The following is a 45,890-nucleotide window of genomic DNA, read 5'->3' on the forward strand; positions in this document are numbered from 1 at the left end:
TCACGTAGAAAAGGACTTTGAAAGTGCTGCGTTGCATAATAACTTGAACTTTGTGGATGGGTTAAACGTTAAGTCAAGTTATTTGTTATGCGGAAATTTGATGCAACGAACTGAAAACAAATACCTTAATGCAAAACAAAGCATTTCGGGCAGGTAACGGATAAGTAACGAAACTCACCGTTAATCCTGCCCGAATGTGCAATTCTATTGCTCGGAGCATATGCAGAACAGAGAATTAAATACCTGTAAACATGATATTTACTCTTTTCTGCATGTTCGTTTACCTACAAATACCGAACCCTTGCGGGTTCGGTATTTCGTTTTATGCATTATCTTTGCGGTGGAAAACCCGGCAACCCGGACGGTTTGCTGCGTATTTGCCAAACAAACGAAAACGATTCGTATGGAAGAACACAATATCCTCATCCCCCTGCTGCTGACACTCGGCGCGGGCCTCGCCACGGGCATCGGCAGCGCGATCGCCTTCTTCGCCAAACGCACCAACAAACGGCTGCTTTCGTTCTCGCTGGGCCTCTCGGGCGGCGTGATGATCTACGTCTCGTTCGTCGAGCTGTTCCAGCAGGCAAACACGACCCTCTCGGCCGAATGGGGCGCACACACGGGCGTGATCGTCACCGTGGCGAGTTTCTTCGCGGGCATTCTGCTGATCGGCGTCATCGACCGGCTGGTCCCCTCGATCGAGAATCCCCACGAAGCACACAGAGTCGAGGAGATGGACCATCAGCCGCACAATCCCCGTCTGATGCGCATGGGCGTGATGACGGCGCTGGCCATCGGCATCCACAACTTCCCCGAAGGCATCGCCACCTTCACTTCGGCGGTGGACAACATGGCCCTCGGCGTAGCCATCGCCGTGGCCATCGCCATCCACAACATTCCCGAAGGCATCGCCGTCTCGATCCCGATCTACTACGCCACGGGCGACCGCCGAAAGGCTTTCCGCCTGTCGCTCCTCTCGGGCCTCGCCGAACCGGTCGGCGCCGTACTGGCCTATCTGGTGCTGACGCCCTTCATGACCCCGACGCTGATGGGCTGCATCCTTGCAGGCGTGGCAGGCATCATGGTCTTCATCTCGATCGACGAACTGCTGCCCGCGGCCCGCGAATACGGCGAGGCGCACATCTCCATCTACGGCGTGGTGGCCGGCATGGCCCTGATGGCCGTGAGTCTGATCCTGCTGGCATGATCAAACAATTCAGAATTCACAATTCAAAATTCATAGTTTGGACATCTTACTCCTCATCATCGGCCTCGGACTGATCCTCGCAGGCGCGAACTTCCTGACGGACGGCTCCGCGGCGTTGGCGCAGCGGTTCCGCGTGCCGGAATTCATCATCGGGCTCACGGTGGTCGCCGTCGGTACCTCGACGCCCGAACTGGTCGTGTCGGTGCTCTCGGCCATCGCAGGCAAAAGCGACGTGGCAATCGGCAACGTCGTGGGGTCGAACATCTTCAACGTCTTCGTCATCCTGGGCGTCTGCGCCCTTATCCGCCCCCTGCCGCTCACGGCGGGCAACATCCGCCGCGACATTCCGTTCGGAGTGATCGTATCGCTGTTGCTGCTGGCGCTGGCAGCGGACTCCTATGTCTTCAAAGGTGCGGCGGACCGCATCGGACGCATCGACGGCATCGTCATGCTCCTGCTCTACGGCGCGCTGATGTGGTACACGATCCACACCACGAAACGGCCCGAGGCGACGGCCCCGGACGCCGGAGCGAAACCCGGAATGGCCGGATGGCTCATGGCCGCGATGATCGTCGGAGGCCTCGCCGGACTGATTTTCGGCGGCGAAATGTTCCTCCGCAGCGCCACGGAGATCGCCCGGCGGCTCGGAATCAGCGAATCGGTGATCGCCATCACGCTCGTGGCTGGCGGCACATCGCTGCCCGAGCTGGCCTCGTCGCTCGTGTCGCTGTTCAAGGGCAAGGCCGACATGGCGCTGGGCAACGTCATCGGATCGAACATCGCCAACATCCTGCTGATCCTGGGCTTGAGCGCGACGATCCATCCGCTCTCGATGGACGGCATCACGGTCTGGGACCTGCTGATGGTCGTATTGAGTTCGGTGCTGCTGTTCCTCGCGGCCTTCACGTTCAAACGCCGGGCGATCGACCGTTGGGAGGGCGCGATCTTCCTGGCGATCTACGTCGCCTACATCGGGTATCTGATACGATAATCCGACCGCAAACCCACGGCTCACAGCCGTGTTTACAAATCCGGCCTACTCCTAAATCCCGCCGAGGCGGGATTTAAAACGAGGAGTCGTCCGAACCGGCCTGCATCAGGTAACGGTCGACGAGCCGCGGCACGGCATAGTCGCCCAGCGAGTCGGCCGGGACGGCCATAGCAGCGGCGGCCGGAGTGAATGCAGGCGTTTCGATGCGGTGAACGACCGCATGAAGCCGCTGGTGAGACAGCTGGTGCCGGGGCAGGGAAACGCTGCGCACCAGATGCCACGGACCGTCACCCAGCAGGCGGCGGAACTGCGGCAGAGCCGCGAGGTCCGGGAATTCAACGGGAGCGTCGGTCTCGATCAGCGGAAACTCGTAAAGTCCCTGCCAGATGTCGCGCCCCTCGCGGCGGTGCAGCAGGACCCGGTCGCCCGAGGCGACGTGCAGGTAATTGAACCAGCGGTCGCGGACCCGGGTTTTGCCTCGTTTCACGGGACGGTCGGCGACGGTTCCGGCAGCGAGGGCCAGACAGCTCTCCGACAGCGGACATGCTTCGCAGCGGGGCGACGCGGGCGTACACTGAATCGCCCCGAAGTCCATGATCGCCTGGTTGTAGCGGCCCGGATGCGCGGCGTCGAGCTGCGACTGCGCCAAGCAGGCGAAAGCCCGTTTTCCGGCCGTGGTGTCGATCGGTTCGGCGAGGTCGAAGAGCCGCGAGAGCACCCGGTAGACATTGCCGTCGACGACGGCGCACGGAGCGTCGTAAGCCGCCGAGCAGATGGCCGCCGCGGTATAGTCGCCCACGCCGCGCAGCGAACGCACGTCGTCCAACGAGCGGGGAAACACCCCTCCGAAACGCTCTACGACCTCACGGGCGGCGGCCCGGAGGTTGCGGGCGCGGCTGTAATAGCCCAGCCCCTGCCAGAGTTTCAGCACCTCGTCCTCGGGCGCGGCGGCGAGCGACGCAACGTCGGGAAAACGCTCCGTGAAACGGAGGTAGTACTCCATCCCCTGCGCCACGCGGGTCTGCTGGAGGATCACTTCCGAGAGCCAGATCCGGTAGGGATCGCGCGTACGACGCCACGGCAGGTCACGACCCTCGCGGGCGTACCAGTCGAGCAGTATTTCGGCAATGCGGTTCATAACGGAAGACAAAAATACGACTTCGGAATCAAATTTGAAGCATTCAGACCCAATTAAAACGAGATGCATATGGAAAGGAAGCACACTTTGATAGACAACGCCGCCGAAAAGCGTTACGAACTCGACCTCGGAGACGGCATGGCCCTGGCCGAATACGTTTTGGGACACGGACTTATCGTACTGACGCACACCGAAGTGCCCCCGAAGTACGAAGGTCGGGGCATCGGCAAGGAGCTGGTGCAGGGCGTGCTGGAGGACATCCGCAGAAAGAAGCTCAAGGTCGTCCCCCAATGCCCGTTCGTCGCGACCTATATCCGCCGCCACCCCGAATGGATGGACTTGGTGCTGACCGCCGAAAACAAGTAGGCCCGGGCAGGTTCGGCCCCCCCACAACCGCCTGCCCGCAGGGAGCGCCCCGCCGCGAAACCGGACTCTTTTCGAAGGGTCCGATTCTGCCTCCTCCCGACAGGCATCTTCCCGCTCAATAAACACTTCCCGCTCAATAAATATAGGTATTCGCTTTTTCCGAAAAATTTCCGGCTCGAAATTTGGTTTATTTTATAAACTACTTTATATTTGTAATGGATTTACAAACCGAGCAACCGCTCACAACCGGAAAAAGCCATGGAAATCACTCCCGCCCGCACCGACAAACGCCGCCTTTTCGCGCGCTGGTTCATCCGCCGCCTGACCACCTGCGTCGTGGTCTGCGCCTTTCTCGCCTTCGTCAACTGGCAAACCTCGCCCCACTACTGGTGGGTGCTGTGGGTCATCGCCGGATGGGGGCTGAACATCGCCCTGTCGCTCGCCTGGTATCTGTTCGACTGCGACGACGAATGCAATTACCGCAACCGCTGAAAAAAACGAAACGATGGACAACAAAAACTTCAACGCCGACCAAAGCATCGAACTCATCCAGCGCATGATCCGCGACACGCGCCGCAACCTTTCGTCGGGCAGCAGCAACCTCTTCATCCTATGGGGATACCTGCTCGCCGCAACCGCCGTCGGGATTTTCCTCCTGCTGACCTTCACCGAAAGTCGCGCCTGGCAATGGCTGTGGCTGCCCGCGCTGGCCGCCGGATGGGCCGCTACGTGGTGGTACAACCGCCGCCGTGTATCGCAGGTCAAAAGCTACACCGACCGCCTGCTGGAACAGGTATGGGGATGCATAGCAGGTCTGGCCGCCTTTTCTACCTTCGTGATCTGCATGGAGCGGGAATGGCCTGTCGATCCGCTGTTCCCGGTCCTGCTGCTGATCAGCGCAGGACTTTTCATCTCGGGAACGGTGATTCACAACAAATATATGTATTACGTTTCGTGCTTCCTATTGCCGGTTGCCTTCGGCATCATCCGCGAATCGTGGATCAATGTCAACCCGGACGGCAACCTGATTCAGTTCGCCGTGGCGGTCCTCGTCGGGCTCGCAGGTTCGGGATACGCACTCAAACGACAAGTCAAACGCGACGCCGCAGAAGCTTCGGAAAACCGATAACACCATGGAAGACCGTAAACTCGAAGCCGCCGAAAGCCTGGCGCTAATCGGCCGCATGATCGAAAACACCCGCAGCCGCATGGTCCGCAACTCGGGCCGTCCGCTGCTGGCATGGGGCTACGCCACCGTACTGACGACGCTCGCCGTCTGGGGCGCAGTCCTCTATTTCCAAAACCCGCGCTGGAACTACCTCTGGCTGATGCTGCCCCTGCTGGGCTGGCTGCTGATGTGGATTTCGCGCGAGAAGAAGCCCGAAGGCGAGGTGCGCACGTTCGTCGACCGCGTGATCGGGAACGTCTGGACGGTAATGGGTCTTTCGGCGTGGTTCGTCAGCATGCTGGCGCTCTTCACGCCCATGCGCCTGCCGATACTCTTCATCATTCTGCTCATCATGGGCATGGGAACCACCGTGACGGGGCTGATCATCCGCTTCACGCCCACCGCCGTCGGGGGCGTCGCGGCCATCATCCTCGCTCCGTTCACGCTGATCGCCGGCAACATGTGGCAGCCGCTGCTTTTCATCGCCGGATTCGTGGTGATGATGATCGTTCCGGGGCATATCCTCAACTACAAGTCGAACCACCCTGCCCGATAACGCGATGTTCAAAGAGCTGAATCCCCTGTTGCACTCCGAATTGAGGCTGGCCGTCGTTTCGATCCTCATCGGGGTCGAAAGCGCCGACTTCGTCTTCATCCGGCAGCAGACCGGAGCCACCGCCGGAAATCTCTCGGTGCAGCTGGACAAACTCGCAAAAGCCGGTTACATCGAAGTCGAGAAGACCTTCCGCGGCAAGATTCCCTGCACGGTGTGCCGCATCACCGACGCCGGGCGCGACGCCTTCGCCGAATACGTCGAGGCGCTGCAATCGTATATCAAGAGATAAATATGGCTATACACAGGGGTTATTCGTCGCGTTTCGCGGCGGGAAGTGTTCCGCATTATCGCTTGCAGCGGAAGAAGAACGGCATGAAGGCGAAGCGTTAAAAAACGGGGCCGGTTTGCTTGCAAACCCGCGTCAGGCGCCCGTTTTAGCACAGCCAAATGTCGTTCCCGCGAAAGCGACATGCGGATGGTTTTGCGCCGCTTTTGCCATCAAAAGCGGCAAACAATCGCGGCAAAGACGCGGTACATTGGCAACTTTTACCACCAAAAGGTGCCAATATCCCGCACGGAAGTGCAAATCAGATCGTACAGAAAAACGTCACCAGAAACGGGACGCTGAAATCGAGCGCACAGCCGTGGAAGATCGAAACCACGGCATAGGGCCGCCCGGCGGCCTGCGTGATGACGGGCAGCGTGGTGTCGAAGGTCGTCGCGCCGCCGATCGACACGGCGGCCAGAGGTCCGCACCAGCGCGCCACGAGCGGTGCGGCCAGCAGGGTGAAGATTTCACGCATGACGTTGCACAGCAGGGCGATCGTCGCCAGCTCCGGTCCCCGGAGGTCGGCGATGAAGATGCTCGAAAGCGAATAGTAGCCGAATCCCGCGCCCACGGCCAGCGAGTCGGTCAGCGACCAGCCGCCGAGCAGCGGCGCGGCGAGGGCCGCACCGGCCAGCGTGCCTACGGCCGTGGCGACGGGCAGCAGCGCCAGCCGCGGATCGAGCCGCCGGACCCGCTCCGCAAGGGTGCGGTCGTTGCCCAGCGTCACGCCGACGCAGAACATCAGCGCGTAAAGCACATAGGCGCTCATGCGCGAACCAGTCATGTCGAACGGCGCAAAAAGCCCCGCGACGCACCCCGCGACGAAAAAGGCGACGATCACCAGACTCCCTTTCAGGGCCGTCCACGCGGAAACGGGAGCTTCGTCCGCATCTCCGCCTTCGTCCGCAGACACAGCGCGGCCGCGAATACGCCGCCACAGCAACCACGCAGCGAAGACGCTCCCCGCAACGGACAGCGCGAAGATCGCAAAGGCGGCCGCCCCGAGCGTCGCCAGAGAGCCGACGACCGCCGGATCGGAACCGACCTCGACGCCCAGCAGGAACAACAGCGCCCAGATAATGAAGGTGATGAGACGTTGTACGAAGGCGAGGCGCCAGCCGACAAGCAGGCGCCCCGTCACAATGCCTCCGATGATGACGGCGAATATTGCAAGCATTCCGGTTACTCCTTTTTCGACGTGAGTTTCTCGATCTGCCGCTCGGCCTCGGCTTCGAGGTTGGCAGCCTGCTTCTCGGCCTCCTGCACCAGCTTATCCCCGCCCTTCTCGGCGGCAATCCTGGCCAAAGCCCCCTTCGAAGCCGCGGCTTCGACGAGTTTCGCGCGCTGTTCCTGCGCGGCGGCGATGAGTTTCTCGCCGGCGCGCTTCGCCTCGGCGCGGAGGTTTTCAGCCTGTTTGGCGATCTCTTCCGAGAGCGACTCGCTGCCCGTGAGTTTCTGTATCTGCTCGTCGACGACGTTCTTCACGGCCTCCTCGGCGGCCTCCCTGATCCCGAGGGTGATCTTCGGCGAGGAGAACGTGCCGCCGATGTTCACGCCGACCGACTGGAGCGTCTTCCCGCCCGGAACGGCCACCCGGGCCTTGTAGTCGATGGTCTGGTCAAGCCCCGTCGAACCCGCGAGGTTGATGTTCACGCCGCCCATCTTCAGATCGAAGGGCTGCGTGGTGATGCGCCCGTCCTTAATGGAGAAACGAATGGCGACATCCCGGGCCTCGATTTTCCGCAGGTCGTCGTTGCCCAGCGCCTTGGCCAGGGCATCGAACGCCTCGATATTCTGCACGTGGATATTGGCCGACTTGATCTCGCCCGCAGCGTTGAGCGACCGCAGGTCGGGAGACATTGCGGCGTCGAGCGACGTGCCGAGGTCGAGTGACAGCGAATAGTCGCCGCCCGTCTTGGCGAAGATCGGCACGAGTTGCTGCACCATCTCCAGCTCCTCGAAGGTCTTCCGGAACGAAGCGCCCGAAACGGCGGCATCGAGTTTCAGGACCGGACGCGCCGGATCGGCGGCCGTCGAGTAGCTGCCCGAAGCGGTGGCCCTGCCGCCGAAGACGCCCATCGCGAGCCGTTCGAGCGACAGCGCGCCGCCGGCAACGCGCATCTCGCCCGAGATGTCGCCGATCGTCATCTTTTCGAAAAGCACCTTTCGCAGATCGGTGTTGAGCGAGAGGTTCAGGTTGCGCGGGACCTCGATGGCCCGCACCGGTTCCGCCGGAGCCTCTTCGTCCGCGGCCCCGCCTTCCGCCGAGGGCATGGCGTCCATGATCTCGTTCAGGTCGAGCAGCTCCGATTTCACGTAGAGGCGCCCCGAAAGCACGTCGTCCCGCAGCAGGTAACCGATGTAACCGGTCAGCTGGCCGTTGGCCGAAAGGTCGCTCCTGCCGACCGTCAGGCCGAACTCCCCGAGCGTCATCGCGGCGGGCGTGACGGTGGCCGCAGCGCGGCGGATACGGACCGCCGGGAGGTTGGGAAGCGTCAGCCCCACCCCTTCGACGACGAAGGTTCCCTGCGCGCCCAACCGTTCGTAGCGGTTCTTCTCGATGTCGGACATGCGGCCCGAAAGTTTTAGGTCCGCAGTGATCAGACCGCCCAGGTCGACGCCCTTTTCCAGCGGATAGACCTCCTTCACGGCTCCCAGGTCGACCCGTCCGTCGGCCGAAGCCCGGAAAACGGGGTCGCTGACGAGATTCGTGGCGTAGAAGGTCGCCGCAACGGAATTTCCGGCCATCCGAAGCCCGAATTTCGAGAGATCCACGACCGTCTTGTCCATCACCGATCCGGGGTTCGAGACCCTGGCGGCGATATTGATGTCCGTCACGGCCTTGGGCAGCGAGGAGTACTGGAAACTGCCGTTGCGGACCTCGGTTTTCAGTTCGAAGGCCGGAAGCGCCGGGCCGCGCATTTCGCCCCGGGCCCAGAGTTCCATCGACAGTTCACCGCCCGCCGTAAGGTTCTTGAACTCACGGGTGTAGAAGGCCGGGATCAGCGACAGCACGTCCTTGAACTGCACCTTGTCGCAGCCGGCCTTGAGGTCCATGGCCACGGCGTCGCCGTCCAGTTCGACCCAGCCGTCGAGACCGACCGAAATGGCGTTCAGGCGCAGCGTATTGCGCGAGAAAGTGAAGCGGTTGTTCGCAAGGTCGGCGTCGATCACGGCGACAAGCTCCGCCTCGGCGTCGCTCAACAGCGGAATGCCGCCCGACACGAAACGCATGGCGGCGGCCGTCAGCCGCAGGTCGAGGTCGGTGCGGTCGGCCGACATGTTGCCCCGGAGACGCAGCGAGAGGGGCGCGGTCGAGAACCGCATGTTCGTCGAATCGTCCTCGTAGCGGATCGCCGCGTCGGAAATGCGGAAGTCGCGGACCGAAAGCCGGAACGACGACGGCGCGGGCTCCTCTGCGGGAACCTCCTCCGCGGGAGCCTCCGAGGGTTTCATCACGTCCCAGCTGACGGCTCCGTCGGCGAGTTTGTGCGCATGCACCGCCGGCGAGGCGAGGATGACCTTCGTCACCTCGAATCCGCTGTCGCCGAAAAGCGACATCAGATTGACGACCACAGAAATACGCCGTGCGGCGACGATCGTGTCGCCTTCGAAACGGTCGACGCCCACCAGCGTCAGCCCCTTCAGTTCCACCGAAGCGTTGGGGAAATGGCGCAGCAGGCTGATGTCGAGTTTCTCGAAATCCAGCCGGGCGGCGAGCATTGCATTGGCCTCGCGCTTCACGATGTCGGCGATCTTGCCCCGGAGCGCGGCCGGCGCGATCAGGGCGATAGCCAGGATAACGACCACGGCTATAACCGCGATCTTCACGATTTTTTTCATTCCGTATCTGTTTTACAGGCAAAAACCGTGGTTTCCGCCTCCTTGAATCCCATTTTTGCGTACAGTCTGCGCGCAGCCCCGCGCGAAGGGTTGGAGGTGAGCATCACCTTCCCGGCGCCGACCGCGGCGGCATGCGCCTGCGCCGCGCGCACGAGCGCCTCGCCCGCCCCGAATCCCCGGGCCGCGGCGTCGACCACCACATCCTCGATCCACGCCTTGCGCCCCGACGGCACGTCGTACCACACCAAGGTCAGCGCCCCGACGACAGCGCCGCCGGACTCCGCGGTGAAAAGCGCCGCCGAAGGGTTCGCCGCCACTGCCCGCAGCCGCTCCCCGGAAGGGGCCTCCAGCCGCGGCGAAAGCTGCGGCATCAGCCGCCCGAACGCTTCGAGCAGCGAATCGGTGACCTCGGTCACCTGTCGCACCTCAAGTTTCATTTCAGCACAAAGATAACCTTTTTAACGGAAACGTTGCGGCAGTCTGCGGAAAAAAGCGTACTTTTACCCCGCAACGGCCCGCGCCCTGAAACGGCGCACAAAATAGCCGCGATTTGCAAAATAATATTATCTTTGTAATTCCAAAAGATACGACATCCGCCATGCGCAAACTGGTAATCATTCCGACCTATAACGAAAAAGAGAACATTTCAGCGATGATCGACAAGGTCTTCTCGCTGCCCGAACCCTTCGAGATGCTCGTCATCGACGACGGTTCGCCCGACGGCACGGCCGCGATCGTCAAGGAGCGCCGGAAGGAGTTCCCGGAGAGGCTCCACCTCATGGAACGGGCCGGGAAACTGGGCCTGGGCACGGCCTACCTCGCGGGATTCCGCTGGGGACTGGAGAACGGATTCGACTACATCTGCGAGATGGACTGCGACTTTTCGCACAACCCCGACGATCTGGTGCGCCTCTACCGCGCCGCCGCCGAGGGCAACGACGTGGTGGTCGGTTCGCGCTACGTGCAGGGCGTCAACGTGGTCAACTGGCCCATGTCGCGCCTTCTGATGTCCTACTTCGCCTCGATGTACGTGCGCATCGTCACGCGCATGCCGCTGCGCGACGCCACCGCCGGATTCGTCTGCTACTCGCGCCGGGCGCTGGAGACGATCGACCTCGACGCCGTCCGCATGAAGGGCTACGGGTTCCAGATCGAGATGAAATACTCGGCCTGGCGGCTGGGAATGCGGCTCAAGGAGGTGTCGATCATCTTCGTCGAACGCCGCGAGGGAACGTCGAAGATGTCGGGAGGAATCTTCGGAGAGGCGTTCTTCGGGGTGCTGAAACTCCCCTTCCGCCGTATCCGCAAACGCAAATGATGCGGGGCCGGAAAGACAGCCCGGTCAGAAGGTGAAGAAATAATTCATAAAGAAATTCCAGAACGTCACCACGCCGATGGCAAAGAGTTTCGCCAGGTAGAAATTCAGGCGGAAACGGCCGTGCAGGACGTAGATGGTGGCGTTGTTGATCACCAGCCCGACAGCCGCGATGCCCAGGAACCGAAGGTACTGGCCCGTGATGTCGGGATTTTCGTTCTGGAACGTCCAGATGCGGTTGAGAATGTAGTTCGAAGTCGAGGCGCAGAGGAATCCCAGCGAATTGGCCACATATTTGTTCAGCTTCAGCCACTCCTTGCAGAGATAGGTGACGCCGAAATCGACGAAGACGCCCGAGCCGCCGACGACGCAGAATTTGAAAAACTGTTCTATCATAAATTTCCGACCTCCGTCGGGACGGATTTTCCGTTAAACCAATTCGTATAACCCTCCCGGCGCAGCGCAAACCCCACGTCGAAAGTCTCGCCGGCCAGCTGCGGCAGAACGGTGAAGGTCACCCCGCGCGTCAGTTCGCTGTCGGCCGGAATCGTGAAGGTCTCGCCGGTGGGGAACTCGTCGACCCGGAAACGCCCGTGTTTCCACAGCATCACCAGCTGCGTGTCGCCCGCACCCACGCGGATCGCATAGGGATAGGGATTCCTGATGCGCAGTTCGAGGCGCAGCGTCTCGCCCGCGGCCACCCGCCCGGGCAGGCCCGTAAAGGCGATGTCCACCAACCGTACGGGGTGGAAAGCCGGATCGACGAACCAGGTGAAACTCCGGCCGTTGGCCATCGTGAGGGTCCGCACCTGCCGGGTGCTGTCCGAGACGGTCCCGTCCGGGCATTCGACGAGCACTTCGCGGCCGATGAACTGCGAATCGTCGTCGCGGAACTGCCACTGATGCGTACGGTAACGGATATTGGGCTGGCAGTAGGCCTCGCCGCCCGTATAGAACGCATATTTGGCCGCAACGGCGTAACCGTAGCGGAAAACCACCGGACGGCCGTCGGCCTCGGCGGCGATGGCGGCGTAGCTCTCCGGATTGTTGAACACCTCGAAACGGATGCCCAGCGGATTGAAGATCATCACCAGTCGCACCAGGACGATCAGTCCGACGGTCACGCCCCCGGCCCGCATCACGTAACGGCGCGTGCGGGGATGCCGCCGCGCATAGGCGAACAACACGCAGACCAGTCCGAAGCAGGAGACGATCACCCACTGGGGCTGGACGTAACCGCGCAGCGACGAGAGCATGAAAAAGACAATAAAGGCCACGGGCAGGAGCTTCAGCGCCCGCCCGACGGGGGTCTGCGGCTTCACCTTCCGCCATGCCTGCACGTAAAGCGGCACGAAGAAAGGATTGAAGACCACCAGCACGTTGGCCAGGAATTCGACGACGTAGCCGGGTCTGAAGACCGAGTTGCGGCCCGAAAGGTGGTAGGCGAACGACGCCCAGTCGTGCTCGTACTGCCACACGAGGTGCGGCACGAGCAGCAGCAGCGCCACCGCGCCGCTTGAATACAGGGCAGGACGCAGCAGCTGCCGCGGGTTGGCGGCCAGCGCGAAAAGAACCACCAGCGCGCCGTGGTATTTGCTGTAAGCCATCAGCGCCATGGCAATACCCATCCACAACCACGCCCGGCGGCGGTTTTCGGAAAACCATTTGAAAGTCAGCAGAAACAACGCCGTGGTGAACATCAGCGGCCCGTCGGGCACGGCGATGAAGCCGTAGAGCTGGAGCATCAGCGTCGCGGCCGACACCACGACGAACAGCGCGGCGTCGCGGCGGCCGGCATCCGCCGGGCGGATCAGACGCCACAGAATCCAGAGGTAGAGGGGTTGCAGCACGGTGAAGAAAAACCGCACGCCCAGCTCCCCGCCGAAGAGACGCTCTCCGGCCCAGACCAGCAGCGCCGTCACGGGCGGATGGTCGAAATACCCCCATGCGAGCCGTTCGGCGAACATATGGTAGTAGGCCTCGTCGTTGGCAAGCTCCGTAAAGCCGGCCTGCACGAGGTTTGCGATCCACCACACCCCGAGCCACAGAAGGACCAGCCTGTCGGCCCCCAGCGAGGCGTATGACTTTTTGAAAGATGCTTCCATACCGGGAAGCAAAGGTAGAAAAATTTATCCGTTCCGCCTAAAAAAGCCCCGCTTTGTCCCCGAAACCATCCGGCAGCCCCGCAGCGAGGGGGGGGGCGGACAGCGGCGCAGGCCGGCCGCAAAATCACGCGCCGGGCAAATTTTTCAGACCCGGAGACGGGCCGTTTGGAGGAAATGAACTATTTTTGCAGCCGTTATGAAAACCAGACAAGAACTGACCGAAATCCTCGATTTCATTGCGGACTACGCGACCTACCTGCTCGCATCCGGCGTCCACACCTCGCGTGTGATCCGCAATTCGCAGCGTATCGGACAGTCGCAGGGAGTCGACATTCAGCTGTCGAGTTTCCAGAAAAGCACGATCCTCACGGTCCGCGACGACGCGACGGGCGAAGCCGTCACCCGCGTGGTGAAGATTCCCGCCCTGCCGATCAGTTTCGAACGCAACTCCGACCTGAGCGCCCTGAGCTGGGACGCCCTCGACGACCGGCTCCCCCTGGACGAAATCCGCCGGCGCTACGGGGAGCTGATCGACAAACCGCGCATCGACCCGATCTTCGTGCTGGTGACCGTCGGACTGGCCAACGCCTCGTTCTGCCGTCTTTTCGGCGGCGACTGGACGGCCGCGGGCATCGTCTTCACCGCCACGCTCGTGGGCTTCGCCGCCCGGCAGCGGATGCAGGCGCACGGCGTCAACCACTTCCTGATCTTCATCATCTCGGCCTTCATGGCCTCGCTGTGCGCCTCGGCGGCCCTGCGCTTCGACTGCACGGCGGAGACGGCCCTCGCCACGAGCGTACTGTACCTCGTGCCGGGCGTGCCGCTGATCAACGGCGTGATCGACATCGTCGAAGGCCACATCCTGATCGGATTCAGCCGGCTGATCAACGCCCTGCTGCTGATCATCTGCATCGCCATCGGGCTTTCGGCGACTTTGCTAATGGTTAAAAACAGCCTGCTATGATCGCTGCGGACATTTTTCTCGACGGGTTTTTCGCGGCCGTGGCGGCCGTCGGCTTCGGCGCCGTCTCCGATCCCCCGATGCGCGCCTTCCCGCGCATCGCCCTGCTGGCCACCGTGGGACACGCCCTGCGGTTCTGCCTGATGAACTGCGCCGGCATGGACATCGCCACGGCGTCGCTCTGCGCCGCAACGGCCATCGGCTTCGGAAGCCTCTGGCTGGGCAAGGCCATCCGCTGCCCGATGACGGCGCTTTACATCCCGGCGCTGCTGCCGATGGTTCCGGGCATCTACGCCTACAAGACGGTCTTCTCGCTCATCATGTTCCTCCAGTCGCTCAACGACCCGGGGCAGGGCATGCAGTACATGCAGCTGTTCTTCCTCAACGCCACCGTGTCGTTGAGCGTCATCGCCCTGCTGGCCGCCGGAGCCACGCTGCCGATCTTCGTCTTCAACCGCCGGGCGTTCTCGCTCACGCGGCGCAGAAAAAACGTGAAATAAACCTTCCGCATGGAGACTTTCTGGAATACCATCGCTTCCTACAACGCCGCGACATGGCCCGCACAGCTCGCGCTGACGCTGGCGGCCGTCGTCCTGACCCTGCTGCTCTACTTCCGCCCCTCGCCCGCCGTGCGGATCGCGATGAAGGTGTTCATGGCGCTCCTGAACTTCTGGATCGCCGGGGTCTATTACCTCGTCTGCTGCGAGCCGCGCGAACACCACGACCTGCTGGCGCTGTTCTGGGCCATCATGGGGTGCATCTGGGTCTACGACCTGGCGGTCGGGCACGCCTCGCTGCAACGCACGGGCAACCACAAGGCGTTCGCCGCGCTGCTGTTCGCCATGCCGCTCGTCTACCCGCTGTTCTCGCTCCTGCTGGGCCGCACCTTCCCGATGATCACCTCGCCGGTGATGCCCTGCTCGGTGGCGGTCTTCACGATCGGGCTGATGCTGGCCTTTTCGGAGAGAGTCAACATCGTGCTGGCGATGTTCCTCTGCCACTGGGCGCTGATCGGACTTTCGAAGGTCTACTTCTTCGGCATTCCGGAGGATTACCTGCTGGCATGCAGCATCGTCCCGGCGCTGTACCTCTTCTTCCGCGAATACATCCGCGACAACGCCGGGCGGCCCACGAAACCCTCGCCGCGGGTGCTCAACGCGCTGCTCGCGGTGATGTGCCTGATCATCGGGTGCTTCTTCGCCTTCACGCTGCTGCACCAGCTCAACCTCTTCACCGACTGCTGACACGCAGCACACACGCAAAAAAAAGCGCCCGGCCAACCGGACGCTTCTTTTTTTTGCGGCAGACACCGCCTATTCGTTGCGGCGCAGGTCCCACTTGTTGTTGGCGCCGATGACGGCCTCCACCAGATCGTCGCCGTAAACCGCCATGTTCGAATAGGTCTGGCCGTAGGTCATCGTGGCATTCGAAGCCCCCGCGAAATCCATCAGCACGATGCCGGCGTTTCCGCGGAAATCGGGCCGGTTCAGCTTGTCCGCCGTATAGCGGTTGTAGCGGTTGGCGCAATAGTCATAGTCGCCCAAAGCCCCGAGGATGCCAAGCCCCGTCACGCTGCAATGGTCTCTGTCATAGCAGCTCACGTAGTTCATACACCAGCGCGCGACGTCCGTCGCATTGTAGGTGTAGGCGATGCACTCGTCGATGGCCGCATACTTGCTCACGCCGTCCGAAGCCCCGTTCTTGATGTTGTAGAGGTCGTTGACCTTGATCGGAGCCGCCTCGCCGGTGTTGCCGTGGAGCGTGGTCTCGAAGACCACCTTATCGTTCGTCCAGTTCAGATAGGCCCCGAGATACTCCCCGCCATTGTCCGATTTATAATCCTCGCGGATGACGAACAGGATCTTGCCCCGGGCGTCGGCGAGCGTCATCCGCGGCGTGAAGTCGGCGATACGGCCGTTGCAACGGGACTTGATGTAGCTCACGACACTCTTGTTCCACCCTCTTTTATTGGCGTTGGTGGAGGTGTTCTCATATTTCATATGCACGAGCAGCGTCTCGCCCGGATGCTCCTCCAGGAAACGCACGAAGCGGTCGAGCACCTGCGAAAGCAGGAAGGGCGACAGCTCCTGCCGACCGGACGCGCCCGGCGTATAACCGCCGCGGGCCGGATCGCCCAGCACGGAGATGCCGTGATGAATCGGAAGGTCCTTTACGGAAGCCGAAGACGCGCAGGGACGCAGGTCGAACATGCGGACGCCCGCCGCCAGCTGCTCCTCGATGGAAAGTTCCTGCGCCTTGGTGACTTTCGTTGTGTTGGTGTTGCCTAACCAGGAAAGCAGCCATTTGAAATGGTATCTCTCATGCGGCATACCGCTCTTATATTCGTAATGCGAGCCGTAGATCGCGCAGGCGTCGTGCGATCCGGGAATGGAGATCTGCGAGAGGAAAGCGTTATCGGGCAGGTATTTCATCCAGTCGGACCGGTCCGAGGCAATGTGCTGGGCCTGGGCCGGCATGTCGCCGACCGAGAACGAATAGCGGTGTCCGGCCCGGAGCGTTGCCGGCGTGGTGTAGCTGTAAGTCCGCCCTTGGGTCGTAACGGCCGTCAGCGTCAGGCCGCGGATGTCCTGCGGCAGCATAAAGGCCGTCACCACGATTTTCGAGCCGGCATTGATCCGGATATAGGGCGCATCGCCCGTCGTCAGATGGAGCGCCAGCACGTTGGAACGCCTGTCGGGATCGACCGTGCTGACGTTGGCGGCGATGTCGTGGGTAAACTGTCCGGCCACGGCGTCGTTCGCGCTCGAAAGGACGAGTTTCTGCACCTCGACCGTCTCGGAAAATCCCACGGACACGGCTACCGTGGTCATCAGCGGACGGAATGCAAACGAAACCACCTCGCCTTGGGCCACATCCTCGGCGCAGGCCGACATGCAGGCATACTGCATGTTGCACTCCCCGTTGTTGCAGGTCTGGACGGCAGGGACCGCCGCCACGACGATCGAACCAGCATTGGCCCGGATCGCCCCGGAGGGATAGAAGGCGTAAAAGTCGTGCAGCCCTTCGCCCCAGACCATCCCGGTATCGCTCAAATCGGCCTCGCTTTCGGTCGCCCCGGAGACGCGGACCTCGACCGTCGCCCGCTGCGGAGTCGTCTGCGGAGAGATGACCTCCACCCGATCGCCGCTGCGCCAGTAGATCGGCCAGGAGCCGTTCGTCAGCGGGCCGTATGCCGTACGGGTTTCAGCCTCCGGCGACTCGTCGCCGTCGTCGATCGAAAGGCGGCAAACGACGGGATTTCCCGCCGCTGCCGGTTCTTCGGGGCGGGTCCATGCCGTCGTTCCGGCATCGTCCTCCCCGCATCCCGCCAGCAGAAGCGCCAGCAGCGACAAGCGGAAAACAGACCTGTATTTCATATTTTTTGATTTTCAATAAGTTAAATCCCCGTTATCCGAATAGTCCTCCGAAGTCGGACCCAACTCACCCCCGTCGGGCTGCGAGATTGCAAACCCGGCTTCCACCGCAACTGCGAAGACCTCCAGTTCCGGTTTTGTATAAACTGCTTTCATACTGGATATGGTTATATATAAATCGGGACGGCTGTTGCATCCGTCCCGATCGTATGTATTTTGCCGTGCCGAGATCTATTCGACCGTATAGGTAAAGTCGGCGAGTTCCAAATGATAGGAGGAACCGCAGTTAGTGGAAAGCTTCATCATAATCCGTTGTCCGTTCGCAACCGTAAAGGTATGGGTCCGGGATACGGAACCGCTGTATCTCCACGGACACGTTCCTGTCTCGCTCGACTGAATATTGTCAAAACTCCGGAGGAAGTTCTCCGAAATATCAGCGCCATTGTTTGTCACGCCGATTCGGTATTCAACCGGGTTAGCAATAATCGTATTGGTCGCCGCCGTAAAAGACACCGTCACGGTCTTGGTTCCGTCGCACTGAATCGGAGGCGTTACAAACGCACCGTTCTGCGCCCTGTTGGTGCCAAGGCTGACAGCCTGCAACTGGATACGATTTCTGTTCTTGAGTACGTCACCGTCGGCAGCGTCCTTGTCGCTCTTGATCTCGGAGCGGAGGAAATGCCAGCCATCAAAAATACTTTCCGGATCATACTGCGGTTCTACCTGGAAGAATCCGTTATCCCCATAGGTGCCCGTACCGTACTTCGAGTTTACGCCATCGGGAACCGTAAGCATAAAGCGTTTCGTTCGGCAGGGAACATTCATCGTATAGTGGGTATTGCGCTTCAGACCGGCCAGCTGGAACGATTTGTCCGAATAGGTCATGCCGTCGGTGGTCGTAACATGTACGCTCATTTTCGAAGCGACGCCGACGGGCAGCAGGCCCACGGTGAACTCCTTCCGGTCGGTCTCCACGGTGAGCGAGTTGGTCAGGGCCGAAGCGGAGAAAGTTCCGTCGGCATTGACCGTACCGGCCGTCGGCAGCACGTTGTCGTCGGTGGTGAAGGTGACGTATTTCGGGGTCTCGTTGGCGCCCAGAGCGAGCTTCATCCCGATACGGGCCATCAGCGGTCTGAAAGTCAGCGCAATGGGCAGGACAGTCGTTGTCTCGTCGACCACGAACGGGGTCTCGTACACGGTCGAGAACATAAAGTCGTAGGCGGCCAGATCCGTCGAGCAGTAAGCATCGCCCCACGTATGCGTGAAGGTCTTGTTTACAGCGTCGAACGTGGCGGCGCAGAAGGGATAGTGGGCTGCGGCGCACGTGTAGCTGCCGACGGGCACGCTGCCCGAGAAGGTCGTGGTCGCGCCCGTCCTGTCGACCGTGAATTCGCAGACCTCCGTCGTGGAACCGTTGTAGAGAGATACGGCGACCTTGTAGCCTGCGACCCAGGAGGTCGTCGTGCCGTCAACCGATGTGCGGGTTTCGCCGGAAGCCGCGTTCTCGGGGATGGTCACCTGAACATATTTCCGCAAGTCCTCCGGAGCGGAAACGCCGTCATCCTTGCTGCATGCACCCATGCCGACTGCGGCAAGAGTCGCTATAATCAATAATTTTTTCATCGTGCATTCTCTGTTTTGAATGTTGGTTTTCGGGTATCCGATCTCATCAGTAGGTTTCGTCGTATCCCAGCTCACCGCCGCTTTCTCCCGGCTCGATGTCGCTGCTTACAGCAAACCCCTTTTCGACGCGGACGGAGATCAGAAACAGCTCCGGTGCCTCATAAGGCATTAACAATTTATTCATGGCTTCTTTTTCGTTGAATGTGACGTTTGTATATGATTCGGCTGAATTATTCCACAATGACAGCGCGATTCAGTTCCGGCTCGGCGAACCGGTTGTTCGTATCACCCTCGGCCTTCCTGACCAGACGCTCCGGAGCGACGCCGTACTTGTTTTTCAACAGGTCGTAGACATACTCCATCCGCTGCTCGCTCAGACGCTGGTTCAGCTCCCGGTTGCCGGTATCCTTGTCGGCCGAGCCGATCAGCGTGAAGGTCTTGTCGCTGTCGAGCTTCATGGCATTCCTGACATAGAATTCGAGGTTCGTCAGCTCCTTGCTGTCGAGCGTGGCCTTGCCGATCCTGAAGAAGAGCACCACGGGCGATGCGGAGACCTTCTGTTCGACGACGACCTTGGCGGGCGCGTTGCGCAGTTTCTCGTTCTCGTCGTTCAGGACGGAATTTTTCGAGGCAAGGTCGGTGTTGTTCTCCTCAAGATTCCGAATCCGGTCGAGATAGGGCGTAACGTCCACCGGCTGCACGTTCGAGGCGCGCACGAAGCCGCGGCGGTTGAACTTGTAAGCCAGGCCGGCCGTCACCGAAAGCATTCCCTCGCCGGTGCGGCCGCCGGTCACACCGTCGAAACGCTGGTTGACGAGCAGGCAGCGGGCTTCGAGCGTCAGGTCGAGCGAGCTGCACAGGCGCACCACGTTCAGCAGGCCGGCATCGAAGCCGATCTCGTTGTCATGGGCGTCGTTGCCGTAGGAGCGCGCCCAGCCGACACCGACAAAAGGCACGAAATTCCACGTACGGCTCTCCTTGTAGCCGCTCACGGCGTTCGAGAAGTTCCACATGGCGTCGGCGTGCAGGTACATCACGCCGAATTTTTCCCGGAACAGGCCGCCGTCTGCGCTCTTGGCGTAGAGCGTTCCGGCAGAGGTCCAGCCTTTGGCCTGCAAGCCCGCGTAGCCGACGCGCGCACCGATCGAAGGCGTGAACCATTTGCCGACATGGATGTCCATCGCCGGAGCCAGGCGCTTCCCGAATTTTCCTTCGGAGTCGTTCTCACCGAAATAAAGGTTCACACCTCCGGCCACTCCGACGAAAATATTATCGAAAAAGCGATTGGTTTCATAAGGCCCCCGTACGATGCGGTTCTGCGCATCCCGGTTCCCGTTTTCCTGGGCAGAAGCAAATCCGCCCGCGAAAACGAACAATGCAATAATGTAGAGACGTTTCATTTTTCGGGTTATTAATTAAGTGTGTTGTTCCGCATGTTCTGTCGTTTGTAAATTCATATGGGGCAATTTGGCCCTGCTCCGTTCGGACAGCGCCGGGGAGTCGAGTTCGTCGACGTAGATGCTCGAGAGATATTCGCGCGTCAGCGCGTCGTACCGTTTGTTCACCTTGTGCAAAGGCTGCATCGTGTAGGTGTTCTCGTACGACCAGAAAGCATTCGATGTCTCGTGGATGCCGCCCTCCAGCCGGATGACCAGATCGTACAGGCTCGGGCGGACATCGGGATTCCACTCGTAGGTGGTCCGGCTCGACTGGATGTCGCAGGTCACAAAGTCGGTCTTGGCAACCAACTCCCGCAGGGCGCGGCGATACATATAGGTATCCGCATGCGGAGCCACGCAAGCCGCCAGCAATTCGGAGCTTTTCATGGGAGGAACCCCGGCTTCCGCCGCCTTGCGCAATGTGAGCAGAATCTTCACCGCCCACAAAATCTTAAGAGAGAGTGTCAACTTGTAATCTGTTTTAATACAACCGGTACACCATTCTCCCGAGTCCCATTACTGTAAATAATGGGTCTTGTTTACATAAAGCAATGACAGTCAGCTAAAAAAGACATATTTGAACACGATGCAGAGCCAAAAACCGGATTTTATGTCCGCAACCCGGTCCGAAAAATGAGATGGATATACAAAACACGAATAATCAGATTATTATCGAATTATTTGCATTTTTTTAATGTAAAATGTTTGGTTATAATCAGAAATAACCTTACCTTCGCAGACGATGGGAATTGTTTAAATAGCAATCATTTATGTCCCGAAGACACATTATTTACAGTAATGGGCCTTGTTTCCGTCATCCGCACCGTTTTTTCCTTGTATTCATTTGATCCGAATATCGCCTGAATCGGTCCGATCTTCACAGATTGATGATTTTCCGATTGGCTTTGTCGATGACGCTGCGGTCGAGCTGCGCAAGATAGACGCGCGTCGTCCGCTCGGAGGTATGCCCCATGCCGGCGCTGATCACCGTCAGCGGCGTGCCGCAGTCGCGGGCCAGCGTCGCCCACGAGTGCCGGGCCACGTAAAAGGTCAGCGGCTCGGAGATTCCCAGCAGCTCGCCGATTTTACGGATGAATTTGTTCAGCTCGCGCTGCTGCTGACGATAGGCGCGGTAGCTGTCGTCGGCGGTCAGGACGGGCAGCACGTAGGGAGAATCGCTGTCGTAGCGGTCGATGATTTTTTGCAGGGGCGCTTCGACGCGCAGGGAAAGCGTCTGGCCTGTTTTTTTGCGCCGGTAGGTCAGCACTCCGTCACGGACATCGCTTTTGCGCAGGTAGATCATGTCGACGAACGACATGCCCCGGGTGTAGAAACTGAACATGAAAAGATCGCGCGCCAGCGCATATTTGGGATGCAAGGCCGAAAGGTCGGCACCGCCGATCCGCCGGAGCGTCTCGCGCGGCAGGGCGCGCTTGCGGGTCGCCACCTGTTTGATGAGCCTGCGGCGAAAAGGATTGCTGCCCGCAGCGGGGAAAAGCCCCTGTTCGACGGCCCGGTTGTAAACGGCCCGCAGGGAGCGCATGTGGAATACGACGGAATTGGTCCCGAGACCCCGCGCCAGAAGCCACCGCTCGTAATGTTCGAGCCATTCGGCGGTGAACTGTTCCGGAGGCAGCTTGCCTCCGCCCACATACCGGACGAGCATACGGTAGGCCATCCGGTAGTTTGCAGTCGAACCGTTCCGCCCCGTCCGTTCGCACTCCCCGACGTGGCGTGCGAAACAGGAGATAAAATCAGGGAGGGTTTTGTTGCGGGTCGCGCCCGCAAATACGGCCTGCCCCATGTAAGCAAGGCAGGACATGCCGGTTAAATCTGGTAAGTGCATCATAGAATAAAATTTAGTGAAACTGCGTTGCAAGATAGGAAGCCGCAAATCAAAGACCGCCTGAAGTCACCTAAAGATTCGCAGAAACGGCGGAAGGCCCGACCTCCGGGCACAGTTTCGAGAGCCGAAAGGAGCATAGGAGGGTCCGGCCATGCGCTTGCAGAGGAAGCATGACGTACAAAACAGAGGAAAACGGGAACAGCGCACGACGCGGAACAAGAATACGGTTATTCACGGAGTCGGGATCGCCGCCATCCGGAACCGAAGGACGACATGGCGGGGCACATGCCGCTCACCAACGGCGCAACAGCCGCAAAGGAAACCGGATACCGTGTCGGGAAGAGCAAGAAAAACCCGGAAATGGCGATGGATGCAGCCGACACGTCTGCCGGGCGATCGCCGAAGCGGCGGGCGGCGAAGTCGGATTCCCGTCCGAACCGGATGCGGCCGGCAGGAAAACGAAAGTCCCCATCCGCAATGCCATCCGGCATTTTTCACGCCTCATGCACACCCCGGCAAAAGCAAAACGTCGCCTGATCAATTGACCAAGCGACGTTTTCAGTACCCGGAGCCGGGGTCGAACCGGCACGACATTGCTGTCATTGGTGTTTGAGACCAACGCGTCTACCGATTCCGCCATCCGGGCATTTCCGCGAGCGTTACACGGCGAATCGGGTGGACAAAGATAGGTGATTTTCGTAACTTTTCAAAAAATACGGCTATTTTTCGAAAAAGGCCCTGATTTTTTTCGCCTTTGCCGCCCCGACCAGCGCCGAAAGTTCTTCGATGTTGGCCGCACGGACCTTTTCCACCGTGCGGAAATGGCGCAGCAGGGTCTGGACCGTCTTGTCCCCGACCCCCTCGATCTGCTCCAGTTCGCTGTGGATAAACGCCTTGCTGCGTTTCTGCCGGTGGAAGGAAACGGCGAAACGGTGCACCTCCTCCTGAATGTGCGCCAAAAAGTGGAACAGGGGCGAAGTGGGACGGATGCCGACCAGCACGGGCGGAAAGCCGCAGAGCAGTTCGGCGGTGCGGTGCCGGTCGTCCTTGGCCAGTCCGGCAATGGGGATGTCCAGCCCGAGCCGCTCCAGCACCTCGTGAATGACTCCCATCTGCCCCTTTCCGCCGTCGGCGATAATGAGGTCGGGCATTTCGGCCCCTTCGGCCATCAGCCGCGTATAACGCCGGAAGACGACTTCCCGCATCGAGGCGTAGTCGTCGGCTCCCGTCACGGTCTTGATGTTGAAATGGCGGTACTCCTTGCGGGAGGGTTTTCCATCCCGGAACACCACGCACGAAGCCACCGGATGAGCGCCCTGCAGGTTGGAGTTGTCGAAGCATTCGATGTGCCGCGGCTGTCTGTCGAGGCGCAGCTCCTTTTGAACGGCATTCATCAGCCGCTCGGTATACCGTTCGGGATTCTTGATTTCGAGGTTTTTCAACTGCTCGGCGCGGTAGATGCGGGCGCTCTTCCGCGAGAATTCCAGCAGTTCGAGTTTCTCCCCGCGCTTCGGGACCGTGAAAGTCACGCCTTCGAACAGCAGCGTCGTCGAGGGCAGCAGCGGCACGATCACCTCGCGGGAGAGTTCGCCTCCGGCGATGTTTTCGACGATGTGCTGGATGGCCAGCGTCAGCATGTCGCGCTCGTCGCCCCCGACGCCCGTCGAGAGTTTCACGGTCTGCACGCCCACGACCGAACCGTGGCGGATGCGCACGAAGTTGCACCAGGCCACGTCGTCGTCGGGCAGCAGCGAGAAAACGTCGACGTCGACGATCTTCGCGCTGACGATCACCGACCGTCCGGCATAGTTGTCCAGGGCGTCGAGCCGCTGTTTGTACCGCTGCGCCAGCTCGAATTTCAGCTCCCCGGCCGCACGCGCCATCTCCCCTTCGAGGTATTGGCGCACGGGACGCAGGTCGCCTTTCAGCACCGAAACGACCATGCCGACCAGCTGCGCATACTCCTCCTCGGACTGCCGCCCGACGCACGGGGCCTTGCAGTTGCCCAGGTGGTATTGCAGGCAGACCGTATATTTATCTTTGGCGATCAACTCCGGGGCGAGGTTGAGTTTGCAGGTCCGCAGGGGGATCACCTCGCGGATGAAGTCGAGCACGCTGCGCTGCATCATCACCGATCCGTAGGGGCCGAAATACTGCGACCCGTCGCGCGTCAGGATGCGCGTCGACTGCACGCGGGGAAAGTGCTCGCGCCGCACGACGATCCACGGATAGGTCTTGTCGTCCTTGAGCAGGATGTTGTAACGCGGCTGAAGGCTCTTGATCAGCGAGTTTTCCAGCAGCAGGGCGTCGGTCTCGCTCCCCACGACGATATGGCGGATCTCGACGATCTGCTTCACCAGCACACGCACCTTCGCGCTGTGCTCCTTCGACTGCACGAAGTACGAAGACACCCGCTTGCGCAGGCTCTTGGCCTTACCCACATAGATGATCGTCCCCGAGCGGTCCACGAACTGGTAGACGCCCGGCGACAGCGGCAGCAGGGCCACCTGCTCCTTGAGATCCGGTTTTTCCGTTTCAGCCATACGCCCTGCAAATTTAGCAAATATATTGCAAATCGGAAAGTCTATAAAAAGGTCGCATTTTTTGTTTAATTCGTCCGAAAATCATATCTTTGCACATCGCTATTTCACTACACGCCAAGCCTATAAGAAAACTTATCCTCCTGCTCCTGTCCGGCATGCTCTCCACCGCATGCGTGGACAAAGATTACGACCTGGGAAACATCGACACCGACAACATCGCCATCGGCGACGAAGGGTCGCAGTTCCGCATCCCGCTGGTCAAGGTGCTCGTCTCGAAGGACGAGATCAAAAACAACGGCGGCAACATCGAAGAGATCTTCCGCGAAGCCGACATCTGGTTTCCCTCCCAGCTGCCCGACGGCAAATTCGTCGACCTCGTCAAATTGCAGGACAAAGACGATCAGACGTATGTAAATACGCTGCTCCGAACGCTGCGCGAGGAGATGCGGGCCAGCGACGCCAAACTCGCATCGGTCGTCGATCTGGTTTGGGACAAATACGCCGCGGAATTTCTGTTGCTTCTCAACCTGACGGCTCCCGACGAGCAAACCTTCAAGACAGCATTCAAAACCGCCTACCGCAACGACGCATCGCTGCGCGAACGGCTCGCGGACGAAGTCAGCGCATTGGCCCGCACCTACCTGACCGGCTCGCTCGGAATAGACCAGCTCGAATACGAAGTCGGCCATATCGACATCAGCAGCGACATAGTGGACATGCTCGCCGACAACCTCGACCCCGAGGGCACGCCCAACGCCAGAAACACGCTGTTCCTCTACGGCCAGATCACCAGCGGGCTGCCCCTTTCGCTGCTCCTCGATCCGAGTTTTTCGCCCACGGAGATCACGTTCCAGGTCGGAGTCGGCGCAGACAAGGCATCGAACGACATTCCCCAAACGCAGCTTTTCGCCGAAGACCTGCGGCAGATCGTCGAGGGCATCACGATCCGGATTCCCGTGACGCTCACGGAATACTATCCCGGCAAAGGATTCAGCGACGACCAGTACCAGATCGTCATCAGCCTGAGCCTGCTCAAGAACGGAGGACTGAAACTCGACATCTAAACCGCACTCCATCATGAAAAAAATATACACCCTCATCGCGGCGGCGCTTCTGGCGACCGGCGCCGCAGCCCAGAACCCCACGGCCTATTTCATGGAGGGTTCGACCTTCCGCAGCCAGTTCAACCCGGCTTTCGCGCCGCTGCGCGGCTACGTCAACATCCCGGCCATCGGCGGCGTGAACATCAACGTGGGCGGCAACATCGCCGTGGACAACATCCTCTTCTCCCGCGACGGCAAGCTGGTGACGCTGCTCGACAGCTCCGTGTCGGCCGCCGACGCACTCTCGGGCCTCAAGCAGAACAACCTGCTGGGCATGGACTTCCGCATGAACGTCATCGGATTCGGCGCCTTTACCAAAAACCACAAGAATTTCTGGTCGTTCGACCTCAACGTGCGGGTCAACGAAGACGCCAACCTGCCCTACTCGCTCTTCGAATTCATCAAACTCGGCAAGGAGGGCCAGATCCGTAACTTCGGCACCTCGACGGACTCCTACCTCGAGGCGGCTTTCAGCTACTCGTTCCCGCTGATGGACGACCGCCTCTACATCGGCATCCGCGGTAAGTTCCTCGCCGGACTCGCCCGTGCGCAGGTCACCTACGACCGCTTCGACATCTCGCTCCGCGAAGACCGCTGGGCCGTTCTCACCCAGGGCACGCTGGACCTCACGGCCGCCGGGGCCAAAGTCGAAACGGACCCCGACAGCGAGACCTTCGAGATAGGCGATCTCGACTTCAAACCCACCAAACCCGCAGGATACGGCTTTGCCCTCGACCTGGGCGCCACGTACGACATCCTGCCCAACCTGCAAGCGTCGCTGGCCGTGACCGACCTGGGATTCATCAGCTGGAGCAAGAAAAACTCCGTCATGGGCGTCTCGACGCAGGAGACGGAATTCACGGGCGCCACGGTTCCGGAAAACGCCTCGGAGCCGGTTCCGGATTTCGACCTCGAAATGCTGAAATTCAACCAGGTCGACGGGCGCAGCACGACCAAGATGCTCCACGCGTCGGTCAACGCCGGACTCGAATACGAAGTGTGGCGCCACAAAATCGGCATCGGCCTGCTCTACACGGCCCGCGTCTGGAAATACAAGACCATGCACAACATCACCGGATCGGTCAATTTCCACCCCGTGCGCTGGTTCACGGTGTCGGGAAGCTATTCGGTGATCGACAACCGCGGCGGAGCCGTCGGCCTGGCGCTGAACCTCTGCCCCAACTGGATCAATTTCTATCTGGCAACCGACGTGCTGACTTCGAAGCACACGCCGCAGTGGGTTCCCATCAAGCAGAGTTCGATGAACGTAACGCTCGGCCTGGGCATCCCCATCGGCAAGCGGAGCCACCGTATCGCGGCCTACGTCCGCGAAGGCGACAGACGCTGACCCCACCCCGCAAACAAGCAAATTCCCGGCTCGATGAGCCGGGAATTTGCTTTGCGAATGCGTCCCGCAGGCCGGACCGGGCACCCGGACAGGCGGCCGCAGCGCGAAAAAAAACGGATTTGCCACGCGAAAAAGGCCCGCCCCTTCGGAATTTTGGACGCACCCATATCACTTTCGGGCAAAGCGATTGCAAATCCGGAAACTTTCTCTATCTTTGCCCCGTAAGGAATCCGGAAATGTTTTCCGCCATCTCCTTCATCCTCGAATACATTGCGACGGCCCTAAAATCTGTGTGAAGTTGCGTCACTACTTTTGAATTCTTCAAAAACGGGCCGTCGCAATCTTTTCTTCGCTTTCAGCAAAAACCATACCGTTTTCACCGTCGGTTTCCAGCCGCTCCAGCGCCGCGCGCGTCGCCGCACGCCCCGCCTCGAGAATCTCCTCCGAACGGTAGAACTCGAACATGCCGTAGCTGTCGGCGGGCAGCCCGACCATGATGTCGGGTTTGTACAGACGGCACATCAGCTGCGTGATGCGCTGCTGCATGATCTGCGACGAAGCGATCAGCACCTTGTAATAATTCAGCGACGCATTGGCCCGGCGGACGGAATCGGCCCCGAACCGGGCGCTGACGTCCACGGCGACCAGCAGGTCGCCCTCCTCGCGCCGCACGCGGTTCAGCGGCAGCGGGTTGACCGTGCCGCCGTCGACCAGCACCCGGCCGTCGCGGTGCACGGGCCTGAAAACCGAAGGAATCGAGATCGAAGCCCTGATGGCGTCGTACAATCCCCCGCTGTCGAGCACCACTTCGTCGCCCGTCAGCAGGTCGGCCGCCACGGCGGCGAAAGGCACGGGCATCCGCTCGATCTGCACGTCGGGGACCAACTCCTTCATCGCCTCCATCACCCGGTCTCCCTTGACCAGCCCTTCGGTGCTCAACGCGAAATCGACCAGGCTGAAAACCTTGTATTTATCGAGTGCGCGCATCCACTCCTTGAACGGTTCGAGGTACCCCGAGGCATACACGCCCCCGACCAGCGCACCCATCGAGGTCCCCGCCACGGCGCTGATCTCGAATCCCTGCCTCTCCAACTCTTCGATGGCCCCGATATGGGCCACGCCCCGTGCGCCGCCGCCTGCCAGCACCAGCGCCACTCTTCTCTTTTTCATATATTCCCTCCATTAATGCGGACCCGGACCTTGTTCCACGCATGGGTCCCGAAAAGACAACTTGCACGCATCGTGCCGCACATCTCGCGCAAACGCGACATCGGCGCGACGAACCCCAGCTCCGAGGCGTCGACCCACGGACGCACCGAAGGGTCGAACAACGCCAGGAAGACGCTGCGTCCGCCCCGGCGGTTCTCCCGCACGGCCTGCGTCACGACGGCGCTGCATCCCGACCCGAAGGGCGCGCACACGGCATCGTCGGCATTGTTGTCGTAAACGGCCCACGACACCAGTCCCGACAATATGTCGGGCGTGGCGAAAAACAGCGCCCCGTCGGCCGTACCGAAAGCCTCCGCGGCCTGCGGCGTATCAATGCGCGCAAAATTGAGCCACGCACCGGAGGCCTCCGGCACGCCGAGCCGCCCGATGAACTCCAGCACCATTTCGGGCGTCTGCTTGTAGTGCTCCTTCTGCGACACGAAGGCCGGCACGAAGGGCGGCATCGGTGCAAAGCCGGTGTAGAACTTCCCGCCCCCGCAGCCGATATTGGCGGCATTGAGGCTCACCGCCGACCCCTCGCGGGCTTCGGCCAGCGCCTTGAAAAAACATCCTTCGACTTTGGGCACGGCACGCACCGGCCCGTCCGAATACCAGAACAGCAACGGCAGTCCCGCGGCGGGTCTGAACGCCTCGCCATAGGCGGAGGCAAACTCTTTCGCATCCATCATTCAATCCGTTATTATGTAATCCATCGCCACGTCGTGCGGCTCCGCAGGCAGCTCCCCGACCAGTTGGTGGGCAAAGCACACGCCGACTTTCACGGCGTGCACGTCCGGCCGGGAGAGGTATTTGTCGTAGTAACCCCGGCCGCGGCCGCAACGGGCGCCCGCGGCGGTGAACGCCGTGCCGGGAACGATCACGAGGTCGATCTCCGACGGGTCGCACGTCTGCGCCTCGGGTCCCGGCTCGGCGATGCCGAAAGCCCCCGGACGCAGCGTCTGCGGGTCGTATTCGCAGAATCGCATCACATCCCCTTCGACGCGCGGAACCACGATGCGTTTCACGGCGCTCCACCGCGCCAGCGTCTCCGCCGTGTCCGGCTCGTCGGGAAGCGAGCAGAAAACACCCACCGTCCGGGCCGCGCCGAAAGCCTCCAGCCGCCCGGCCCGGCCGAATATCCGGCGCGAGGCTTCGGCGCGCTCCGCAGCGTCCATTCCGAGGTTCCGCCGGCGCATCGCGGCGCGCAGTTCTTTTTTGGTCATAAAACCCTCCTTTCAGGCATAAAATTCCCGTCCGTTTCTATTGTTATTCCGCAAACAATGGCTATCTTTGCGTGCGTAAAATAAAAGCACCGGAACACAAATCATTAACAAATATAACAAATTAAAATCATTATGAGCTGTTTTCTATCTAATTCCTCGCTTGGCAAGAAGTTAGTAATGAGCGTGACGGGCATGTTCCTCGTGCTCTTCATCCTCTTCCACATGTCGATGAACATCACGGCGATCATCTCGCCCGAAGCGTACAACATGATTTGCGAACTGCTGGGCGCAAACTGGTACGCGCTGGCCGGAACGGCCGTTCTGGCGCTGGGCGTCTTCGTCCACTTCCTCTACGCCGTCATCCTCACGCTGAACAACTACAAGGCACGCGGTTCGCAGCGTTACGCCGTGACGGTGCAGGAGCCGGGCGTGGCATGGGCTTCGAAAAACATGCTCGTACTGGGCTTCATCATCCTGGGCGGACTCCTGATCCACCTGTTCAACTTCTGGTCGAAGATGCAGCTCGTGGAGATTCTGGGCGGGCACGAGAACTCGCTGGGACTCGACCCCGCGGACGGAGCTTCGCTGATCGCCTACACCTTCTCGCAGTGGTACTACGTGGTGATCTACCTCGTATGGTTCGCCGCCCTGTGGTTCCACCTCACGCACGGCGTATGGTCGATGTTCCAGACCGTGGGCTGGGCCAACGACACGTGGTATCCCCGCCTGAAGTGCATCGCCAACATCGTGGCCACGATCATATTCCTCGGATTCGCCGCCGTGGTGCTCGTCTACTTCTTCTGCCCCTGCATCGCAGGCGCATGCTAATCACCCCCTTTGTAGAATAATAAACACACAAACGATATGGCTTTAAAATTAGATGCTAAAATTCCTGCCGGTGCTCTGGCCGAAAAGTGGAGCAACCATAAGACAGCTATCAAGGTCGTAAGCCCCGCCAACAAGCGCAAGCTCGACATCATCATCGTCGGTACGGGTCTGGGAGGCGCCTCCGCAGCCGCTTCGCTCGGCGAACTGGGCTACAACGTCAAGGTATTCTGCATTCAGGATTCGCCCCGCCGCGCCCACTCGATCGCGGCCCAGGGCGGTATCAACGCAGCGAAGAACTACCAGAACGACAACGACTCGGTATACCGCCTGTTCTACGACACGATCAAGGGCGGCGACTACCGCGCCCGCGAGGCCAACGTCTACCGTCTGGCCGAGGTCTCGAACCTGATCATCGACCAGTGCGTGGGCCAGGGCGTCCCCTTCGCCCGCGAGTACGGCGGCCTGCTGGCCAACCGTTCGTTCGGCGGCGCGCAGGTATCGCGTACGTTCTACGCCCGCGGCCAGACGGGCCAGCAGCTTCTGCTGGGCGCCTACGCGGCCCTCAACAAGGAGATTGCGGCCGGTTCGGTGAAGAGCTACCCGCGCCACGAGATGCTGGACATCGTCATCGAGGACGGCGAGGCAAAGGGCATCATCGCCCGCAACCTCGTGACGGGCGAGATCGAGCGCCACGGCGCCCACGCCGTCGTGATCGCCACGGGCGGCTACGGCAACGTCTTCTTCCTGTCGACCAACGCCATGGCGTCGAACGGCTCGGCCGCATTCCAGTGCTACCGCAAGGGCGCCGGCTTCGCCAACCCCTGCTTCACGCAGATCCACCCCACCTGCATCCCCGTTCACGGCGACCAGCAGTCGAAGCTGACGCTGATGTCCGAGTCGCTGCGTAACGACGGCCGTATCTGGGTTCCCAAGAAACTCGAGGACGTGAAGGCCATCCGCGCCGGCAAGCTCAAACCCTCGCAGATCGCCGAGGAGGACCGCGACTACTATCTGGAACGCCGCTACCCGGCCTTCGGCAACCTCGTGCCGCGCGACGTGGCTTCGCGCGCCGCCAAGGAGCGTTGCGACGCAGGCTACGGCGTGAACGAGACCGGTCTGGCCGTATACCTCGACTTCAAGACCGCCATCGAGCGTCTGGGCAAGGACATTATCAAGCAGCGTTACGGCAACCTCTTCGACATGTACGAGGAGATCACCGACGTCAGCCCCTACGAGCAGCCGATGCAGATTTTCCCCGCCGTGCACTACACGATGGGCGGCATCTGGGTCGACTACAACCTGATGACCACCATCCCGGGTCTCTACGCCATCGGCGAGGCCAACTTCTCGGACCACGGCGCCAACCGCCTCGGCGCATCGGCCCTGATGCAGGGTCTTGCCGACGGTTACTTCGTGCTGCCCTACACCATCGGCGACTACCTCTCGCACAAGATCCAGGCCCCGAAGGTGAAGACCGACACCAAGGCCTTCGACGAGGCCGAGAAGGGCGTCAAGGAGAAGATCGCGAAACTTCTCGCGATCAACGGCAAGCAGTCGGTGGACGACATCCACAAGAAGCTGGGCCACATCATGTGGGAGAACGTCGGCATGGCCCGTACGAAAGAGTCCCTCGAAAAGGCCATCACCGAGATTCAGGCCCTGCGCAAGGAGTTCTGGAAGGACGTGAAGGTCGTAGGCAAGGAGAACGACTTCAACGTCGAACTTGAAAAGGCGCTGCGTCTGGCCGACTTCCTGGAGCTGGGCGAGCTGATGGCCCGCGACGCCCTCAACCGCGAGGAGTCGTGCGGCGGCCACTTCCGCACGGAACACCAGACCGAGGAGGGCGAAGCCAAGCGCGACGACGAGAACTTCGTATACGCCGCCGTATGGGAGTACAAGGGCATGGACCAGGCTCCGGAACTCACCAAGGAGCCGCTGAACTTCGAGTTCGTGCACCCCGCACAGCGCAACTACAAAGATTAAGGCCATTTGACGTTGAACTTTAATATCGAATCGAAACCATGAATTTTACATTAAAGATATGGCGTCAAAAGGACGCTAAATCCAAAGGCGCTTTCGAGAGCTACAAGGTGGAGAACATTTCGGCCGACACCTCGTTCCTCGAAATGCTCGACATCCTGAACAACAATCTCATCCACGAGGGCAAGGAGCCGGTGGCCTTCGACCACGACTGCCGCGAGGGTATCTGCGGCATGTGCTCGCTGCACATCGACGGACAGGCCCACGGTCCCAGCCAGGGCGCCACGACCTGCCAGATCTACATGCGCAAGTTCAAGGACGGCGCGACGATCACCATCGAGCCGTGGCGCTCGGCAGCGTTCCCCGTCATCAAGGACCTCGTGGTGAACCGTTCGGCTTACGACCAGATTCTGCAGGCCGGAGGCTTCATCTCGGTGCGCACGAACTCGGTGCCCGACGCCAACGCCATTCCGATCTCGCAGGCCGACGCCGAGGAGTCGATGGACGCCGCCGCCTGCATCGGCTGCGGAGCCTGCGCCGCGACGTGCAAGAACGGTTCGGCCATGCTCTTCGTCGCCGCCCGCGTGTCGTCGCTCGCCAAACTGCCCCAGGGCCGTGTCGAGGGTGCGCGCCGCGCCAAGGCGATGGTCGCCAAGATGGACGAACTGGGCTTCGGCAACTGCACCAACACGGGAGCCTGCCAGGCCGAGTGCCCCAAGCAGATTTCCATTGCGCATATCGCCCGTCTGAACCGCGAGTTCCTCTCGGCGAAGCTCGAGGACTAACGACTGTCGCAGCAGCGATAACGACCAGGGCCGGAGCGTTGCTCCGGCCCTTTTTATGCCGGGCGATATGCGCGTCGCGCATCCAGACAGACAATCCCTCCCGGCCTCCCTTTGAAAGGGGGGGGGAGAAGAGACCCCGCCGAACCGCGAGTTCCTCTCCGGCGCATACCCCCCCCCGAACCCCAAATTGCCGCCGTTCTAAATATAGGTATGAAAAATAATTTCAAAAAATGAGGTACTCTGTATTACATAATACTAAAATTCGTATTATATTTGCATTGTAATAATAGTAAAACCCGCAAAACATCAAACCGCGACAATACTTTTACGACCATGAAAGAGACTGTAAACGTAAACATCGGCTCCGTGGCATTCATCCTCGACGAGGACGCCTACCGGGTACTGGGCAGCTATTTCGACGACATCCGGCGGCGCCTGCCGGAGGGTGACGCCGAAACGATGGGCGACATCGAGGCCCGTGTGGCGGAGATATTCCGCGAGCGGGTCGCCTCGCCCATGCGGGTCATTACGCTCGACGTCGTCCGTGCGACGATGGCCCAGATGGGCAGTCCGGCCGATTTCGGCGAACCCCGCGGCGCGGAGCGGTCCGAGTCCGCCGAGGGAGGGACCGGAACCGAATCCGCCGAACAGCCGCCCCTGCGCAAACTCTACCGCTCGCGCACCGAGCGTTCGATCGCCGGCATCTGCGGGGGTCTCGCCGCGTACTTCGACTCCGACCCGACGCTGATCCGGCTGCTGATGCTCCTGCTGATCCTTTTCGGCGGACTTTCGATCTGGGCCTACATCATCCTCTGGATCGTCATTCCCGAGGAGCCGGCCCGAAAATTCAATATCAACAGCAAAAACCGATAAAATCATGGCAACGAACGAAAACAGACGGTTATTCCGTTCCCAAGACAGCATTATCGCAGGCGTCTGTGCCGGCCTGGCCGAATTCTTCGGACTCGATACATCACTGGTACGCATCGCAACCCTGCTCCTGATCTTCTTCGGAGGTCTCTCGCTCTGGGTTTACATCATCCTCTGGCTGATCGTTCCCAAAGCCCCCAAAAGGTTAAACGCATAGCACCATGGCTGAAGACAACGTAAAGGCGCAAATGCGCAAAGGAATTCTGGAGTACTGCATCCTCGCCATTCTCTCCCGCGAGGACTCGTATGCTCCGAAGATCATCGCCGAACTCAAGCAGGCCGAGATGATCGTAGTCGAGGGTACGCTCTACCCGATCCTCACCCGGCAGAAAAATGCCGGACTGCTGACCTACCGCTGGGAGGAATCCCCGCAGGGTCCGCCCCGCAAGTACTACACGCTCACGGACAAAGGCCGCGAATACCTCGCAACGCTCGACGAAGCCTGGGATGAACTCGTCGGACAGATCCAACTCATCCGCCACGGAAAAAACAATTAACCCCCAAAAAACAAAACCATGAAAAAACTCCTGCTGATAGCCGTCCTGATCGCAGCGTGCCTCTCCGCAACCGCTTATGTCGCCTGCGTCGCAGCGCCCCTGCTGGGCAAAAACATCAAGGGCAGCGGCAAGATCGTCACCAAAACCGTTCCGGCACCCGATTTCGACGGCATCGAAGCCTCGCGCGCCGTGAAAGTCGTCATCTCGGACAAGGTGTCGGACATCCGCATCGAAGCCGACGACAACCTGATCGACCTGGTGGTGGTCCGGGCCGTCAAGGGCAAACTCGAAGCCACCCTCGATCAAAAGGTGAACAACATCCAGAACGGCAACGTCACGATCACCGTCCCGGCCAACGGGAAAATCCGCTCGCTCGACGCTTCGAGCGCCTCGAAGATCATCGGCGAGACGACGCTCAAAGCCGGCAAATTCAGCATCGAGGCTTCGAGCGCCGCCAAGATCAAAGCCGCGGTGGAAGCCGTCTCCTGCACCATCGAAACATCGAGCGCCTCGAAGGTCGAGGCCTCGATCGAGGCCGAAAGCTGTTCGCTCGACGCATCGAGCGCATCGAAAATCATCCTCGAAGGTTCCGCCGGGACGTTCAGGGCCGACATGAGTTCGGCATCGAAACTCAACGCCGAAAAATTCTCGGCCGTCAACGCCTCGATCGACACATCGAGCGCCGCCAGCGCTTCGATCGATTGCAGCGGAAAACTCACCGCCAGCGCATCGAGCGGCTCGTCGGTCCGCTACTCGGGCGACTGCCAGACTTCGCTGGAAAAGTCGAGCGGCGGCAGCATCCGCAAACTCTGAATTCCGAAACGACGCGACAACCATGAAAGAGGTTAAAAAATGCAGCATCTCGGGCGTGGCATTCACGATGGACGCCGACGCTTACGAGGCCCTCGAAACCTACCTCGAGAGCCTCAAGACAACCTATAAGGACACGGCCGACGGCGCGGAGATCGTCGCCGACATCGAAGCCCGCATCGCGGAACTGATCCTCTCGGCGCAGGATAACACCCGCATCGTGGAGAAACCGCTGATCCTGAACATCATCCGGCAGATGGGCTCGGCCGAGGACATCTCCCGGGAGAGCGTCGACCGCGACCTGCACTGCGACACGCCGCGCATCCCCCGCCGGCTCTACCGCGACACGGAAAACGCCAAGCTGGGCGGCGTCTGCGCCGGAATCGGCAAATATTTCGACATCGACCCAGTGTGGGTGCGCCTCGGGCTGTTTCTGCCCCTGCTGTTCACCTGCTTCGGGTGGATTCCCTTCCTGCACTGGTTCAGCCCGATGTTCGGCAACCTGTTCGGCATCTTCCTGATCTGCTATTTCATCATGTGGTTCGCCGTTCCGGCGGCCCGTTCGGCGCGGCAGAAACTCGAAATGAACGGCGAGAAGATCACCGCACAATCCATCGGCGAGGTCACCGCGGCCACCGCCACGGCCTGCGCCGAACCCGACGCCAAGGCCAAACCGATCGTCGCCGAAGTCGTATCGGTCTTCGGCAAGGTGGTGCTGATCCTGCTGAAAATCATCGCCGGGTTCATCGTCTTCGGACTCATCATGGCGGCCTGCGCCCTGATCATCGGCATGTTCGCCCTGATCGTCGGCGGAGAGGGTTTCTTCACGCCCGCCGTCTTCGGCAACACGGTGTCGATCTGGATCGCGAGCCTGGGCATCCTGGCCACGCTCATCCCCATCATCCTGCTGATCTACGTGCTGATGTGCCTGATCGCCTCGCGCAAACCCGGCGGCAAGACCGTGCTGGCCATCTTCCTGCTGTGGCTGGCCTCGATCATCGCCGTATCGTGCGTGGCCATCCGCGAGAACGTGGGCGACAAGTTCCGGACGAAACGCAGGGTCCTCGAACAGGTGTTCCAGAGCGAAATCGTCATCGACGGCGACACCACCACCCTCGAACGCCTGCTGGAAGATTACGACGACGAAAGCGTGATCGAGGAGGGCCGCAAGACGCTCCACATCTCCGTGCCCTCGAAATCCATCGACATCACCGTCGACAAGAAGCAGGGCGAACTGCGGGTCAACGCCGACGGCCGGAAGGTCTCGGTCAAAGCCTCCGAGACCGACGACGAAGCCTCGGTGACGATCCGCCGGGAAACCGACGCCGCCGACAGCGCAAAAACGGCCCGCGGCAGCGCCGCCCGGTCCCGGTAAGCGAAGCCGGAAATCATTCGCGTTAAAATAAAAAGTTCCCGGAAATACGGGCGGCATCCTTTTTGGGCCGCCCGTATTTTTGAAATTTTTGAAATATTTTCGTACCTTTGAACGGTTTTGTTTTTAACAAATGAGAGTATGGCCGGAATCAAGAGCATAGGCATTCTGACATCGGGCGGCGACGCGCCGGGCATGAATGCGGCAATCCGCGCGGTGACGCGCAGCGCAATCTACAACGGATTTACCGTAAAAGGAATCATGCGCGGATTCAAAGGTTTGGTATTCAACGAGATCGTTGAATTCAAATCGCAGAGCGTGAGCAACATCATCCAGCTGGGCGGCACGATTCTGAAAACCGCCCGCAGCGAGGAGTTCAAGACCGTGGAAGGCCGCAAGGCGGCTTACGACAACATGGTGGCCGCGGGCATCGACGCTCTGGTGGTGATCGGCGGCGACGGATCGCTGACCGGCGCGGGACTTTTCGCCGAGGAATACAACGTGCCGATCGTGGGGCTTCCCGGAACGATCGACAACGACCTCGGAGGCACGGACTCGACGATCGGCTACGACACGGCGCTGAATACGATCATGGAGTCGGTCGACAAACTGCGCGACACGGCGTCAAGCCACGAACGCCTCTTTTTCGTCGAGGTGATGGGCCACACGGCGGGTTACCTGGCGCTCAACAGCGCCATCGCGACGGGTTCCGAGGCGGCGATCATCCCGGAGATGGAGACCGAGGTCGACCAGCTGGCGGAACTGATCAACCACGGGTTCCGCAAGAGCAAGAACTCGGCGATCGTGATCGTCGCGGAGAATCCCAAGACGGGCGGCGCCACGGCGCTGGCCGAACGTGTGAAGAAGGAGTTCCCGCAGTACGACGCGCGAGTGACGATTCTGGGCCATATCCAGCGCGGCGGCTCGCCGACGGCCGTGGACCGCATCCTCGCCTCGCGCATGGGCGAAGCGGCCATCGAGGCGATCCTCGACGGACAGCGCAACGTGATGATCGGCACGATGAACGGCAAGATCGTCTACGTGCCCTTCGCCAAGGCCATCAAACACGACAAAGGCATCGACCGCGGAGCGCTGGAACTGGTGAAAATCCTGTCGATTTAGACAGCTCCGCCTGCCCGCCGCGAACGGCCGCAATGCAAACGAATTCAACAAAAACCCGAACATAAGCGAATGAAACGCGTAATTGGCATCGGCAACGCCCTGACCGACATGCTGGTCAACCTGAAAACCGACTCCGTGCTGGGGAGGTTCAAATTAGCCAAAGGCTCGATGAGCCTCGTGGACACCCGGCTCCAGACCGAAATTTCGAAATCGGTGGCCGGACTCCCCTATTCCCTCTCGCTCGGAGGATCGGCCGGCAACACCATCCGCGCCATGGCGCAGCTGGGTTGCAGCGTCGGGTTCATCGGCAAGGTGGGCCCCGACACCACGGGCGACTTCTTCGTGCAGGCGCTGGACAACCTCGGCATCGAGCCGATCATTTTCCGGGGCAGGGAGCGTTCGGGCAAATGCGTGTCGCTGATCTCCGCCGACGGCGAGCGCACGATGGTCACCCACCTCGGCGCGGCGCTCGAACTCTCGGCCGGAGAGATCGAGCCGTCGATTTTCGAGGGGTACGACTGCCTCTACGTCGAAGGTTATCTGGTGCAGAACCACGACCTGATCCTCAAGGCCGCCCGTACGGCCAAGAAGTGCGGCCTGAAGGTCGCCATCGACCTGGCCAGCTTCAACATCGTGGCCGAGAACCTCGAATTCCTGCGCGGGCTGGTGAGCGAGCACGTCGACATCGTTTTCGCCAACGAGGACGAGGCCAAGACCTTCACCTGCGAGGCCGAGCCGCTGAACGCCCTCCAGGCCATTTCGCAGATGTGCGAACTGGCCGTCGTGAAGATCGGCACGAAAGGCGCGCTGATCAAACAGGGCGAGGAGGTCGTACACGTGGGCATCATGGCCGCGGCCAAGCGCGTGGACACCACGGGAGCGGGCGATTTCTACGCCGCCGGATTCCTGGCGGGGCTTTGCGACGGACTTTCGCTGCGCCAGTGCGGCACGATCGGCGCCATCACCGCCGGCAAGGTGATCGAAGTCGTCGGCACGACCTTCGGCGAGGAGGCCTGGGCCGACATCCACCGGCTGGTGAACAAGGTCAAAAACGAAAAGTACCTGTTTTAAATACAAAGGGTTGAACAAATGTTCAGCCCTTTGTATTTAAAACAGCAGCGCATACCGGAATCACAACCAATTTTCTTCCGGAGAATTCGCTGTCGCCCAGCGTTCCGCCGTATTTACAATTCTGCCCCACCCCAAATCCCTCCCTCGGGAGGGGCTTATCGCATGCGACCAAAGTCTGCAACTCCTAATTTCTAATTTTCGTAAACAGCCCCCGGCTGATTTCCAGACGCATGCGCAGCAGCCACCGCGATTTGCGGGGCGGCATCGTGCAGCAGAACACGAGCGTCGCCGCCCATTTGGCGATCTCCAGCACGAAGGTCTTCGGCAGCCGGCGGTGGATTTCGGCCCGCAGCCGCTGGCTCACCCCGACGTTGTAGCTCAACCGCCGGAAATAAGCCCCGGTGAGTTTCGCCGGCGGAATGATGTGCCACATCACCGCCCCCGGCACATACCAGATCGTCTCGCCGCCGAGCAGGAGACGTTCGAAAAAGTCGTTCTCCTCGCCGCCGATCAACTCGCCGTTCACGCGCCCCAGCGTCGGATCGAACCCCCCGTAACCGGCCAGCCCCGCACGGCGGAAAGCCATATTGCCGCCCCCGGGAACGCGTCCCGCCGGGAACGGACGCACCCGCTCTCCGAAATCCATCGGATTGGCGATCGGCATTTCGACGTATTTCGACATCCACGCCGGACGTCCCGCGGGGTATTCGGCGACGATGCGCCCCCCGGCCACGACGGCCCCGGGACGGGTTTCGAAGAATTCGAGATAGGCGCGCAGAAACCCCTCGTTGACCCGTTCGTCGTCATCGATGAAGGCCACCAGCGGCGCCTGCGCCTCCCGCAGTCCGCGGTTGCGGGCGTACGACACCCCCGGTCCCTCCTCCGCGACGAGCCGCAGGCCGCACCCGGGATGCGCCGCGGCAAAGGCCGCGAAACGCGCCTCGGTGTCGTCCGTGGAGTTGTTGCTCACCACCACGCACTCCCACTCGTCGCGCGGAAGATCCTGCCGCACGACGGATTCGAGCGCCGCAACGAGTTGTGCGGCACGGTTGTGGGTGGGAATGACGAGCGAGATTCGAATCATCGTGCGAATGTAGCAATTTATCCGTAAAAAACCCGTATATTTGTCCGAAATATAAAAAGCGACACGACTATGTACAAACTGATTCGCACCCTCCTGCCGGTCCTTGCCGCAATGATCGCCACGACCGTCTCGGCGCAGAGCGTCAGCTGGAAAAGCTCGGTGCAGCACCTCGACGGCCAGACCTACCGGATCGTGCTGGAAGCATCCATTCCGGCTCCCTGGCACATGTACGACATGGGACCCTACGAGGGCGGGCCCAACGCCACGACGATCACCTTCACCCCGGGCGAAGGCGCCGTCCTCGAAGGAGGCGTCGAGCAGCTGACCCGTCCCGAACGCCACTACGACAAAACGTTCGGAATGGAGATCGGAACCTTCGCCCGAAAGGCGCAGTTCGCCCAGAGCGTGAAACTCACGGCCCCGCAGGCGACCGTCAAAGCGGAACTCGCATGGATGATCTGCAACGATACGAGCTGCCTGCCGCCCGACGACACGGAACTGACGATCACCCTGCCCGCAGGTGCGACGCCCGCCGTGCAGCCCGCGGAAACTCCGGCCAAGGAGAGCGCCGCGGCACCGGAAACCGTCCCTGCGGCCGAAATCGCTCCCGCACAGAAGGACGCCGCAGGCGGCGGCTCGCTGTGGGGGCTGATCATCGAAGCCATTCTGTGGGGCTTCGCCGCCCTCCTGACCCCCTGCGTCTTCCCGATGGTCCCGATGACCGTTTCGTTCTTTATGAAAGGCTCCGGAAGCCCCGCGCTGGGCCGCATCCGCGCCGGCATGTACGGGTTCTTCATCGTGGCCCTCTACACGCTGCCCATCGCGGCGATCATCCTGATCACCCGCCTGGTGGGCGGCGACGCCGTGACGGCCGACATCTTCAACTGGCTGGCCACGCACTGGCTCCCGAACATCCTCTTCTTCCTGGTGTTCATGGTCTTCGCCGCATCGTTCTTCGGCGCGTTCGAGATCACGATGCCCTCGTGGATGGTCAATAAAACCGACTCCAAAGCCGACTCCAAAGGCCTTGCCGGCATCTTCTTCATGGCCCTGACGCTCGTGCTGGTGTCGTTCTCGTGCACCGGACCCATCGTCGGCTCGGTGCTGATCAAATCCACCGCCGGGGAGTTCTGGAGTCCGATCGTGACGATGCTGGCCTTCTCCGTCGCCTTCGCGCTGCCGTTCACCCTCTTCGCCTTCTTCCCCTCGATGCTCAAGAAGCTGCCCAAGAGCGGCGGATGGCTCAATTCGGTGAAAGTCGTGCTGGGATTCATCGAAGTCGCGCTGGGCATGAAGTTCCTCTCGGTGGCCGACCAGACCTACCACTGGGGACTGCTCGACCGGGAGATCTACCTCGCCGTGTGGATCGTGACCTTCTCGCTGCTGGGTCTCTACCTGCTGGGCAAAATCAAGTTCGCCCACGACAGCGACATGCCCTACCTCGGCGTAGGACGCCTGGCGCTGGCCATCGTCACCTTCTCGCTGGTCGTCTACCTCGTCCCCGGCATGTGGGGCGCCCCGCTCAAAGGTCTTTCGGGCTACCTGCCGCCCCTGCACACGCAGGACTTCGTCATCGGACAACAGGACGGCTCCGGACCGGCCCCGGCAGGCGGCGAGGCGCGCATGCTGCTGACCGTCGACGGACAGAAACCCAAACACAGCGACTTCCTCCACCTGCCGCACAACCTCGAAGGATTCTTCGATCTCAAGGAGGCCGAGGCATACGCCGCCAAGGTCGGCAAGCCGCTCTTCATCGACTTCACGGGCCACGGATGCGTCAACTGCCGCGAAATGGAGGCCCGCGTATGGTCCGACCCGCAGGTGCTGGACATCCTGCGCAACGACTACGTGATCGTGGCGCTCTACTCCGACGACAAGAAAGTGCTTCCCGAGAGCGAATGGGTGACCACCGATGCGGGCAAGGTGCTCAAGAGCCTCGGCAAAATCAACTCCTACTACGCGCTGAAGACCTTCGGGGTCAACGCCCAGCCCTACTACGTGTTGCAGGGGCGCGGCGGGAAGGAGTTGGTTCCGCCCCGCGGCTACGACCTCGACGTGCAGGGATTCGTCGATTTCCTCCGCAGCGGCGTCGAAGCCTACGACAGGCAGAAATAGGGATTCCCTCCCCGAAAAAAGCCTGCGGCCGAAACGGCCGCAGGCTTTTTCAGTATTCCGGACGGAGGATCAGTCCGAGAACTCGTCGAACATCGTCGTGCTCAAGTACTTCTCGGCCCGGTCGGGGAAAACCACGACGATATTGCCCCGCTCGATCTTCTGCGCCGTACGCACCGCAGCCAGCATCGCCGCGCCGCTCGACATGCCGGCGAAGATCGCCTCCCTGCGGATGATTTCCCGGGCCATGGAGATCGCCTCCTCGCTCTCGATCATCTCCTGCACGTCGATCTGCGACGGATCGTAGATGTCGGGCACGATGGCCTCCTCCATGTTCTTGAGCCCCTGAATGTAGTGGCCGCGGATCGGCTGTGCGCAGACGACCTTGATGTCGGGCTTCATCACCTTGAGGAAACGCGAAAGACCCATCAGCGTCCCCGAAGTCCCGATGGCGCAGACGAGGTAGTCGATGTTGCCGCCGGTCTGCTGCCAGATCTCCAGCGCCGTCGACTGGTAGTGGGCCAGGTAGTTGCTGGCGTTGGCGAACTGGTCGGGCATGAAATACCTGCCGGGAGCGTCGGCGACCTTTTTCCGCGCCAGGCGGATCGCCCCGTCGGTCCCCTCCTCGGCGGGTGTCAGAATCACCTTCGCACCGTAGGAGCGGATGATCTTCCGCCGTTCGATCGACACCGCTTCGCTCATCACGATCTCCACGGGATAGCCCTTGACGATCCCCACGATGGCCAGCCCGATGCCCGTGTTGCCCGATGTGGGTTCGATGATCGTCTTGCCGGGCGTCAGCCGTCCGTCCCGCTCGGCGGCCTCGATCATCCGCAGCGCAATGCGGTCCTTGATGCTTCCCGTAGGATTGAAGCCTTCGAGTTTGGCGAATATTTTCACGTTCGGATTGGGGCACAGCCGGTTGATCCGCACCATCGGGGTCGTGCCGATGGTCCCCAGAATATTCTTTTTAACCATAAATCACCGCTCATTAAACCGCGTAAAGATAATCATTTTCCGGAAAAAAGATTAATTTTGTGAAATGTCATGTCCGTCTCGTGAAGACAAACGGGTCCCGGCCTCACGAAACGGCATCCCCGGACAAGGACCCACCCTACCCGAATGAACCCATCGAGATTCAGGCCGGCCGCCGGCATGGCGCTGCTGACCTTCGCCGGAATTCCTGCGGCACAGCACGCTGACGCACACCCGAAACACCCCGGACAACAGCCGCCGAACATCGTGCTCATCCACCTCGACGACATGGGCTACGGCGACCTGACCGCAACGGGGGCCACCGGATACCGGACACCCAACATCGACCGGCTCTGCGCCGAAGGCATGCGCTTCACCAATTATTACAGCGCCCAGGCTGTCAGCAGCGCTTCGCGCGCCGGGCTTCTGACGGGATGCTACCCCAACCGCATCGGATTCGCCGGGGCGCTCGGTCCGAAATCGAAAACAGGACTCAACCCCGACGAGGAGACCATGGCCGAAAACCTGAAGAAAGCCGGCTACGCAACCGCCATCGTCGGCAAATGGCACGTGGGATGCCGCCCGGGGCTTATGCCCCTCGACCACGGTTTCGACGAATACTTCGGGCTGCCCTACTCCAACGACATGTGGCCCCACCATCCGCAGACGTCGTCCTATCCGCCGCTGCCGCTGTACGAAGGGCGCAAGGTCGTCAACCCGTCGGTCTCGGCCGCGGACCAGGCGCAGCTCACCACCCGGTACACGGAACATGCCGTCGACTTCATCACACGCAGGTCCGAAGGCCCGTTCTTCCTCTACCTGGCCCACTCCATGCCGCACGTGCCGCTCTTCGTCTCGGACAAGTTCAAGGGCAAAAGCGAGCAGGGACTGTACGGCGACGTGATGATGGAGATCGACTGGAGCGTGGGCGAAGTGCTCAAGGCGCTGGAAAAGAGCGGCGCGGCCTCCAATACGATCGTCGTGCTCACTTCGGACAACGGGCCGTGGATCAACTACGGCGACCACGCCGGCTCGACGGGCGGTCTTCGCGAAGGCAAGGGAACCACCTTCGAAGGCGGGCAGCGCGTGCCGTGCATCGTGTGGTGGCCGGGGACGACGCCCGCCGGAACGATCTGCAACCAGCTGGCCTCGTCCATCGACCTGCTGCCGACCTTCGCGGAGATCGCGGGCACGCCGCTCCCGGCGAAGCAAATCGACGGCGTAAGCATCCGCAGCCTGTTCGAGGGCGTGCCGGACGCCGCGCCACGCACGTCGTTCCTGTTCTACTACCGGAAAAACAGCCTGGAAGCCGTGCGCGACGGACACTACAAACTCGTGTTCGCCCATCCGGGCCGCAGTTACGAAGCATTCCCGCCCGGCAACGGCGGACGCCCGGGCAAGGTGGCCGAAGGGCACGAATTCCCGCTGGCGCTCTACGACATGCGCCGCGACCCCGGCGAACGCTACGACGTTCAGAACCAGCATCCCGAAGTGGTCGAGGAGCTGATGCGGATCGCCGATGCGGCGCGCGAGGACCTGGGCGACGACCTGCGGGGAATGCCCGGCAGGAACAGGCGTCCGGCAGGCAGGGCCGAATAAACGACGAGGGGCAGGTCCGGACGGACCTGCCCCTTGCCTTTGCGGCGCGGAAAACGGACTATTTACGCTCCTTCCCGATTTCGGCGAAAGCCGATTTCACTTCATGCTCTTTCTGCTGACGGGCTTTGGGCGTCGGAGCCTTGCCCTCTTTAACCAAACGATTGATGTTACGCTCGAAATTCTGCTCGCAAGGTTCGCAGGCGGTGTCTTTGTTCTCTTTCATGGCTTTGGAAATTTTATGGTATCGACTGCTGCTGCAAATAGCGCGCCGTTTGCCCGACCATTCATTCCGGCAAACAAAAAAACGGACAACTCCGTAGAATTGTCCGCTTTGGTAGCGGGAGGAGGACTCGAAATTACATCGTAATATAATTCATATCAACAACTTAAATACGAACATCACAGTGAGTATTCCAACTCTTAATCTTATTTTTTAATTTAGTTTTAGCATTTCCTCTGTTAGAATAATCCTTCTAATACTTCGTTTGTCATCAAATGGCACAACAAGATCCTTAGAAGACACATTCTCATCCAATGGCAAATAACCATCTGGTTTTTTAGCTGTTTTCAATAAATCTACATACGTCCCATAATCTAATGTATATATATTATAACGTACGCCCGGATTATCTTTGTCTGCATACCCTCTTTTTACAAAATGTATAACGCGAGCATCAAATAATCGCTGAATCACATCATTCCTCTCAAGTTCTCGACGAATTAAAAATGACCGAGCCTTACGATTACCAATTACCTCTGTCACAATTCTTTGTAAAACATAATTTAGAGAATCATCAATATTTGTAAATTTATCTTTTTCAAACCAATCTCTTGCTGCAGATAAAATAATTGGCTTATCTATCTTATTTTTATTTTGCTTTTGAGCATCAAAATAAGCTAAATTAAAAATATTAATCATATCTCGGGGCACACCCTCAGAAGCTCGCACCAATTCTTTAAACACAGCTCTATTAGAAAATAGATAATACCCGTTGGTTGAATTAAAATAAAGCATCTTTAACAAGACCAATTTTACGAT

The 45,890-nt window shown here is 60.4% G+C and carries 45 protein-coding genes, 1 tRNA gene and 1 pseudogene; 25 read left to right on the forward strand and 22 right to left on the reverse strand.

Features of this window, described 5'->3' with window-relative positions:
* The first annotated feature begins 403 nt into the window (after positions 1-403).
* Both zupT and DWW03_RS13975 read left to right on the forward strand, forming a co-directional pair.
* On the forward strand, positions 404-1,207 hold the full coding sequence (gene zupT / locus DWW03_RS13970) for a zinc transporter ZupT (protein WP_015547996.1): 804 nt from the start codon (positions 404-406) through the stop codon (positions 1,205-1,207).
* Positions 1,208-1,244: 37 nt separating this feature from the next.
* The gene (locus DWW03_RS13975) at positions 1,245-2,198 is read left to right on the forward strand and encodes a calcium/sodium antiporter (RefSeq protein WP_022061986.1); all 954 of its coding nucleotides are present in this window, start codon (positions 1,245-1,247) and stop codon (positions 2,196-2,198) included.
* 73 nt (positions 2,199-2,271) lie between these two features.
* Here the strand turns inward: DWW03_RS13975 and mutY are convergent, their stop codons facing one another.
* The gene (gene mutY, locus DWW03_RS13980; RefSeq protein ID WP_015547997.1) at positions 2,272-3,336 is read right to left on the reverse strand and encodes an A/G-specific adenine glycosylase; all 1,065 of its coding nucleotides are present in this window, start codon (positions 3,334-3,336) and stop codon (positions 2,272-2,274) included.
* Positions 3,337-3,405: 69 nt separating this feature from the next.
* On the opposite strand from mutY, the gene DWW03_RS13985 reads away from it, so the two are divergent.
* The 5 genes from DWW03_RS13985 (at position 3,406) to DWW03_RS14005 (ending at position 5,715) form a co-directional block, all read left to right on the forward strand.
* The gene (locus tag DWW03_RS13985) at positions 3,406-3,702 is read left to right on the forward strand and encodes a GNAT family N-acetyltransferase (protein ID WP_015547998.1); all 297 of its coding nucleotides are present in this window, start codon (positions 3,406-3,408) and stop codon (positions 3,700-3,702) included.
* Positions 3,703-3,960: 258 nt separating this feature from the next.
* On the forward strand, positions 3,961-4,194 hold the full coding sequence (locus tag DWW03_RS13990; RefSeq protein ID WP_015547999.1) for a 2TM domain-containing protein: 234 nt from the start codon (positions 3,961-3,963) through the stop codon (positions 4,192-4,194).
* Positions 4,195-4,207: 13 nt separating this feature from the next.
* Entirely contained in the window at positions 4,208-4,831 is a 624-nt protein-coding gene (locus DWW03_RS13995; protein ID WP_022061987.1) for a hypothetical protein, read from the forward strand.
* Positions 4,832-4,835: 4 nt separating this feature from the next.
* Positions 4,836-5,426, forward strand: coding sequence for a hypothetical protein (locus tag DWW03_RS14000; protein ID WP_022061988.1), 591 nt, complete (start codon positions 4,836-4,838; stop codon positions 5,424-5,426).
* Positions 5,427-5,430: 4 nt separating this feature from the next.
* A complete protein-coding gene (locus DWW03_RS14005; protein ID WP_022061989.1) occupies positions 5,431-5,715 on the forward strand; it encodes a winged helix-turn-helix domain-containing protein in 285 nt (94 codons plus the stop codon).
* Between the two features lie 298 nt (positions 5,716-6,013).
* Here DWW03_RS14005 and DWW03_RS14010 read toward each other — a convergent pair whose 3' ends face one another.
* The 3 genes from DWW03_RS14010 to DWW03_RS14020 are packed head-to-tail and all read right to left on the reverse strand — an operon-like array spanning position 6,014 to position 10,034.
* Complete coding sequence (locus tag DWW03_RS14010; protein ID WP_229094906.1) at positions 6,014-6,931, reverse strand: lysine exporter LysO family protein; 918 nt, start codon at positions 6,929-6,931, stop codon at positions 6,014-6,016.
* A 5-nt stretch (positions 6,932-6,936) separates the two neighbouring features.
* The gene (locus DWW03_RS14015) at positions 6,937-9,597 is read right to left on the reverse strand and encodes an AsmA-like C-terminal region-containing protein (RefSeq protein WP_118406920.1); all 2,661 of its coding nucleotides are present in this window, start codon (positions 9,595-9,597) and stop codon (positions 6,937-6,939) included.
* Positions 9,594-10,034 carry a GNAT family N-acetyltransferase gene (locus DWW03_RS14020; RefSeq protein ID WP_118406921.1) on the reverse strand — a complete coding sequence of 147 codons (441 nt, stop codon included), beginning with the start codon at positions 10,032-10,034 and terminating at the stop codon, positions 9,594-9,596. Before DWW03_RS14020 ends, DWW03_RS14015 begins: the two co-directional genes overlap by 4 nt.
* Before the next feature lie 161 nt (positions 10,035-10,195).
* Between DWW03_RS14020 and DWW03_RS14025 the strand changes: the two genes are divergently transcribed.
* On the forward strand, positions 10,196-10,915 hold the full coding sequence (locus DWW03_RS14025; RefSeq protein ID WP_015548010.1) for a polyprenol monophosphomannose synthase: 720 nt from the start codon (positions 10,196-10,198) through the stop codon (positions 10,913-10,915).
* A gap of 24 nt (positions 10,916-10,939) precedes the next feature.
* Here DWW03_RS14025 and DWW03_RS14030 read toward each other — a convergent pair whose 3' ends face one another.
* Both DWW03_RS14030 and DWW03_RS14035 read right to left on the reverse strand, forming a co-directional pair.
* Positions 10,940-11,308, reverse strand: a complete 369-nt coding sequence (locus DWW03_RS14030; RefSeq protein ID WP_015548011.1) for a GtrA family protein — start codon at positions 11,306-11,308, stop codon at positions 10,940-10,942.
* Positions 11,305-13,017, reverse strand: coding sequence for an ArnT family glycosyltransferase (locus tag DWW03_RS14035; RefSeq protein WP_118406922.1), 1,713 nt, complete (start codon positions 13,015-13,017; stop codon positions 11,305-11,307). Before DWW03_RS14035 ends, DWW03_RS14030 begins: the two co-directional genes overlap by 4 nt.
* A 196-nt stretch (positions 13,018-13,213) precedes the next feature.
* Here DWW03_RS14035 and DWW03_RS14040 point away from each other — a divergent pair, with 196 nt between their 5' ends.
* The 3 genes from DWW03_RS14040 to DWW03_RS14050 are packed head-to-tail and all read left to right on the forward strand — an operon-like array spanning position 13,214 to position 15,222.
* On the forward strand, positions 13,214-13,981 hold the full coding sequence (locus DWW03_RS14040; RefSeq protein ID WP_015548013.1) for a threonine/serine exporter ThrE family protein: 768 nt from the start codon (positions 13,214-13,216) through the stop codon (positions 13,979-13,981).
* The gene (locus DWW03_RS14045; protein ID WP_118406923.1) at positions 13,978-14,478 is read left to right on the forward strand and encodes a threonine/serine exporter family protein; all 501 of its coding nucleotides are present in this window, start codon (positions 13,978-13,980) and stop codon (positions 14,476-14,478) included. Before DWW03_RS14040 ends, DWW03_RS14045 begins: the two co-directional genes overlap by 4 nt.
* 9 nt (positions 14,479-14,487) lie before the next feature.
* On the forward strand, positions 14,488-15,222 hold the full coding sequence (locus tag DWW03_RS14050; protein WP_022061258.1) for a DUF6064 family protein: 735 nt from the start codon (positions 14,488-14,490) through the stop codon (positions 15,220-15,222).
* 69 nt (positions 15,223-15,291) lie between these two features.
* Here the strand turns inward: DWW03_RS14050 and DWW03_RS14055 are convergent, their stop codons facing one another.
* The 9 genes from DWW03_RS14055 to uvrC all read right to left on the reverse strand — a co-directional run bounded on the left by DWW03_RS14055 (position 15,292) and on the right by uvrC (position 24,803).
* Positions 15,292-17,355 (reverse strand): fimbrillin family protein, encoded by a 2,064-nt coding sequence (locus tag DWW03_RS14055; protein ID WP_022061259.1) that lies wholly within the window; start codon positions 17,353-17,355, stop codon positions 15,292-15,294.
* A gap of 12 nt (positions 17,356-17,367) precedes the next feature.
* Entirely contained in the window at positions 17,368-17,508 is a 141-nt protein-coding gene (locus tag DWW03_RS16675) for a hypothetical protein (RefSeq protein WP_015548017.1), read from the reverse strand.
* A gap of 75 nt (positions 17,509-17,583) precedes the next feature.
* On the reverse strand, positions 17,584-18,975 hold the full coding sequence (locus DWW03_RS14060) for a fimbrillin family protein (RefSeq protein WP_118406924.1): 1,392 nt from the start codon (positions 18,973-18,975) through the stop codon (positions 17,584-17,586).
* 46 nt (positions 18,976-19,021) lie between these two features.
* Entirely contained in the window at positions 19,022-19,159 is a 138-nt protein-coding gene (locus DWW03_RS16680; protein ID WP_181989630.1) for a hypothetical protein, read from the reverse strand.
* A gap of 46 nt (positions 19,160-19,205) precedes the next feature.
* A complete protein-coding gene (locus DWW03_RS14065) occupies positions 19,206-20,375 on the reverse strand; it encodes an OmpA family protein (RefSeq protein ID WP_022061262.1) in 1,170 nt (389 codons plus the stop codon).
* A gap of 15 nt (positions 20,376-20,390) precedes the next feature.
* Positions 20,391-20,882, reverse strand: coding sequence for a hypothetical protein (locus tag DWW03_RS14070; protein ID WP_022061263.1), 492 nt, complete (start codon positions 20,880-20,882; stop codon positions 20,391-20,393).
* Positions 20,883-21,291: 409 nt separating this feature from the next.
* Positions 21,292-22,263 (reverse strand): tyrosine-type recombinase/integrase, encoded by a 972-nt coding sequence (locus DWW03_RS14075; RefSeq protein ID WP_044054606.1) that lies wholly within the window; start codon positions 22,261-22,263, stop codon positions 21,292-21,294.
* Between the two features lie 559 nt (positions 22,264-22,822).
* A tRNA-Leu gene (locus DWW03_RS14080) sits at positions 22,823-22,906 on the reverse strand.
* A 73-nt stretch (positions 22,907-22,979) separates the two neighbouring features.
* A complete protein-coding gene (gene uvrC / locus DWW03_RS14085) occupies positions 22,980-24,803 on the reverse strand; it encodes an excinuclease ABC subunit UvrC (protein WP_022061265.1) in 1,824 nt (607 codons plus the stop codon).
* 89 nt (positions 24,804-24,892) lie between these two features.
* On the opposite strand from uvrC, the gene DWW03_RS14090 reads away from it, so the two are divergent.
* Both DWW03_RS14090 and DWW03_RS14095 read left to right on the forward strand, forming a co-directional pair.
* Entirely contained in the window at positions 24,893-25,867 is a 975-nt protein-coding gene (locus tag DWW03_RS14090; protein WP_022061266.1) for a hypothetical protein, read from the forward strand.
* Positions 25,868-25,880: 13 nt separating this feature from the next.
* Positions 25,881-27,254, forward strand: coding sequence for a DUF5723 family protein (locus DWW03_RS14095; RefSeq protein WP_022061267.1), 1,374 nt, complete (start codon positions 25,881-25,883; stop codon positions 27,252-27,254).
* 321 nt (positions 27,255-27,575) lie between these two features.
* Here the strand turns inward: DWW03_RS14095 and DWW03_RS14100 are convergent, their stop codons facing one another.
* Genes DWW03_RS14100 through DWW03_RS14110 form a run of 3 tightly spaced genes read right to left on the reverse strand, consistent with a single transcriptional unit; the run spans position 27,576 to position 29,686 of the window.
* Positions 27,576-28,424 carry a patatin-like phospholipase family protein gene (locus DWW03_RS14100; protein ID WP_015548036.1) on the reverse strand — a complete coding sequence of 283 codons (849 nt, stop codon included), beginning with the start codon at positions 28,422-28,424 and terminating at the stop codon, positions 27,576-27,578.
* Positions 28,421-29,149: a DUF169 domain-containing protein gene (locus DWW03_RS14105; RefSeq protein WP_022061268.1), complete on the reverse strand. Its 729-nt coding sequence runs from the start codon at positions 29,147-29,149 to the stop codon at positions 28,421-28,423. The genes DWW03_RS14100 and DWW03_RS14105 overlap by 4 nt, the downstream gene beginning before the upstream one ends.
* A gap of 3 nt (positions 29,150-29,152) precedes the next feature.
* On the reverse strand, positions 29,153-29,686 hold the full coding sequence (locus tag DWW03_RS14110; protein WP_015548038.1) for a 5-formyltetrahydrofolate cyclo-ligase: 534 nt from the start codon (positions 29,684-29,686) through the stop codon (positions 29,153-29,155).
* Positions 29,687-29,818: 132 nt separating this feature from the next.
* On the opposite strand from DWW03_RS14110, the gene DWW03_RS14115 reads away from it, so the two are divergent.
* The 10 genes from DWW03_RS14115 (at position 29,819) to DWW03_RS14160 (ending at position 39,081) form a co-directional block, all read left to right on the forward strand.
* On the forward strand, positions 29,819-30,514 hold the full coding sequence (locus DWW03_RS14115) for a succinate dehydrogenase cytochrome b subunit (protein WP_022061269.1): 696 nt from the start codon (positions 29,819-29,821) through the stop codon (positions 30,512-30,514).
* A 36-nt stretch (positions 30,515-30,550) separates the two neighbouring features.
* Positions 30,551-32,497 (forward strand): fumarate reductase/succinate dehydrogenase flavoprotein subunit, encoded by a 1,947-nt coding sequence (locus DWW03_RS14120; protein ID WP_015548040.1) that lies wholly within the window; start codon positions 30,551-30,553, stop codon positions 32,495-32,497.
* 38 nt (positions 32,498-32,535) lie between these two features.
* Positions 32,536-33,279, forward strand: a complete 744-nt coding sequence (locus tag DWW03_RS14125; RefSeq protein ID WP_022061391.1) for a succinate dehydrogenase/fumarate reductase iron-sulfur subunit — start codon at positions 32,536-32,538, stop codon at positions 33,277-33,279.
* A 333-nt stretch (positions 33,280-33,612) separates the two neighbouring features.
* Positions 33,613-34,152: a PspC domain-containing protein gene (locus DWW03_RS14130; RefSeq protein WP_015548042.1), complete on the forward strand. Its 540-nt coding sequence runs from the start codon at positions 33,613-33,615 to the stop codon at positions 34,150-34,152.
* A gap of 4 nt (positions 34,153-34,156) precedes the next feature.
* A complete protein-coding gene (locus DWW03_RS14135) occupies positions 34,157-34,366 on the forward strand; it encodes a PspC domain-containing protein (RefSeq protein ID WP_015548043.1) in 210 nt (69 codons plus the stop codon).
* A 4-nt stretch (positions 34,367-34,370) separates the two neighbouring features.
* Positions 34,371-34,706: a PadR family transcriptional regulator gene (locus DWW03_RS14140; protein WP_015548044.1), complete on the forward strand. Its 336-nt coding sequence runs from the start codon at positions 34,371-34,373 to the stop codon at positions 34,704-34,706.
* Positions 34,707-34,724: 18 nt separating this feature from the next.
* A complete protein-coding gene (locus tag DWW03_RS14145) occupies positions 34,725-35,519 on the forward strand; it encodes a head GIN domain-containing protein (RefSeq protein WP_022061393.1) in 795 nt (264 codons plus the stop codon).
* A gap of 22 nt (positions 35,520-35,541) precedes the next feature.
* Entirely contained in the window at positions 35,542-36,891 is a 1,350-nt protein-coding gene (locus tag DWW03_RS14150; protein ID WP_022061394.1) for a PspC domain-containing protein, read from the forward strand.
* A gap of 138 nt (positions 36,892-37,029) precedes the next feature.
* Entirely contained in the window at positions 37,030-38,010 is a 981-nt protein-coding gene (gene pfkA, locus DWW03_RS14155; RefSeq protein WP_015548047.1) for a 6-phosphofructokinase, read from the forward strand.
* 69 nt (positions 38,011-38,079) lie between these two features.
* Complete coding sequence (locus tag DWW03_RS14160; RefSeq protein WP_015548048.1) at positions 38,080-39,081, forward strand: adenosine kinase; 1,002 nt, start codon at positions 38,080-38,082, stop codon at positions 39,079-39,081.
* A 184-nt stretch (positions 39,082-39,265) separates the two neighbouring features.
* Here the strand turns inward: DWW03_RS14160 and DWW03_RS14165 are convergent, their stop codons facing one another.
* On the reverse strand, positions 39,266-40,165 hold the full coding sequence (locus DWW03_RS14165) for a glycosyltransferase family 2 protein (protein ID WP_022061395.1): 900 nt from the start codon (positions 40,163-40,165) through the stop codon (positions 39,266-39,268).
* A gap of 69 nt (positions 40,166-40,234) precedes the next feature.
* On the opposite strand from DWW03_RS14165, the gene DWW03_RS14170 reads away from it, so the two are divergent.
* Positions 40,235-42,280 carry a protein-disulfide reductase DsbD family protein gene (locus tag DWW03_RS14170; RefSeq protein WP_022061396.1) on the forward strand — a complete coding sequence of 682 codons (2,046 nt, stop codon included), beginning with the start codon at positions 40,235-40,237 and terminating at the stop codon, positions 42,278-42,280.
* 69 nt (positions 42,281-42,349) lie between these two features.
* Here DWW03_RS14170 and DWW03_RS14175 read toward each other — a convergent pair whose 3' ends face one another.
* Entirely contained in the window at positions 42,350-43,255 is a 906-nt protein-coding gene (locus tag DWW03_RS14175; RefSeq protein WP_015548052.1) for a PLP-dependent cysteine synthase family protein, read from the reverse strand.
* Between the two features lie 144 nt (positions 43,256-43,399).
* Between DWW03_RS14175 and DWW03_RS14180 the strand changes: the two genes are divergently transcribed.
* Complete coding sequence (locus DWW03_RS14180) at positions 43,400-44,851, forward strand: sulfatase (protein WP_204846777.1); 1,452 nt, start codon at positions 43,400-43,402, stop codon at positions 44,849-44,851.
* A gap of 58 nt (positions 44,852-44,909) precedes the next feature.
* Here DWW03_RS14180 and DWW03_RS16685 read toward each other — a convergent pair whose 3' ends face one another.
* Together DWW03_RS16685 and DWW03_RS14185 are read right to left on the reverse strand one after the other, a co-directional pair.
* Positions 44,910-45,074 carry a hypothetical protein gene (locus DWW03_RS16685; protein WP_022061398.1) on the reverse strand — a complete coding sequence of 55 codons (165 nt, stop codon included), beginning with the start codon at positions 45,072-45,074 and terminating at the stop codon, positions 44,910-44,912.
* 210 nt (positions 45,075-45,284) lie between these two features.
* Positions 45,285-45,890, reverse strand: a pseudogene (locus tag DWW03_RS14185) (hypothetical protein); the annotation flags it as partial.

It is taken from the genome of Alistipes sp. AF14-19 (assembly GCF_003461645.1).
In the GTDB taxonomy this organism is placed as follows: Bacteria; Bacteroidota; Bacteroidia; order Bacteroidales; family Rikenellaceae; genus Alistipes; species Alistipes shahii.

What these genes read in the sequence shown, in the direction of transcription:
- zupT (WP_015547996.1), top strand. Translation starts at nt 404, where the DNA reads ATGGAAGAACACAATATCCTCATCCCCCTGCTGCTGACACTCGGCGCG.
- mutY (WP_015547997.1), bottom strand. Translation starts at nt 3,336, where the DNA reads ATGAACCGCATTGCCGAAATACTGCTCGACTGGTACGCCCGCGAGGGT.
- DWW03_RS13985 (WP_015547998.1), top strand. Translation starts at nt 3,406, where the DNA reads ATGGAAAGGAAGCACACTTTGATAGACAACGCCGCCGAAAAGCGTTAC.
- DWW03_RS13990 (WP_015547999.1), top strand. Translation starts at nt 3,961, where the DNA reads ATGGAAATCACTCCCGCCCGCACCGACAAACGCCGCCTTTTCGCGCGC.
- DWW03_RS13995 (WP_022061987.1), top strand. Translation starts at nt 4,208, where the DNA reads ATGGACAACAAAAACTTCAACGCCGACCAAAGCATCGAACTCATCCAG.
- DWW03_RS14000 (WP_022061988.1), top strand. Translation starts at nt 4,836, where the DNA reads ATGGAAGACCGTAAACTCGAAGCCGCCGAAAGCCTGGCGCTAATCGGC.
- DWW03_RS14005 (WP_022061989.1), top strand. Translation starts at nt 5,431, where the DNA reads ATGTTCAAAGAGCTGAATCCCCTGTTGCACTCCGAATTGAGGCTGGCC.
- DWW03_RS14010 (WP_229094906.1), bottom strand. Translation starts at nt 6,931, where the DNA reads ATGCTTGCAATATTCGCCGTCATCATCGGAGGCATTGTGACGGGGCGC.
- DWW03_RS14015 (WP_118406920.1), bottom strand. Translation starts at nt 9,597, where the DNA reads ATGAAAAAAATCGTGAAGATCGCGGTTATAGCCGTGGTCGTTATCCTG.
- DWW03_RS14020 (WP_118406921.1), bottom strand. Translation starts at nt 10,034, where the DNA reads ATGAAACTTGAGGTGCGACAGGTGACCGAGGTCACCGATTCGCTGCTC.
- DWW03_RS14025 (WP_015548010.1), top strand. Translation starts at nt 10,196, where the DNA reads ATGCGCAAACTGGTAATCATTCCGACCTATAACGAAAAAGAGAACATT.
- DWW03_RS14030 (WP_015548011.1), bottom strand. Translation starts at nt 11,308, where the DNA reads ATGATAGAACAGTTTTTCAAATTCTGCGTCGTCGGCGGCTCGGGCGTC.
- DWW03_RS14035 (WP_118406922.1), bottom strand. Translation starts at nt 13,017, where the DNA reads ATGGAAGCATCTTTCAAAAAGTCATACGCCTCGCTGGGGGCCGACAGG.
- DWW03_RS14040 (WP_015548013.1), top strand. Translation starts at nt 13,214, where the DNA reads ATGAAAACCAGACAAGAACTGACCGAAATCCTCGATTTCATTGCGGAC.
- DWW03_RS14045 (WP_118406923.1), top strand. Translation starts at nt 13,978, where the DNA reads ATGATCGCTGCGGACATTTTTCTCGACGGGTTTTTCGCGGCCGTGGCG.
- DWW03_RS14050 (WP_022061258.1), top strand. Translation starts at nt 14,488, where the DNA reads ATGGAGACTTTCTGGAATACCATCGCTTCCTACAACGCCGCGACATGG.
- DWW03_RS14055 (WP_022061259.1), bottom strand. Translation starts at nt 17,355, where the DNA reads ATGAAATACAGGTCTGTTTTCCGCTTGTCGCTGCTGGCGCTTCTGCTG.
- DWW03_RS16675 (WP_015548017.1), bottom strand. Translation starts at nt 17,508, where the DNA reads ATGAAAGCAGTTTATACAAAACCGGAACTGGAGGTCTTCGCAGTTGCG.
- DWW03_RS14060 (WP_118406924.1), bottom strand. Translation starts at nt 18,975, where the DNA reads ATGAAAAAATTATTGATTATAGCGACTCTTGCCGCAGTCGGCATGGGT.
- DWW03_RS16680 (WP_181989630.1), bottom strand. Translation starts at nt 19,159, where the DNA reads ATGAATAAATTGTTAATGCCTTATGAGGCACCGGAGCTGTTTCTGATC.
- DWW03_RS14065 (WP_022061262.1), bottom strand. Translation starts at nt 20,375, where the DNA reads ATGAAACGTCTCTACATTATTGCATTGTTCGTTTTCGCGGGCGGATTT.
- DWW03_RS14075 (WP_044054606.1), bottom strand. Translation starts at nt 22,263, where the DNA reads ATGATGCACTTACCAGATTTAACCGGCATGTCCTGCCTTGCTTACATG.
- uvrC (WP_022061265.1), bottom strand. Translation starts at nt 24,803, where the DNA reads ATGGCTGAAACGGAAAAACCGGATCTCAAGGAGCAGGTGGCCCTGCTG.
- DWW03_RS14095 (WP_022061267.1), top strand. Translation starts at nt 25,881, where the DNA reads ATGAAAAAAATATACACCCTCATCGCGGCGGCGCTTCTGGCGACCGGC.
- DWW03_RS14100 (WP_015548036.1), bottom strand. Translation starts at nt 28,424, where the DNA reads ATGAAAAAGAGAAGAGTGGCGCTGGTGCTGGCAGGCGGCGGCGCACGG.
- DWW03_RS14105 (WP_022061268.1), bottom strand. Translation starts at nt 29,149, where the DNA reads ATGGATGCGAAAGAGTTTGCCTCCGCCTATGGCGAGGCGTTCAGACCC.
- DWW03_RS14110 (WP_015548038.1), bottom strand. Translation starts at nt 29,686, where the DNA reads ATGACCAAAAAAGAACTGCGCGCCGCGATGCGCCGGCGGAACCTCGGA.
- DWW03_RS14115 (WP_022061269.1), top strand. Translation starts at nt 29,819, where the DNA reads ATGAGCTGTTTTCTATCTAATTCCTCGCTTGGCAAGAAGTTAGTAATG.
- DWW03_RS14120 (WP_015548040.1), top strand. Translation starts at nt 30,551, where the DNA reads ATGGCTTTAAAATTAGATGCTAAAATTCCTGCCGGTGCTCTGGCCGAA.
- DWW03_RS14125 (WP_022061391.1), top strand. Translation starts at nt 32,536, where the DNA reads ATGAATTTTACATTAAAGATATGGCGTCAAAAGGACGCTAAATCCAAA.
- DWW03_RS14130 (WP_015548042.1), top strand. Translation starts at nt 33,613, where the DNA reads ATGAAAGAGACTGTAAACGTAAACATCGGCTCCGTGGCATTCATCCTC.
- DWW03_RS14135 (WP_015548043.1), top strand. Translation starts at nt 34,157, where the DNA reads ATGGCAACGAACGAAAACAGACGGTTATTCCGTTCCCAAGACAGCATT.
- DWW03_RS14140 (WP_015548044.1), top strand. Translation starts at nt 34,371, where the DNA reads ATGGCTGAAGACAACGTAAAGGCGCAAATGCGCAAAGGAATTCTGGAG.
- DWW03_RS14145 (WP_022061393.1), top strand. Translation starts at nt 34,725, where the DNA reads ATGAAAAAACTCCTGCTGATAGCCGTCCTGATCGCAGCGTGCCTCTCC.
- DWW03_RS14150 (WP_022061394.1), top strand. Translation starts at nt 35,542, where the DNA reads ATGAAAGAGGTTAAAAAATGCAGCATCTCGGGCGTGGCATTCACGATG.
- pfkA (WP_015548047.1), top strand. Translation starts at nt 37,030, where the DNA reads ATGGCCGGAATCAAGAGCATAGGCATTCTGACATCGGGCGGCGACGCG.
- DWW03_RS14160 (WP_015548048.1), top strand. Translation starts at nt 38,080, where the DNA reads ATGAAACGCGTAATTGGCATCGGCAACGCCCTGACCGACATGCTGGTC.
- DWW03_RS14165 (WP_022061395.1), bottom strand. Translation starts at nt 40,165, where the DNA reads ATGATTCGAATCTCGCTCGTCATTCCCACCCACAACCGTGCCGCACAA.
- DWW03_RS14170 (WP_022061396.1), top strand. Translation starts at nt 40,235, where the DNA reads ATGTACAAACTGATTCGCACCCTCCTGCCGGTCCTTGCCGCAATGATC.
- DWW03_RS14175 (WP_015548052.1), bottom strand. Translation starts at nt 43,255, where the DNA reads ATGGTTAAAAAGAATATTCTGGGGACCATCGGCACGACCCCGATGGTG.
- DWW03_RS14180 (WP_204846777.1), top strand. Translation starts at nt 43,400, where the DNA reads ATGAACCCATCGAGATTCAGGCCGGCCGCCGGCATGGCGCTGCTGACC.
- DWW03_RS16685 (WP_022061398.1), bottom strand. Translation starts at nt 45,074, where the DNA reads ATGAAAGAGAACAAAGACACCGCCTGCGAACCTTGCGAGCAGAATTTC.